The organism is Microbulbifer sp. MCCC 1A16149 (assembly GCF_050368945.1).
Lineage (GTDB): Bacteria > Pseudomonadota > Gammaproteobacteria > Pseudomonadales > Cellvibrionaceae > Microbulbifer.
Window position 1 is genome coordinate 1,148,789 of the sequence record NZ_CP185959.1, and the last position, 57,671, is coordinate 1,206,459.

44 protein-coding genes (2 of these 44 running past the window's edge) are annotated in these 57,671 nt (G+C 58.2%); 27 read left to right on the plus strand and 17 right to left on the minus strand.

Annotation, left to right across the window (positions count from 1 at the left end; genetic code table 11):
* The 6 genes from ACONT6_RS04745 to ACONT6_RS04770 form a co-directional block, all read left to right on the plus strand.
* Window positions 1–633 carry the end of a hypothetical protein gene (locus tag ACONT6_RS04745; protein ID WP_428820647.1) on the plus strand. 741 nt of this gene lie to the left of the window's left edge, so 633 of the gene's 1,374 nt are visible here — the last part of the coding sequence; the start codon falls outside the window, past its left edge; it ends in the stop codon at window positions 631–633.
* Window positions 633–1,451: a hypothetical protein gene (locus ACONT6_RS04750; protein ID WP_428820648.1), complete on the plus strand. Its 819-nt coding sequence runs from the start codon at window positions 633–635 to the stop codon at window positions 1,449–1,451. The genes ACONT6_RS04745 and ACONT6_RS04750 overlap by 1 nt, the downstream gene beginning before the upstream one ends.
* Before the next feature lie 153 nt (window positions 1,452–1,604).
* Window positions 1,605–2,396: a UDP-2,3-diacylglucosamine diphosphatase gene (locus ACONT6_RS04755; protein WP_428820649.1), complete on the plus strand. Its 792-nt coding sequence runs from the start codon at window positions 1,605–1,607 to the stop codon at window positions 2,394–2,396.
* Complete coding sequence (locus ACONT6_RS04760; RefSeq protein WP_428820650.1) at window positions 2,393–4,069, plus strand: lysophospholipid acyltransferase family protein; 1,677 nt, start codon at window positions 2,393–2,395, stop codon at window positions 4,067–4,069. Before ACONT6_RS04755 ends, ACONT6_RS04760 begins: the two co-directional genes overlap by 4 nt.
* A gap of 110 nt (window positions 4,070–4,179) precedes the next feature.
* Entirely contained in the window at window positions 4,180–5,610 is a 1,431-nt protein-coding gene (locus ACONT6_RS04765) for an NfeD family protein (RefSeq protein WP_428820651.1), read from the plus strand.
* Between the two features lie 20 nt (window positions 5,611–5,630).
* Window positions 5,631–6,392 carry a slipin family protein gene (locus ACONT6_RS04770; RefSeq protein WP_428820652.1) on the plus strand — a complete coding sequence of 254 codons (762 nt, stop codon included), beginning with the start codon at window positions 5,631–5,633 and terminating at the stop codon, window positions 6,390–6,392.
* Window positions 6,393–6,484: 92 nt separating this feature from the next.
* Here the strand turns inward: ACONT6_RS04770 and pgi are convergent, their stop codons facing one another.
* The 3 genes from pgi to nhaC form a co-directional block, all read right to left on the minus strand.
* Window positions 6,485–8,098 (minus strand): glucose-6-phosphate isomerase, encoded by a 1,614-nt coding sequence (gene pgi, locus ACONT6_RS04775; RefSeq protein WP_428820653.1) that lies wholly within the window; start codon window positions 8,096–8,098, stop codon window positions 6,485–6,487.
* A gap of 952 nt (window positions 8,099–9,050) precedes the next feature.
* On the minus strand, window positions 9,051–10,151 hold the full coding sequence (locus tag ACONT6_RS04780) for a DUF3549 family protein (RefSeq protein ID WP_428820654.1): 1,101 nt from the start codon (window positions 10,149–10,151) through the stop codon (window positions 9,051–9,053).
* 102 nt (window positions 10,152–10,253) lie between these two features.
* Window positions 10,254–11,696 (minus strand): Na+/H+ antiporter NhaC, encoded by a 1,443-nt coding sequence (nhaC, locus tag ACONT6_RS04785; RefSeq protein ID WP_428821476.1) that lies wholly within the window; start codon window positions 11,694–11,696, stop codon window positions 10,254–10,256.
* Window positions 11,697–12,109: 413 nt separating this feature from the next.
* Between nhaC and ACONT6_RS04790 the strand changes: the two genes are divergently transcribed.
* The 8 genes from ACONT6_RS04790 (at window position 12,110) to betB (ending at window position 22,153) form a co-directional block, all read left to right on the plus strand.
* Window positions 12,110–13,285, plus strand: a complete 1,176-nt coding sequence (locus ACONT6_RS04790; protein WP_428820655.1) for a 1-acyl-sn-glycerol-3-phosphate acyltransferase — start codon at window positions 12,110–12,112, stop codon at window positions 13,283–13,285.
* Window positions 13,286–13,561: 276 nt separating this feature from the next.
* Complete coding sequence (gene dinG / locus ACONT6_RS04795) at window positions 13,562–15,733, plus strand: ATP-dependent DNA helicase DinG (RefSeq protein WP_428820656.1); 2,172 nt, start codon at window positions 13,562–13,564, stop codon at window positions 15,731–15,733.
* Between the two features lie 14 nt (window positions 15,734–15,747).
* Entirely contained in the window at window positions 15,748–16,074 is a 327-nt protein-coding gene (locus ACONT6_RS04800; protein ID WP_428820657.1) for a YqcC family protein, read from the plus strand.
* Between the two features lie 191 nt (window positions 16,075–16,265).
* Entirely contained in the window at window positions 16,266–16,946 is a 681-nt protein-coding gene (locus ACONT6_RS04805; protein WP_428820658.1) for a RimK/LysX family protein, read from the plus strand.
* A gap of 107 nt (window positions 16,947–17,053) precedes the next feature.
* Entirely contained in the window at window positions 17,054–18,586 is a 1,533-nt protein-coding gene (locus tag ACONT6_RS04810) for an inactive transglutaminase family protein (RefSeq protein WP_428820659.1), read from the plus strand.
* Entirely contained in the window at window positions 18,586–19,572 is a 987-nt protein-coding gene (locus ACONT6_RS04815) for an alpha-L-glutamate ligase-like protein (protein ID WP_428820660.1), read from the plus strand. Before ACONT6_RS04810 ends, ACONT6_RS04815 begins: the two co-directional genes overlap by 1 nt.
* A gap of 255 nt (window positions 19,573–19,827) precedes the next feature.
* A complete protein-coding gene (locus ACONT6_RS04820) occupies window positions 19,828–20,592 on the plus strand; it encodes a TorF family putative porin (protein ID WP_428820661.1) in 765 nt (254 codons plus the stop codon).
* Between the two features lie 106 nt (window positions 20,593–20,698).
* Window positions 20,699–22,153: a betaine-aldehyde dehydrogenase gene (betB, locus tag ACONT6_RS04825; protein ID WP_428820662.1), complete on the plus strand. Its 1,455-nt coding sequence runs from the start codon at window positions 20,699–20,701 to the stop codon at window positions 22,151–22,153.
* Between the two features lie 10 nt (window positions 22,154–22,163).
* On the opposite strand, the gene betA is transcribed toward betB, so the two are convergent.
* The 6 genes from betA to ACONT6_RS04855 form a co-directional block, all read right to left on the minus strand.
* The gene (gene betA / locus ACONT6_RS04830) at window positions 22,164–23,852 is read right to left on the minus strand and encodes a choline dehydrogenase (RefSeq protein WP_428820663.1); all 1,689 of its coding nucleotides are present in this window, start codon (window positions 23,850–23,852) and stop codon (window positions 22,164–22,166) included.
* 8 nt (window positions 23,853–23,860) lie between these two features.
* Window positions 23,861–25,927, minus strand: coding sequence for a choline BCCT transporter BetT (betT, locus tag ACONT6_RS04835; protein ID WP_428820664.1), 2,067 nt, complete (start codon window positions 25,925–25,927; stop codon window positions 23,861–23,863).
* Between the two features lie 266 nt (window positions 25,928–26,193).
* Window positions 26,194–28,968, minus strand: coding sequence for a valine--tRNA ligase (locus ACONT6_RS04840; RefSeq protein ID WP_428820665.1), 2,775 nt, complete (start codon window positions 28,966–28,968; stop codon window positions 26,194–26,196).
* 203 nt (window positions 28,969–29,171) lie between these two features.
* Window positions 29,172–30,131 (minus strand): hypothetical protein, encoded by a 960-nt coding sequence (locus tag ACONT6_RS04845; protein WP_428820666.1) that lies wholly within the window; start codon window positions 30,129–30,131, stop codon window positions 29,172–29,174.
* Window positions 30,132–30,157: 26 nt separating this feature from the next.
* Window positions 30,158–30,583, minus strand: a complete 426-nt coding sequence (locus ACONT6_RS04850) for a DNA polymerase III subunit chi (protein ID WP_428820667.1) — start codon at window positions 30,581–30,583, stop codon at window positions 30,158–30,160.
* A gap of 346 nt (window positions 30,584–30,929) precedes the next feature.
* Entirely contained in the window at window positions 30,930–32,399 is a 1,470-nt protein-coding gene (locus ACONT6_RS04855; RefSeq protein WP_428820668.1) for a leucyl aminopeptidase, read from the minus strand.
* A 253-nt stretch (window positions 32,400–32,652) separates the two neighbouring features.
* Here ACONT6_RS04855 and lptF point away from each other — a divergent pair, with 253 nt between their 5' ends.
* Together lptF and lptG are read left to right on the plus strand one after the other, a co-directional pair.
* The gene (gene lptF, locus ACONT6_RS04860; protein ID WP_428820669.1) at window positions 32,653–33,825 is read left to right on the plus strand and encodes an LPS export ABC transporter permease LptF; all 1,173 of its coding nucleotides are present in this window, start codon (window positions 32,653–32,655) and stop codon (window positions 33,823–33,825) included.
* Entirely contained in the window at window positions 33,812–34,873 is a 1,062-nt protein-coding gene (gene lptG / locus ACONT6_RS04865) for an LPS export ABC transporter permease LptG (protein WP_428820670.1), read from the plus strand. The genes lptF and lptG overlap by 14 nt, the downstream gene beginning before the upstream one ends.
* 65 nt (window positions 34,874–34,938) lie before the next feature.
* Here the strand turns inward: lptG and ACONT6_RS04870 are convergent, their stop codons facing one another.
* Window positions 34,939–35,448 (minus strand): RDD family protein, encoded by a 510-nt coding sequence (locus ACONT6_RS04870; RefSeq protein ID WP_428820671.1) that lies wholly within the window; start codon window positions 35,446–35,448, stop codon window positions 34,939–34,941.
* Between the two features lie 86 nt (window positions 35,449–35,534).
* Window positions 35,535–35,963 carry a hypothetical protein gene (locus ACONT6_RS04875; RefSeq protein WP_428820672.1) on the minus strand — a complete coding sequence of 143 codons (429 nt, stop codon included), beginning with the start codon at window positions 35,961–35,963 and terminating at the stop codon, window positions 35,535–35,537.
* 632 nt (window positions 35,964–36,595) lie between these two features.
* Here ACONT6_RS04875 and ACONT6_RS04880 point away from each other — a divergent pair.
* The 5 genes from ACONT6_RS04880 (at window position 36,596) to ACONT6_RS04900 (ending at window position 43,099) form a co-directional block, all read left to right on the plus strand.
* Window positions 36,596–39,310 carry a family 20 glycosylhydrolase gene (locus ACONT6_RS04880; protein ID WP_428820673.1) on the plus strand — a complete coding sequence of 905 codons (2,715 nt, stop codon included), beginning with the start codon at window positions 36,596–36,598 and terminating at the stop codon, window positions 39,308–39,310.
* A 402-nt stretch (window positions 39,311–39,712) separates the two neighbouring features.
* Window positions 39,713–41,341: a GMC family oxidoreductase gene (locus ACONT6_RS04885; RefSeq protein WP_428820674.1), complete on the plus strand. Its 1,629-nt coding sequence runs from the start codon at window positions 39,713–39,715 to the stop codon at window positions 41,339–41,341.
* Window positions 41,338–42,147, plus strand: a complete 810-nt coding sequence (gene rlmA / locus ACONT6_RS04890) for a 23S rRNA (guanine(745)-N(1))-methyltransferase (RefSeq protein ID WP_428820675.1) — start codon at window positions 41,338–41,340, stop codon at window positions 42,145–42,147. The genes ACONT6_RS04885 and rlmA overlap by 4 nt, the downstream gene beginning before the upstream one ends.
* Before the next feature lie 59 nt (window positions 42,148–42,206).
* Window positions 42,207–42,662 (plus strand): tRNA adenosine(34) deaminase TadA, encoded by a 456-nt coding sequence (gene tadA, locus ACONT6_RS04895; RefSeq protein WP_428820676.1) that lies wholly within the window; start codon window positions 42,207–42,209, stop codon window positions 42,660–42,662.
* Window positions 42,663–42,664: 2 nt separating this feature from the next.
* The gene (locus ACONT6_RS04900; protein WP_181253777.1) at window positions 42,665–43,099 is read left to right on the plus strand and encodes a potassium channel family protein; all 435 of its coding nucleotides are present in this window, start codon (window positions 42,665–42,667) and stop codon (window positions 43,097–43,099) included.
* A 27-nt stretch (window positions 43,100–43,126) separates the two neighbouring features.
* On the opposite strand, the gene ACONT6_RS04905 is transcribed toward ACONT6_RS04900, so the two are convergent.
* Window positions 43,127–43,729: an NADPH-dependent FMN reductase gene (locus tag ACONT6_RS04905; protein WP_428820677.1), complete on the minus strand. Its 603-nt coding sequence runs from the start codon at window positions 43,727–43,729 to the stop codon at window positions 43,127–43,129.
* Window positions 43,730–43,924: 195 nt separating this feature from the next.
* On the opposite strand from ACONT6_RS04905, the gene ACONT6_RS04910 reads away from it, so the two are divergent.
* From ACONT6_RS04910 to ACONT6_RS04930, 5 genes are all read left to right on the plus strand, one after another.
* Window positions 43,925–44,836: a LysR family transcriptional regulator gene (locus ACONT6_RS04910; protein ID WP_428820678.1), complete on the plus strand. Its 912-nt coding sequence runs from the start codon at window positions 43,925–43,927 to the stop codon at window positions 44,834–44,836.
* Between the two features lie 205 nt (window positions 44,837–45,041).
* A complete protein-coding gene (locus tag ACONT6_RS04915; RefSeq protein WP_428820679.1) occupies window positions 45,042–46,310 on the plus strand; it encodes a hypothetical protein in 1,269 nt (422 codons plus the stop codon).
* A 434-nt stretch (window positions 46,311–46,744) separates the two neighbouring features.
* Entirely contained in the window at window positions 46,745–47,506 is a 762-nt protein-coding gene (locus ACONT6_RS04920) for an OmpW/AlkL family protein (protein ID WP_428820680.1), read from the plus strand.
* Between the two features lie 133 nt (window positions 47,507–47,639).
* Window positions 47,640–48,587, plus strand: a complete 948-nt coding sequence (locus ACONT6_RS04925) for a DnaJ C-terminal domain-containing protein (protein ID WP_428820681.1) — start codon at window positions 47,640–47,642, stop codon at window positions 48,585–48,587.
* A 40-nt stretch (window positions 48,588–48,627) separates the two neighbouring features.
* Window positions 48,628–48,945, plus strand: a complete 318-nt coding sequence (locus ACONT6_RS04930) for a chaperone modulator CbpM (RefSeq protein WP_181253772.1) — start codon at window positions 48,628–48,630, stop codon at window positions 48,943–48,945.
* Between the two features lie 14 nt (window positions 48,946–48,959).
* Here the strand turns inward: ACONT6_RS04930 and ACONT6_RS04935 are convergent, their stop codons facing one another.
* Window positions 48,960–49,943, minus strand: a complete 984-nt coding sequence (locus ACONT6_RS04935; protein ID WP_428820682.1) for a calcium/sodium antiporter — start codon at window positions 49,941–49,943, stop codon at window positions 48,960–48,962.
* 187 nt (window positions 49,944–50,130) lie between these two features.
* On the opposite strand from ACONT6_RS04935, the gene ACONT6_RS04940 reads away from it, so the two are divergent.
* Window positions 50,131–51,066: a DUF533 domain-containing protein gene (locus tag ACONT6_RS04940; protein WP_428820683.1), complete on the plus strand. Its 936-nt coding sequence runs from the start codon at window positions 50,131–50,133 to the stop codon at window positions 51,064–51,066.
* A 115-nt stretch (window positions 51,067–51,181) separates the two neighbouring features.
* On the opposite strand, the gene ACONT6_RS04945 is transcribed toward ACONT6_RS04940, so the two are convergent.
* The 4 genes from ACONT6_RS04945 to recQ form a co-directional block, all read right to left on the minus strand.
* On the minus strand, window positions 51,182–52,534 hold the full coding sequence (locus ACONT6_RS04945; RefSeq protein WP_428820684.1) for a serine hydrolase domain-containing protein: 1,353 nt from the start codon (window positions 52,532–52,534) through the stop codon (window positions 51,182–51,184).
* Window positions 52,535–52,749: 215 nt separating this feature from the next.
* A complete protein-coding gene (locus tag ACONT6_RS04950; RefSeq protein WP_428820685.1) occupies window positions 52,750–54,246 on the minus strand; it encodes a CoA-acylating methylmalonate-semialdehyde dehydrogenase in 1,497 nt (498 codons plus the stop codon).
* 77 nt (window positions 54,247–54,323) lie between these two features.
* Entirely contained in the window at window positions 54,324–55,658 is a 1,335-nt protein-coding gene (locus tag ACONT6_RS04955) for an aspartate aminotransferase family protein (RefSeq protein ID WP_181253767.1), read from the minus strand.
* A 201-nt stretch (window positions 55,659–55,859) separates the two neighbouring features.
* Window positions 55,860–57,671, minus strand: partial view of a DNA helicase RecQ gene (gene recQ / locus ACONT6_RS04960; protein ID WP_428820686.1) — the 3' portion only. Its footprint extends 69 nt past the window's final position; 1,812 of the gene's 1,881 nt are visible here — the last part of the coding sequence; its start codon lies off the right edge, out of view; it ends in the stop codon at window positions 55,860–55,862.

Sequence of the window (57,671 nt, forward strand, 5' to 3'; positions counted from 1 at the left end):
AGTCAGCCCCTGGGTATCCAGGACTTCAATTCTTGGATAATGGTGGTGGTGAGCGGTATCGCCCTGGTGTTGCTCACGGCGAAGTTCTTCGTGGTGGATGATCGCTATCCTGGATACACGGCAATTACCCGCCGGGTACGCATGCTGCAAAAAGCCTGGGGAGAAGCTTTCGAGGATGCCATCGAAGGTGCCAATGAACTCGCCGAGGATATTCACGAAGTGCTGGCGGAGAAGGAAAAAACCATCCGCGCGCAGTTTATCCAGTTCAAGGCCAGTATCGAGCGCAGCGAGGAAATCCATCGCCACTACCACGAAGATATCGTTAAGGCACAGGGGTTGCTGGATGAGTTGATCCGCTACTACCAGTCCTACTCCGCGCGTATGCTGAACCGGCGCGCGGCGTATTTTGGCGAGCTTTTGCGATTTGAACTGGACAAGCTGCCGCGCCTGAATACCACCGGGCTGGAACAGCACCAGCGAGACCTTGCCGCCTTTGAAGCGTTGATGGATGAACTGGACGAGGTGTACACCGGGGCGATTGATACGGTGAATGCACGCTGTGAATCAGCACAGGAGTCACTCGCTACCCTGGTGGACAAGCTCGAGCTGGATTACGGCCTGCGGAGGGCGTAATGACACTTTGGAGTCGCGCGCGCAAGCGCCGCACATCGGGACGGCGCCGCGGGCTTTCCGGTGAGGATAAAAAGGGCATTGCCGTTTTTTCCCTGTGCGCTGCAGCCCTGGTGGCGCTTGGTATTTTCACCCTGCAGGTTGTGCGGGCCCCGGAGCGGGATTACGACAAGGTAACCCTGTGCAATCCGCACCTGCCGCGGTTCGCCCAGCATATTGTGGTGATCGACGCTTCCGATACGCTCTCACCCCACCAGACCCATTTCCTGGATACGCACCTTTCCGGCTTGCTGGCATCAGCGGCAGTGAATGATCGTTTCTCCATCTTTGTATTGGATGATCACTACAACGGCCTGTCTGAACCTGTAGTGGACCTGTGCAAGCCACATGCAGGTGAGGATGTCAGTGCGCTGACCGCGAACCAGCAATTTGTGCAGGCACTCTATCGAGAGCGGTTTGAGCAGCCGCTTGACCTCGCCATTGCGCGTGCAGTTTCCGCCGGCGAGCAGCCGGTCTCACCGATCTACGAGGCGCTTTCTGATGTAGCCGCGCTGAATCACTTCGACCCCGCAGCGGAGAATGTTCACCTCACCATCGTCAGCGATATGATCCAGAACTCCCGGGCCGGCTCCGTCTTCAAGCGGGGCTCGGCGGCCATCGATCAGTTGCCTCTGATCGATCTGCGCCGGGCCCAAACCCGTGTGTTCTGGCTGGACCGGGAAAAATACCAGCGCTACCAGACTGCGGAACTGGAGGCGAGCTGGCAGGACTACCTGGGCAGTGTTTCCCGTCTGGAGCGGATACAGCGGGTGCGGGATTAGAATCTGGTTCCCCATTTTCCTGGGGAATGTCACCGGCTTCCTCTCCAGCGCCCGCCTGACACAGAAGCTTCAAGAAACAGCCGTCGCTTTGTAAAAAAACTCAAGCAAAGTTTCCCCCATCAACATGGCCGCAACCTATGATGGGACTTGCCAATGAGTAACCGCTATCGCGCACTGTGGATTTCCGATGTTCACCTGGGCAGTCGGGACAGCGAGCCGCAACGGCTGGCGGATTTCCTCGCCCAGAATTCGGCGGATACGGTGTATCTGGTGGGCGATATCTTCGATATGAAAGCGCTCTCCCAGGGCAAAGGCAGCTGGTGTCACGCCTCTAGTCTGCTACTCAGCATGCTTTCTGAAATCAGCTGCAATACCCCCGAAGTTATTTACGTCCCCGGCAATCACGATGCCCCCATGCGCAGCTGGGCGGGCAAGCGCCTGGGCAATATTCGTGTGGAGCGGGAGTGGACCCACACCGCCGCGGACGGCAAACGCTACTGGGTAACCCACGGCGACCAGTTCGAACACCACATCCAGATCAATCCAGTCAGTTACCACATTGGTGATCAGAGCTATTACCTGATGCTGCGCTTCAATCGCTGGATCAATTACTGGCGGAGCCGCTTCGACAAGCCCTGGTGGTCCCTCGCCAACCATGTAAAGAACCGCGTAAATGCGGCGCGCCGTATGATGAACAAGTTCGAAGAAGTGGCGATTCGCGAGACCGGCAGACGGGGTTTTGACGGCGTCATCTGTGGACATATCCACCGTGCGGGTATCCGACACAGCGCGGTGCAGGACAGTGCGGTCACTTACGCCAACTGCGGGGACTGGGTGGATTCGATGACCGCGGTTGTGGAAGAAAAAAGCGGGGCGCTGAATATCCTGCACTGGCATCGCACGCCCAAACTTGCTCGCATCATGACAGAGGCGGTAGCCGCATGATCCAACTGGAAAGCCTGTTACAGAAAAACCCCTGGTACAGTGCGGCCCCGGGAAGCCCGGCGCGGCGTCTGGTTTCGGCCACGGTCAAGAAGATCTGTTGCGAACAGCAACTGCAGCAGTTCGGCCGCGAATTCCCCCACCTGGGCGGGCTCGACTTTATCCGCCAGGTGTTCCGCTCGTTTGATTTTCACTACGACGTCAATCTGGCGGAACTGGAGCGGATTCCCACGGAAGGGCCGTTGGTGATCGTTTCCAACCACCCTCTGGGCAGTCTCGACGGCCTTGCTCTGATCGACATGGTGGCGCGGGTTCGCAAGGATGTAAAAGCGGTGGCCAGCCAGCTGCTGTGGAATATCGAACCACTGCGAAGCTACTTGTTGCCAGTGGATAACTTCAATGGGCGCACCCGCCGTGAGGATGTGGACGGAATATACCGTCATCTGCGTACCGGCGGTGTCATCATTGTCTTTCCCGCCGGTGAAGTCTCTCGCCTTACCCCTCAGGGGGTGCGCGACGGCCGCTGGAACCCGGGGTTTATTCGCTTTGCCGACAAGACCAATGCACCCATTTTGCCGGTGCAGGTGCGCGGCAGAAACTCCCTGTGGTGGTACGGCCTGTCCATGGTGAACAAGCCGCTGTCGACCCTGTGGTTGATCCGGGAGATGTTCAAACAGGTGCGCAAAGGCATCGACATCCGCATCGGTACGCCGGTAACGCCGGAGCACTACCGCGATTGGCCTATGGCGCCGCGTGCCCAGGCCAAGCTGTGGAAAAAGCAGGTTTACCGACTGCATAAAAACCCGCAGGGGCTGGCGCCGGACCCCATTGCCGGTGCAGAAGTCGCCTCCGAGGTCGCCGCCATACTGGCGAGCTGCGAGACCCTGGTGGCACAGGGTGAATTTGAGGTAAAACTCTACCGCCAGCAATCCGATTGCCCGGTAATGCGCGAGCTATCGCGCCTGCGGGAAATCGCCTTTCGCGCAGTAGGGGAGGGCACTGGTAATAGTCGCGACTGGGATGCGTTTGATGCCTGGTACGACCATCTGCTGTTGTGGGACAGGGAGCGCCAGCAACTGGCCGGTGCTTATCGCCTGGTGAGTACCGATGGTCTGACTGCGGACAAAATCTACAGCACCACCCTGTTCAATTATTCCCGCGCACCGGAAGAGTGCCTGCCGGCCTCAGCGGAACTGGGGCGTAGCTTTCTACTGCCGGAATACTGGCGCAGCCGCGGGTTGGATTTGCTGTGGGGTGGGATCGGCCAGTGGATTCTACGCAACAACCGCCGCTACCTGTTTGGTCCGGTATCCATGCCCGGCAACTTTTCCCGCCGGGCAAAGTCCGCCATTGTGCGTTACTTCCTGCACCACTTTGCTACCCGGCAACCCATGGGCAACGCGCGCCTGCCATTTATTGAAGCCCGCGATGATCTGCCGGAGCTTACCGGCAGTGCCACTAACGATATGCTGCAGTTGAAGCAGGTTCTGAAAGAAGAGGGCGTAGTCTTGCCCCCGCTTTTCAAGAAATACACCGCCGTAACCACTCCCGGCGGTACCAGCTTCCACGCATTCAATATCGACCCGGATTTCTGCGATTCGGTGGATGGCCTGGTGGTGGTAGATCTGGAGAAAATGGATCCCAGGTTTGCGCGACGGTATTTTGCGCAAGGTTAATGGCGGCAATTTGACGACGCACGTGTATCCGGCGGCTCAATCCCTTTAACCTAGTTTTGTTCTGTTACGCTTGTATCTCCTTTCCCTCTTTCGCACCCGGGATAATGGTTATGAACAAGCGGTTGTCGAAAGGAGTATTCGTTTACCTGCTGCTTTTGGTGGCGCAGGTTACGCCGTTGTGTGGTTTTACTCAGGAATCCGAAACGCCAGAAAACAGTCCGCATATTGCGGAACTTTCCATCAATGGTCCCATTGGGCCGGCCACCACGGATTATCTGGTTCGCACCAGTGAAACCGCCCGCGAAAATGGCGCACGTCTGTTTGTTGTGAACATGGATACGCCGGGCGGCCTGGATGCCGCGACTCGCGATATTATCCAGCATATTCTCGCTTCCGATATTCCTTATGTAACCTACGTCACGCCCGCAGGCGCCCGCGCTGCCAGCGCCGGCACCTATATTCTTTACGCCAGCCATGTGGCCGCCATGACGTCCTCAACCACACTGGGCGCCGCTACACCGGTGCAGATTGGTGGTATGCCCGGACAGCAGGAGCCGCAAAAGCCGCCGGGGCAGAAACCGGAGAAGACGTCACAAGAGGCCGAGCCGGCGGACTCTGCGGATACGGACGGGGAGAGCGAACCCGAAAAGCAGGGCGGCACTGCGATGGAGCGTAAAGTCATCAACGATTCGGTGGCCTATATCCGTGGACTGGCCAACCGCCACAATCGCAATGCCGACTGGGCAGAAAAAGCGGTGCGCGATGCGGCAACCCTGACGGCGAAAGAGGCGCTGGCGGAAAATGTGATCGATGTGGTGGCGGACAACCAGCAGCAATTGCTTGCGCAGTTGGCGGGTCGCGAGGTGGTGATGGCCTCGGGAAAGCAGCAAATCGCCGCAGAAACCACAAGGCTTCCAGTAGTGGCCTACGAGCCGGACTGGCGTAACGAACTGCTATCCCTGATCACCAATCCCCAGGTGGCCTACATCCTGTTGTTGGTCGGTATTTACGGCCTGATTTTCGAGGGCTACAGCCCGGGGGCCATTGTGCCGGGCGTGGTTGGTGTTATTTGCCTGCTGCTCGCGTTTTACGCGCTACAGGTTTTGCCGGTCAACTATGCGGGGTTGGCATTGATTGTGGTCGGCGCACTGCTGATTGCCGCGGAACTGTTTGTGCCGAGCTTTGGCGCACTGGGTATTGGTGGGGTAGTGGCTCTGGTCATTGGCTCCGTGCTGTTGATAGACAGCGATGTGCCGGGCATGCAGGTGTCCAAGGGTTTGATTGGCGGTATTGCTGGTGTCAGTGGCCTGGCTCTGCTCGGGATTCTGTACGCGGTAGGCAGCAGCCTGCGTAAGCCTAAGATTGCCGCTAATCAGGCGATGGTGGGGCGAACCGCGGTGGTTACAGAAGTTGAGCCCAGATTACTGGTGAAAATCGATGGAGAAATCTGGAGTGCCCACTGCGACAACTTGCTGACGGAAGGACAGCTGGTGCAGGTCGTGGCGGAGCAAGGATTGGTGTTGCAGGTACAACCGGAATAGGGACGAACGGGAGCAGGTTTATGGTGAGCTATTTTGCGAGTCTATTAGCGCTGGCGGTTGTATTGCTGGTGATGTATGCCATCCGCGTGCTGCGTGAGTATGAGCGTGCGGTGGTGTTTTTCCTGGGGCGCTTCCAGGCGGTAAAGGGCCCGGGTCTGATCATTATCATTCCCATCATCCAGACCATGGAGCGTGTGGATTTGCGCACGGTGGTGATGGATGTGCCTACACAAGATGTGATCAGTCGGGACAATGTTTCGGTAAAGGTAAACGCCGTTGTGTATTACCGGGTAATTGATCCACAGTCAGCGATTATCAATGTGGAAAACTATCACGAGGCGGTGAGTCAGTTGTCGCAGACGACCTTGCGTTCAGTGCTGGGTAAGCACGAGCTGGATGAGATGCTTTCCGAGCGGGACAAGCTCAATGTGGATATCCAGAAGATCCTCGATGAGCAGACCGATGCCTGGGGCGTGAAGGTTACCAATGTCGAGATCAAGCATATCGACCTGGATGAGAGCATGATCCGCGCCATTGCCCAGCAGGCCGAGGCAGAGCGTTCGCGGCGGGCGAAGGTGATTCATGCAGAGGGGGAAGCCCAGGCGGCGGCAAAGCTTACCGAGGCCGCGGATCAGCTGTCCAAAAACTCGAATGCGATTACGTTGCGTTATATGCAGACGTTGATTGATATTGCTGGGGAACAAAATTCCACGATTGTGTTCCCGCTGCCGATGGACTTGATCAAGCCGTTGTTGGAGCAGCAGGCTCGGAAGATTGATTGAGTATGGTTGTTCCGGTTAGATGATTGGGTGGCGGCAAAGGTAATGGCTTTGCCGCCACCGAGTGACCTCAATGATTGCCACCAAACTCGTGTTTATTTAAGAAGCAGTTTCATCAGGTGTGCAGTAGACCCATCCCAATCCGCGGGAATCTCACCCTCGATCGCATCGTGTACCGCGTTGCCGAGTACCTTGCCCAGTTCCACGCCCCACTGATCAAAAGGATTGATATCCAGCAGGCAGCCGAAGGTGAATACCTTGTGTTCATACAGCGCCAGCAGGCTGCCCAGATGGAAGGGATCCAGCTTCTCCAAAACCAGGGTATTACTTGGGCGGTTGCCCGGGATCACCTTGTGCGGCGCTAGCTGGTGGACTTCCTTGTGCGTGTGTCCAGAGGCCTCCAGCTCCTTGCGGGCCTCGGCGAGTGATTTGCCACGCAACAGCGCCTGGCTCTGGCTCAGGCAGCAGGAAAGCAGCCACTGGTGTTGCTCCTCGAGCTCCGACGTAGGCTGTTTAATCGCCACAAAATCCGCCGGAATCATATCCGTGCCCTGGTGCAACAGCTGGTGGAAGGAATGCTGGCCATTACTGCCCTCGGCACCCCAGATCACGCTGCCACTCGGATAGGGTAGCGGTTGGGCATCGCGGGTCACGCTTTTACCCAGACTCTCCATATCCAACTGTTGCAGCCACGCCGGGAATTTTGCCAGGCGCTGTGCGTACGGAAGTACCGCGAGGCTGCCGGCCCCCCAGCACTGGCGGTACCAGAAGTGGATCAGCGCCATCAACACCGGCAGGTTCTGTGCAAACTCCGCTTCTGTGAAGTGGGTATCCATGGCGTTGGCGCCTTTCAGAAGATCGCTGTAGACGTCAAAGCCGCAAGCCAGGGCGATGGGCAGGCCAATGGCGGACCACAGGGAATAGCGGCCGCCAACCCAGTCCCACATGGGGAAAATATTCTGCGCAGCGATGCCGAAATCCTGCGCCGCCACAATATTGCTGCTCACGGCCACAAAGTGTTTTTCCAGGTCGGATTTTGCACAGCCTGCGTCGAGCACCCACTGACGCGCTGAGAGTGCGTTCTGGCGGGTTTCCAGGGTCGAGAAGGACTTGGAGGCGACGATGAACAAAGTCTCGTCAGCGGGCAGGGAGGCAATGGTATCGCTCAGGTCGGCACCGTCGATGTTGGCGACAAAGTGCACCTTGAGGTCATCTTTGTGCCAGGGGCGCAGTGCCTCGCATACCATGCGTGGACCCAGGTCGGAGCCACCAATGCCGATGTTTACCACATGGCGAATGCGCTTGCCGGTAAAGCCGGTCCAGCCGCCGTCGTGGACCTGTGCGGCGAACTTTTCCATCTGCTCACGGCAGTCTGCTACTGCCTGCTCGTGTTCGGTCTTGGGCTCGCCCTGAAAGCGCAGCGCTGTGTGCAGAGCGGGGCGATGCTCGGTGTTATTGATGGGAGCTCCTGAAAACAGCGCCTCAATACCACTTTTCAGTTCGGCAGTATCGGTATATGCGAGCAGTAACTGCAGGGTCTCTGCACTCAGCAGGTTTTTGCTGTAGTCGAGGTAAACCCCCGCAACTTCGGCGCTGAATGCCTGTGCCCGGTCGGGAGTGGCTGCAAACAAGTCTCGCAGTGACCAGCGCTGCTGGTCTTTGTGCTGTTGCAGTTTGGAGATGGCGGCAGACAGGGGAAGAGCATCCATGATCAATAATTCTTCGCTTTCAAAAAGAAGGGTGTAGGCGCAAATATTAACGGCATTTGCCCCGTTGGGCCAATTCGAGAGGGGAATGCTGCGGGCGCGGCAACAGGGCACAAGAAGGCAACATCATCGTGTAATCGTGCACTTTTTTAAGGCGGGGGAATCTTGGGGGTGTACCTGAGGGGTACCTGATAATCAGGAGATCGGTTAGTCGTTGGAGGGTGGTTTGAAAGAAGTGGTGGGTAAGGCGTAATTATGGGGAGGCCAGAAATGCAAAATGCCGCTTCGAAAAGCGGCATTTGCATGAACCTGGTACGAGAGTGATTATTTAACCACTTTCATACAGCGCACATTATCGGATGCCATCCAGCAATCCGCGTCCGCAGGACAGGCCATGGAAGTCGGAATTTGTTCTGAGCCCGGAGGGCAGGCGGCCGGCATCGGAGCCGGTGCACAACAACCTGCGAGGACCAGTGCACATATAATTCCGGTTAAGTACTTGGCTGGAGTGAAATTCATCCCCTAACTCCTTTCCGTTGATGTTAGTCAATAGCATAGACAATAAAACGTCACCTGTTTGGTGTGCTTTGTAAAAATCTTTTCTACAAACATACCGCCCAATGGAGTGTAATAGGCGTGCGGTTAAAATAGCCGCCAGAGGTGAATTCAGGATAAAACGGCCGCCAGTTTGTCGCGCGTGTAAGCCTGAATTTAAGGGGTTATCCGCCAAATTGCGCCCGGGTTCACTGCAGAGAGGACAAGAATTATTTTTCGCGGTGTGAAAAAGAATTCTTTTTCCTTCCCAGCCGAAAAAATACGCTGCATCGTGCGCCAAAGCTGCGATAAAACGACGCCGTGACCTGTTACAAACTCGATGAATTGCGCGCATATTTTTATGCGCGCTGCGAATACAGGGTAGAAGGGGGAGAACTTTGGCGCGTGAATGTTGCTCTACTTAGTTTCCGCTGGGCTGCAGGAATTCGCCAAATGCGTGCGCGACGGACTCTTTTCGCTCCGGATTGCGCAATACGCCCAGCAGCACGTTGCGCAACTGGGGGAGGAACAGCAGGTCGGTGAGCAGCAGATTAAAGGTCTGCTGGGGCTGGCTGGCGCTGAGATTTTCCAGCCAGAGCTGTGCCAGCTCTGGAACCAGAAGGTCTTCACTACAGCGACTGCCGATGGCTGCGAGCACTTCACCGTTGGTGGCGGCATCACTTTGCAGTAGCCGCAACAGAAACTGTTGGCGCATACCGGTGGCGATACTGTGGGACAGGCCGCGAATTACTGCGGTAACCAGGTTCAGGCCATTCTGCTCGGTGGCGCCGCCAGCGAGTACCTGTTCCGCACGCAGGATCAGCGGTTCCGCCAGATGGTGGTCAATGGCTTCACTCTCCAGGCACTGGCACAGGGGGATCAGCGCCGGTGCTGCGAAACGCGGGATGCTCCCCGCGAGCCGGTCTCGCTGTTCTTCCCAGCGCACTGCGAGGTCAGCAATGCCCTGCAGGGCGAGCTGATCCCAGGGAAATGACGCCGGATCTTTGGCGTAGGCCTGGGCTGCTGGGTAGTGGTCACTGGCAGGCCGCTTTAGCTGTTTAGCGGCCTTGGCGTGGAATACTGCGCGCTTTTCTTCAGGCGGGGTGAATACCAGCCCGCTGTCTTCCAATGCCTGTTGCAGGTATTTGGCCGGATCCTTTTCCCCGTTGCCCTCCGGATACAGCGCCTGTTGCAGTTGTTTCAGGAAACGGTCGCGAATGGGCAGCAGCAGTTTGCCCTGCTCATCCAACGGCAGGCGCAGGAACCACACTACCGGATCGCCGCCCGCAGTCTCATCCGCTGGCCACAGCAGCAGGCCGCACCAGGCCTGGCGAAGATACGGGTGTGGCCATGGGGCCGCGCCTTCTTCAAACGCTTGAGCGGCTTTTTTGCTCACTGGCTGGATTCGGCGACCGACGTCAAACCAGCGCAGGTTAAAGTCCGCGGACGCTATCAAGTCGGAGAGCGTGGATGCCGGCTGTGAGCCGGGCTGGGATTCGGAAACGGGGGGCTTCTGGTTCACGGGGCAGATGTTCTTGATAAAAGAGAAATATTACACGGTGTGGGCGAAGCGCGAGGAACGCTTCGCCCGGTACTGCGGGAAATAGTGCGGTGAGGGGGGGGGTTATCCGCGCGCCTCAGCCACCGGCAGTTGCACCTGCTTGCCCAGCGGCATCTGCTTGAAGTGCAGCCAGCCATAGGCGATGGCAAGCAGGGGGCAGATGATGTTGAACAGGGCGAAGGGGGCATAAGTGAACGTGGCAATACCCAGGGTCGCGCTCATATAAGCACCACAGGTATTCCAAGGGATCAGCACGGAGGTGATGGTGCCCGAGTCTTCCAGGGTACGAGACAGGTTCAGGCCGTGCAGTCCCTTGTTCTCGAAAGCCTCGCGGAACATGCGTCCGGGAATGATGATCGCCATGTACTGGTCGCCGGCAGCGGCGTTCATGCCGAAGCAGGTAAATACAGTAGAGGTGATCAGGCCACCCACGGTCTTCACGCCGGACAGCGCCCAGTTGACGATGCGCTCGAGGAAGCCCGCGCGCTCCATCACGCCGCCAAACGCCATGGCGGAAATGATCAGCCAGATGGTGTTGAGCATGCTGCTCATGCCACCCTTGGAGAGCAGCGAGGCGACCGCCTCATTACTGGACGTGGATTTGTAGCCATCGAACAGGCTGTGCCAGGCGCCCTTCAGCAGGCTCAGGGTGCCCTCGCCGCCGGCGAGCTGACGGGTGGCATTGGGTTCGAAGATGATCGCGATCAAGCAGCCCACCAGGGAACCGATAATCAGTGTCGGGTAGGCGGGAATTTTCTTCCACGCCATAAATAGCAGCAGTGCCAGGGGCACCATGCTGATGATGGAAATATTGAACTCGGCCTGCAGGGCACCCAGCAGCTGCTGGATATCTTCCGCGGAGGCCTGGCCCGTATCAGTACTAAGACCGATTGCTGCGAAGATCACCAGCGCGATGGTAAACGCGGGGATGGTGGTCCAGAGCATATGACGAATATGCAGGAACAGGTCGTTGGAGGTTACCGCGGCTGCCACATTGGTAGTGTCGGACAGGGGGGACATTTTGTCGCCAAAGTAGGCGCCGGAAATGACCGCACCTGCGGTAATCGCCGGATTAAGTCCCAGTGCACCGGCAATTCCCATCAGGGCCACGCCCAGGGTGCCGGCAGTGGTCCAGCTGGAACCGATACTCAGGCCGACGATTGCGCAGATGATACAGCTGGCCGCGTAGAACCACTGGGGAGACAGAATCTGGACCCCGTAGTAGATCATTGAGGGGACGGTGCCCGCGAGAATCCAGCTGCCGATCAGCGCGCCGACGGCGAGAAGGATCAGGATGGCGCCGAACACCAGGCCGATGCCGTGCAGCATGCCGCCTTCCATTTCCTTCCAGGTGAATCCGTTTTTCATACCCACCAGGGCGGCGACACCCGCACACAACAGCAGGGCGATCTGGTTGGGACCGTACGAGGAGTCGGCGCCATAGAAAAATACGGAGAGAGAGAGTAGGGCGATGAGTATCAGTAAGGGGATCAGTGCATCCAGCAGGCTGGGGGTGCGGTGCGACTGCTGCGGGTCTTGCGGGTGAGACTCGCTGGCATTGCTGGAACTGGTCTGGCTCAAGGTGCTCTCCTATTGTCCGGCCAAAGTTTGACCTAAGTGGGGCGGCCCCGCTTTTGGCCGGGCTGCCGGGTCAGATTTTTGTTATGTGCGACGCAAAGCGCCCTATTCTCGGGGCGGGGCCCGTAGATGTCTATAGGCGCCGGAAGGAGGGGGCTGGCGCCACGGGATAACTGCCGGGTCCGTCTTGGTGCTGGCAGTTCTTCCCTGCATCCGGTATGTTCTGCGCCGGTTTCGCCCACAGCCGCCTCTTTATGACGGCATCTGGGCCACTATAAGAAAAAGCCAGAGCGCAGCGACCGCAGAGATCGCGCGCTGGGGTTGGCAGGTAGTTGAATTCCATGAATGCGAGAAATCTGGACACTAGTCAATTCGAAGACATCCGCCCCTATCGGGACGACGAGGTCCGCCCGGCGCTGCGCCGTCTGGTGGAAGACCCCGAAATGTCCCGTGTGGTGGCACACTTTCTGTTGCCCGGCATGGCCGGTAAGCTTGAGCGCCCGCTCGCCTGGCTGGTGCGCCAACTGGTGCGTTTTGAGTTCCGCAACGCCAACAATGTGCGCGGGGTACAGGACGTAATTGCCAAGTATCTGGAGAAGGCGGTCAATCGCACCAGCTGCGGCCTTTCCATCTCCGGTCTGGATACCCTGCCCAAAGATCGCGCCTGCCTGTTCGTCAGTAACCACCGGGACATCGCCATGGACCCGGCGCTGGCAATTCTCGCCATGTACAAGGAAGGCCACGAGACCTCCCGTATCGCCATTGGTGACAACCTGCTGTCCAAGCAATTTGCCACCGACATCATGAAACTGAACAAGTGTTTCGTGGTGAAGCGCAGCTCCGGCAGCCGCCGCGAGAAGCTGATGGCGGCGACCACGCTATCCCGTTATATCCATCACTCGATCGTGAACGAGAACGAACACGTGTGGATTGCCCAGCGCGCGGGCCGAGCCAAAGACGGCCGCGATCGCACCAATCCGGCGCTGGCGGCGATGTTTGGTATGGCCAAGCCCAAAGAGCAGGCTTTTGCGGATTTCTGGCGCGAGCTGCACATTGTGCCGCTCTCTATCTCCTACGAGTGGGATCCCTGTGATCGCTACAAGGCCCGTGAGCTGTATATCACGGAGCATCAGGACGAGTACCAGAAAGAGGCCCACGAGGACCTTGGCAGCATCGCCAAGGGGGTTGTCGGCCAGAAAGGGCACGTCCACGCAGCATTCGGTACTCCGATCGAGAAAGATTTTAACGATGTCACTGCGCTGGCGGATGAGATCGATCGCCAGGTTATCGGCAATTACGTGTTGCATCCCACCAATCTGATTGCTTACCAGATGATCTACGGTGAGGCTCCGCAGTTGCCGGTAGGCTATCCGGCCAAGCCCTGGCATCCGGACGAGCATCAGGAAATTCGCGAGAAATTCGAGCAGCGTATGGCGGCCATCGACGAGCGCTGGCGAGACAAGGCCATTCAGGGGTATGCCAATCCGGTGGTTTCCCGGTTGGCTTACGAGCAGTAACGATTGCTGATCTTGTGTCGAGAGCGGGTGCTCTGTTCCGCGCCTGGTGGCGGTCGGGCACTGGGTATTCGTTTTCGAAACCACTGTAAATACATCCCTGTACGCTGCGTCGGCGACGTCCATGTCGCCGACGCTTTCGAAAACGAATACCCAGCGCTTCGCCGCCACCGAGGCGGGAATATCCGAGGCGCATAGAATCCGGGTTGGCTAAACCCTGAGCAAGCGTGGATAATGGCCGGCTGATTTAACCCTCAATGCGAATCCAGCCGGTCCCCAGTGCTCAGCGAAAAAGACAAAGAATCCATCCAGAACGCCTACCGTCAGTTCCTCAACGGCCGCGATCTCAAGGCCCGCTACGGCCAGAAACTGATGATTGCAGCCATCGCCCGTGCCCTCGGCGGAATCGAGCGCAACGGCGCCGGCGAGCGAGACCACGGCAAGACCGACGGGCAACACATCTGTGTGGTTGAAGCGGGTACCGGTACCGGTAAAACCGTCTCCTACCTGCTCGCCGCCATTCCCATGGCCATTGCCCACGACAAAACCCTCGTCGTCTCCACCGCCACGGTGGCCCTGCAGGAACAGATCATCAACAAAGACCTGCCGGAACTGATCCGGCATTCGGGGCTCAAGTTTGAAGTCTCCCTCGCCAAGGGGCGCGGGCGCTATCTGTGTCTGTCCAAGCTGGATCAGCTGCTCACCGAGCTTACCTCCAGTGGTGTCGGCGCCTCCATGGCCCTCTACGAGGACGAAAAGCCCCAGGTGGACGATGTCGGTATCAAACTGTACCGGGAAATGGCCGACCAGCTTGCCACCGGCAGCTGGGACGGGGACCGGGACAACTGGAAAGACACCATCGAGGGCGAAGACTGGAGCCGGGTCACCACCGATCATCGCCAGTGCAGCGGCCGCCGCTGCCCCCACGTGAGCACCTGCAGCTTCTTCCGCGCCCGCGAGAGCCTGGGCAAAAGTCGGGTTATTGTCGCCAATCACGATCTGTTGCTGGCGGACCTCGCCCTGGGCGGCGGCGCGATCCTGCCGGCACCGGAAGACTCCATCTATGTGCTCGACGAGGCCCACCACCTGCCGGACAAAGCCCTGAATCACTTTGCCCACCACAGCCGCGTCGGCGCCACTACCGGTTGGCTGGATCAGGCGAACAAGAACCTCAGTCAGCTGCTGGGCGAGATCGGCGACGGCGCAGAGCTGGATCGGGCAGGGGAAGAGCTGCCGGCGCTGTTTACCGCCGCCAAGCAGAAGCTCGAGATGGCCTGGCCTTTGCTGGAAGACCTGTGTGAGTTCGATGAAGACCGTCGCGGCGGTGGTTCTGGCCCCGGGCGCAGTGCCCGTCACCGCTTTGAGGGCGGCGTGGTGCCGGAATCCCTGATGCAGCTGGCCGACCAGCTGCGAGAAGATTTCGACGAGATGGAAGTGCTGCTGGGCAAGATGGTGCAGGTGGCCCAGCGTATGATGGAAGACGCCCACAGTCCGGTACCTATTGTCGACCTGGAGCGCTGGTATCCAGTGCTGGGCAGCTGGCATGGCCGCGCCGAAGCCAACCTGGAACTCTGGGCCAACTATTCGCGCGAGGATCAGGGCTCGGTGCCTCAGGCGCGCTGGGTCACTCTGGTGGACTGGGGCGGTTCGTTTGATTTTGAGGTGTGCAGCTCGCCGATCCTGGCAGGCAAGACCCTCGAGTACAGCCTGTGGCGACGCTGCTACGGTGCCGTGCTGACCTCGGCCACCCTCACCGCACTGGGGCGCTTTGACCGCCTGAAAATGCGCGCCGGTACCCCGGACAACGCCAGCTACGAGATAGTACCCAGCCCGTTTGATTTCTCCCGCGCGGAGCTGCGGGTGCCGAAGGATGCAGTGGAAGCCAACAATGCAGACCTGCACACGGATGCGGTGATAGCCGCACTACCAGGTCTGCTGAGCGACAACGGCGAGGACGGCGGTGGTGGTGCTCTGGTGCTGTTTGCCTCCCGCCGACAGATGGAAACCGTGTATGAATCTCTGCCGGGCACCTGGCGCAATCGCATTTTGATGCAGGGGCAGCAGTCCCGCCAGCAGCTGCTGGATAGTCATAAGAAGAGCGTCGACAGCGGTGGGCACAGTGTCCTGTTTGGCCTCGCCAGTTTTGCCGAAGGGCTGGATCTGCCCGGGGACTACTGTCGCCAGGTGGTGATTGCCAAATTACCCTTTGCGGTGCCGGATGATCCCATCGAGGCCGCGCTGGCCGAGTGGATCGAGGCCAAGGGCGGCAATGCGTTTATGCAGATTACCGTGCCCGATGCCGCGCTCAAACTGGTGCAGGCCTGCGGGCGCCTGTTGCGTACGGAACGGGATAGCGGTGTGATTACCCTGCTTGACCGGCGGATCGTCACCAAGCGTTACGGACGTGCCATGCTGGATTCACTGCCGCCCTTCCGGCGCATGATCAATTGAACTTGTTGGAACCTATGAAGTCGATTTATCCCGATATCGCCACCCTGTTGCTGGAACTGGAAGCGGAAATGCGTGCCGTGGAGTTGTGGGACGCGGAACCGCCGTCTGAGGAGGCGCTGGCCAGTACCCAGCCGTTCTGTGTCGATACCCTGACGTTGCCCCAGTGGCTGCAATTTGTATTTCTGCCGCGTATGAGCCAGTTGGTGGAGTTGGAGCAGCCGCTGCCGGGCAAATGTGGTATTGCTCCCATGGCGGAAGAGTATTTTCGAGGCACCGATCTGCCCATCGCTGGCCTTACCCGCAAGCTGCTGGATATCGATAAGCGGCTGGAGCGGGGCTGAGGGCGCCGCTGTTAATCCGTTGTAGCACGTCATTTTATCCTGCAGTCGGTGCAGTCGTCCGGCGTATAGGGTAATATCCGTGCTTTAAAAATTCGGGCGAACATGGACTGCCCGACCGAGATACCGCCAGGATTACTTAAAAAAACAGCGCGCGGGGCTGGTTTCCCGCCCCTAAGGTAGTAATAAAACAGATGCGGTTTTTGCCTTCAATTTGCCTGTTATTGGCCGTTCAGCTGCTCGCCGGTTGTGAGAGCTTCTCCTCTGCCGGTCCCCAGAGCCCGGTTGCCGAGCCTCAGCCGCCCGCCGAAACACCCCTGGAGCCTAGCCAGTGCCCGCCCGCGGAAACCGTGGTGTGCGCGGAGCCTGAAGTCAAAGTGGTGGAGCGGGTGATCGAGCGCAACTTTGAAAAGGTTGTCGAAGTTCCCGTAGCCAAAGACAAGCTGGTCCTCGGCTCGGAAGAGTTCTTTACTGTGGAGCCGGGTGATATTCGCCTGCTCGCCCTGGTGGATACCGGTGCAGCCACCTGTTCCCTCAGCGTGCTGGAACTGACCCGCTTCGAGCGGGATGGTAATGAATGGGTGCGCTTCAAGCTCGGCGATGGTAGTGATGCCGAGCCGAAAAAAATCGAATTGCCGATCAAGCGCCATGTGCGGGTTGCCCGTCCCGGGTTCGACCGTCAGCGTCGCCCGATTGTGGATATGAGCCTCACCGTGGGTGAAGTTACCCATATGGTGGAAGTGAACCTGGTGGAGCGCGGTGAATTCGAGTTCCCGCTTCTGGTGGGGCGCAACTTCCTCAAAGATGCGGCAGTGGTGGATGTCAGCCGCAAGCAGGTTCAGGGCAAGCCAAAGCTCCCTTCCTTCAGTAAATAATTCCTCCGAAACGTGAAAATGTGGGCCGGTCACTGGCAGATCCTCCAGTAACCGGCAAAAATAGGTGGCCAAAAGCTACTTACAATCATTAATTGGGGAAATGGCGAATGTCGCCACGGGCTCAGGTCTATATTCTCGCCGCGCTACTCGCTCTGATGGGCGCCGGCCTCACCATCTACAAAAACGTCGAGCTGGGCTTCCCGCTACTGCCGGGGGAGTACCGCACCGTGTGGACCATCGAGGCCAAGGTGCGCTTCAATGCCGACGGCGGTCCGGCCAAGGCGGCGCTCACGCTGCCCCGCGCCCAGCGCAATATGGAAGTGCTGGGGGAAACCTTCAGTTCATCCGGCTACGGTTTCAACGTCATCCGCGAGGATGACGAATACCGGGCCGTGTGGGCCAAGCGCCAAGCCTCTGGCGGGCAGTCGCTGTTCTATCAGCTGGATGTGCACCAGACCCCGGGCGCGGCTCTGGAGCAGCCACTGGACCTGAGTACCCAAGTGGTACCGCCACTGTTGGGCGCGCGCGAGCAGGAAGCCGTACGCCAGGCAATCTTCTCGCTGGTCGGCACCGCGCGCGAACGCTCCTCCGACACCCGCACCTTTACTTCAGAACTGCTCACGGCCCTGGGGGATAACCGCAACCAGGACCGGAACCTGATCTTCGGTTATTACAAAGACCGCTCGTTTGTGGATGTGGCGCTGCTGGTACTGGCAGCGGCGGAAATTCCCGCGCACCGGATTCGCGGCCTGTACCTGGAAGATGATCGCCGCCGTCTGGACCCGGAAGACCTGCTGGAAATCTACGATGGCAAGCGCTGGGTGGTGTTCGAGCCCCTCAGTGGATCCCCCGGTGTACCCAAGAACTTCTTTATCTGGCAGCGCGGCGGCAAGAGCCTGCTGGACGTCGAGGGCGGACGCGATTCCGGGGTGACTTTCTCGGTAATCTCCAACGATGTACCGGCGCGGGATGTGGCCATGCTGAGTACCAGCCAGGAAAAAGAAGCCCTGGTGGATTTCTCTATTTACAGCCTGCCCATCGAGCAGCAGAGCATCTTCAAGTTGATCCTGCTGGTGCCGGTCGGGGCGCTGGTGGTAGTGCTGTTGCGGGTGTTTGTGGGACTGCGGACTTCTGGCACCTTTATGCCGGTACTGCTCGCCATCGCCTTTATCGAAACCCAGCTGTTTACCGGTCTCGCCATTTTTGTACTGATCCTGATCCTGGGCCTGTGGATCCGTTTTTATCTCAGCAGGCTCAACCTGCTCCTTGTGGCGAGGATCGCCGCCGTCGTGGTGACGGTGGTGATCCTGATGGGGGCGATCAGTGTGGTGAGCTACAAGCTCGGTATCGAGCAGGCGCTGACCGTCACCTTCTTCCCCATGATCATTCTCGCCTGGACCATCGAGCGTATGTCCATCGTGTGGGAAGAGGATGGCCCTTATGAAGTAGTGATACAGGCTGGAGGCAGCCTGCTGGTTGCCGTCCTCGCCTGGTGGGTGATGACTAACCGCTATATCGAGCACTGGACCTTCAACTTCCCGGAACTGCTGCTGGTATTGCTGGGCTTCATCATGATTGTCGGCAACTACACCGGATTCCGGCTCGGTGAACTGGCGCGGTTCCGCCAGCTGGTGCGCTGATGCAGCTTCCGTCTTTCTTACGTGGCGGGCTGGTTTCGCCCTTCCAACTGCGCAGGCTTGGCGTGTTGGGTATGAACGCGCGCAATGTGCATTACATTGCGCGCTACAACGATCGCGATAAATATCCCATCGTCGATGACAAGCTCAATACCAAACGCCAGGCCAAGCGCTACCGTATTCCGGTGCCCGAGCTGATTGCCGCCTTCGAGACCCAGCCCAGCCGCACGCGCGTGATGGAAGTCATCGAACCGCTGGAAAAGTTTGTGATCAAGCCCGCCAGGGGCTCCGGTGGTAAGGGAATCCTGGTGATTGTCGGGCGCGATGGTGATGAATACCTGAAACCCTCTGGCAGCAAAGTCACTGCGCTGGATATCCAGCGCCATGTCAGCAATATCCACAGTGGCCTTTACAGTCTGGGCGGCAAGCCGGACCGGGTGATGATCGAGGCGCTGGTGGATTTCGATCCGGTTTTCGACAAGTACTCCTTTGAGGGGGTGCCGGATATCCGTGTGATCGTGTTCCGCGGTTTTCCGGTGATGGCCATGCTGCGCTGTTCCACCCACGATTCCGATGGCAAAGCCAATCTGCACCAGGGCGCTGTCGGTGTGGGGGTGGATCTTGCGACGGGTAAATCCTGCCATGCGGTGCAGCGGGGCATTCGAATCGACAAGCATCCCGATACGGAAATGCCATTTTCCGATCTGGTGGTGCCGGGCTGGCAGGAACTGGTGCGGCTGGCGGCCAGCTGCTACGAAATGACCGGTCTCGGCTATCTGGGCTGTGATATCGTGCTCGACCGCAAACGCGGCCCGCTGCTGCTGGAGGCGAATGCGCGCCCCGGCCTCGCAATCCAGATTGCCAATGGCGTTGGTCTGCGTACGCGGCTGGAACATATTGAAAAGATGGATCTGGAACAGCTGGAAAAGAATGTGGAGGAGCGGGTGGCTTACTCCATGGATTATTTCTCAGCGAGCCCACTGGATTAGGTCTTATCAGTCTTTACGTATTTGGTGTGAATATAAAAATGGCGAGCCACGGGCTCGCCATTTTTTTGCCTGTAGGATGTAGTGCGTGGCTGGTGGAAAAGGTGCCAGTTTCACGCTGCTTATGAATCAATTTCGAATATCCTGATTCGTATACAGCGAGATTACTGGAGTTTGCACCCGACGCCCCGCCTTGAACAGCCCGAATCTTATCCTACAGTAAGGGGTGTTTTTAGATTACATCCGAGGATAGAAAGCATGGAAGCAAAATTACGTCAAAAAGCGGGCTTCCTGCATGGGGTGATCGCGATCATCTTATTCAGTGGTTTTGCTGCCAACTCCCTCGCGCAGGAATCCCAAAGTGAGAAAGACACTTTGGGTACCTTTGCCGGCAGCTTGCTGATGGCAAGCGATTACATGTTTCGCAGTATTTCCAATTCTAATGGTCGCCCTCAGGTACAGGGCGACTTCAATTGGTCCCACGATGGTGGCCTGTATTTAGGCTTATGGGCGTCAAACACGGACTTTGGCGGCAACGGTAATAGTATGGAACTCGATCCATATATCGGTTTTACCAAAGACATCGGCGACAGCGGTTTCAATTTTGACATCGGATACTGGAGCTATAACTATCCCGGCTCTGAATTCAGGCTGGATTACGCCGAGGTCTATACCTATCTCAATTACTCCAAGGATAAATTTTCTGCCAGTCCCAGTGTCTGGTGGACGGATAACTATTTTGGCGATGATTTTCTCGATGGCGTGTCTGCGCTCGCCTACGAAATAACGCTCGGCTACGAAGTGTGTCCAGGATTGACGCCGTCACTGCGCGTCGGCGAGCAGACGTTTGGCTCCGGTAACGACAACCTGGATTTTACCTACTGGGATATTGGTGTGGATTATGTTGTCGATGACTGGAGCTTCGGGCTGCGCTGGTACGATACCGACGGTGTGGATCCCTTTCTCGCCAACCCGAAGCTGACCGACGGTGATCTTGTTATCGGCGTTACTCGCAGTTTCTAGCCATTTTCCTGGTACTGAGTGCTCATGGTTTTTTGAGTGCGCAGTGTCTTCAGGTGATCACAGTTATTAGGAATCTCACCAGAGGTGAGAGGAAAGGATGCCGGATATGGACGATCAGTTACTCTGGATTCACGGTGAGTATGTGACCCCAGAAAAAAGCCAGTTCTTTGACACCATCAACCCCGCGACCGGTAAGGTTATTTGCCGGGTTGCGCAAGCCGGGCAGGCTGAAGTGGATAAGGCCGTCGCGTCAGCAAAGCGCGGGCAGGCGGAATGGTCTGCATTGAGTGGGGCTGAGCGCGGTCGCGTACTGGTAAAGGCGGCCCAGCTATTGCGGGACAACTGTGATGAATTGGCGCGCCTCGAGTCTCTGGATGGCGGCAAGCCACTAGCGGAAACGCCGGAAGCCGACATCGGTTCTGCAGCCGATTGCCTTGAGTTTTTCGGCGGGCAGGCGGCGTCATTGCAGGGGGAGTACCAGGCTGTTCCCGGAGGCTTCTTCTACACCCGGCCCGAGCCGATAGGTGTCTGTGCCGGCATCGGCGCGTGGAATTATCCTATCCAGATCGCCGCCTGGAAGTCCGCTCCCGCATTGGCTGCTGGCAATGCCATGGTATTCAAGCCGGCAGAGCTGACACCGTTATCGGCGCTGAAACTGGCTGAAATCTACAAGCAGGCGGGCCTGCCTGACGGGGTATTTAATGTAGTTCAGGGCATGGCGGATACGGGGAAAATGCTCACCGCGCACCCAGGGATCGCCAAGGTTTCACTAACCGGGGAAGTCGGCACCGGCAAGGCGGTAATGCGTGCTGCTGCGGACTCCCTGAAAAGCGTGACCCTTGAACTGGGGGGTAAGTCACCGCTGATTGTGTTCGAGGACGCGGACCTGGATAACGCGGTTGGTGCTGCACTGCTCGGTAATTTTTATACCCAGGGACAGATCTGTACTAATAGTACCCGGGTGTTTGTACACGAATCGGTTCGCGAGAAATTCGTGGACAAACTGGTGGCCCGCACCAAAAAACTCAAGCTGGGGGATCCTCTGGACCCAGATACCGACGTGGGGCCCATGATCAGCGCAGATCATATGGCCGGGGTACTGGGCTATATCGAAAAAGGCCAGCAGGAGGGGGGCAAGTTACTCACCGGCGGTGGGCGCGCGAAAGTCGCGGGCTGCGAAGGGGGTAACTTTGTCGAGCCCACCATCTTTGATGGTCTCGACGATAAGATGACAATCGTGCGGGAAGAGATTTTCGGCCCGGTACTGTCGCTACTGGGCTTCAGTTCTGAAGACGAAGTGATTGAACGGGCCAACCAGACCGAGTTCGGGCTCGCTGGTGGTGTCTTCACCAAAGATATACAGCGCGGCCATCGTGTCGCCGATCGTCTGGATGCAGGCATCGTTTGGATCAATGCCTACAACCTGACCCCGGTGGAAATGCCGTTTGGCGGTTTCAAGCAATCGGGTATCGGCAAGGAAAACAGTCGCCGCGCCTTCGAACACTACACCAAACTCAAGACGGTTTATGTGGCCGAAGGCGATGTAGAAGCGCCCTACTGATTCAGCGGGCTCAGCGCTGCGGGGTTTTCTCTCGCTGGCTCGTTTGCCAATCCTTGGCGGTGTAGCTGTCTGCATCGGAGGCGGGCAGCATGCCTTTTCCTCGAACATGGTCCGCGCCTTTTTCCCCGATCATGATGGTGGGGGCATTCAGGTTGCCATTGGTGACCGTGGGCATGATGGAGGAGTCGATTACCCGCAGGTTTTCCACTCCGCGTACCCGGCATTCCGGATCCACCACGGCCATGCCATCTGTCCCCATGCGACAACTTCCGGCCGGGTGGTAAGCGGTTTCAGCGGACTCTGCTACCCAGCTATCAATCTCATCGTCACTCTGAACATCCATGCCGGGCTCAATCTCGCGGCCGCGGTAGGGATCCATGGCGGATTGGGCAAAGATCTCCCGGGTAAACTGCAGCCCCGCGCGGAACGCCTGCTTGTCTTCTTCCCGGTCCAGATAGTTAAAGAACATCTCCGGCTGTTGCCGTGGGTCGCTGGATTTCAGTTTCACCCAGCCACGGCTGAGCGGTTTATTACAGCCAAGGTGTGCCTGGAAACCGTGCCCCTTGACCGCGCTGGAGCCATCGTAGGCGATGGCGCCGGCCAGGAAGTGATACTGAATGTCCGGCCATTCCAGCCCCTCGCGACTGCGGATATAGCCGTTGGATTCGAAATGATTGGAGGCACCGAGGCCGCGCTTGAACAGCAGCCACTGGAGGCCGATCCAGGCCTTGGATAGGGGCCCCAGCACGCCGTTGAGGGTGATATTCTGGGTACATTCCTGCTGTACCCAGACTTCCAGATGATCGTGCAGGTTTTGCCCGACGCCTGGCAGGTCGTGGACCACATCAATACCGTGCTCTTTCAGGTGTGCCGCGGGGCCGATACCGGAAAGCATCAACAGCTTGGGAGAGTTGAAGGCGCTGGCGGAGAGAATGACTTCACGTTTCGCGCGCGCACGAAATGTTTTGCCATGTTGCTCGTACTCGACCCCGATGGCTTTCTTGCCTTCCATGATGACCCGCGTAGTGAGGGCGTGCATCTTCAGCTCGAGATTACGGCGCGACAGGGCTGGCTTGAGATAGGCCAGGGCGGTAGAGCAGCGGACGCCGTCGCGTACGGACATATCCATACGCCCGAATCCTTCCTGGCGATAGCCATTGTAATCTTCGGTATAGCCGTAGCCCGCTTGCTTGCCCGCCTCGATAAACGCGCGGTAAAGCGGGTTTTGCATATTGTTGCCATTGCAGGCAGTGATGGGCCCCTCACCGCCGCGATAATCATCTTCGCCATAAACACAGGTTTCCGAGCGCCTGAAATACGGTAGTACATCGGCATAGGCCCATCCGTTTGCGCCGAGCTGTGCCCACTCTTCGTAATCGCCTTTGCAGCCGCGCACGAAGGCCATGCCATTGATCGACGATGAACCGCCGATGACCTTACCGCGAGCCTGGTGAACACGCCGGCCCTTCAAGCCCGGTTCCGGCTCGGTATAAAACTCCCAGTCGTACTTCGGCATATTGAGCGGGATTGACAGTGCCGTGGGCATGCGTATGAAAATGGAATTGTCTTTGCCGCCAAATTCCAGCAACAGCACGCTGGTATCGCGATCCTCGGAGAGGCGGCTGGCGACGACGGCACCGGCGGAACCGGCACCGACCACGATGTAATCGAAAGTTTGGTCAAAATTGGATTCGGTCATTGCGGTTCTCAAGCGGGGCCGGGTTCATCTTCTTCACCGGGGGTGCGCGTGGCGAGTTCTCGCCGCATGTGCAGGTATTGCAGGTGCGCCTCGAAGTGATCGACGATATCGCCGATCACCTGCTCGCGGGTATAGCCCATGAGGTCATAGGTAAGGCCGCCTTCGCGCAGGTGCGGTTCAAGCCGGAAATAGCTGGATCGGGGTTGCTCGGCACGCAGGGTGAATGCAGGCATGGAACACTGTCGCGGCCATACCTGATAGGTGAAGTCCACCTCCTCACCCAGTGTTACATCCAGCGCGAGGTGCAGGTCATCACCGCCGCCCTCAGTGATGGTTACCGGATACCCTTTCTCGGAAAGCTCCTCTTTTACCGCCTCGAACGCGGGCCGCACGGTGCGCTCGATAAACTGTTCCACCTGTTTGAAGGTAGGGAAGCTGATGGCGCGGGCAAGTCGCTGACTCCAATTGCTGTGTCCTTCGCGGGATACGGTTCGGCCAGATAAATGGCCGGACAAGGCATCCTGCATGCTCGCGGATTTAAGACCTTCCAGCCGCAGTGCCTTGGAGAGGCCGAGCATCATCAGAATCAGGACGAAAGCAAAAGGCAGCCCCATGATCACCACGGCACTTTGCAGTGCTGCGAGTCCATCGGTCATCAACAACGCCAGGGTAACGATGCCGATAATGGCCGCCCAGAGCACGCGCATCCAGGGGGGTGCATCGTGATTGGGGTCCTCCAGCCGACAGGTGAGGTTGGACAGCACCAGTGAGCCGGAGTCGCCGGAAGTGACGAAGAACACAATGGAGAGAATGGTGACCGCAATGGTGGTCAGCGTGGTCCAGGGCATCTGCTCCAGGAACAGGTAAATGGCAGAGCCGGGATTTGCTGTGGCCTCCTTGCCGAACTCTGCCGCGCCCCCCAGCACCATATCGATAGCGGCGTTACCCATGATTGCCATCCACGCGGCCATAAACATAAAGGGCAGTATCAGCGTGCCGGCGACAAACGAGCGGATAGTGCGGCCGCGGGAGATGCGCGCGAGAAACAGCCCTACAAACGGTCCCCAGGCAATCCACCAGGCCCAGAAGAAGATGGTCCAGGCGTTGAGCCAGTCCTGTGGTGGATCGAAGGCAAACGTATTGAAAGACAACTCGACAAAGTGCTGTATGTAATCGCCGAGGTTGGTAACGAACGCATCCAGCAGGAAGCGGGTTTTGCCACTGAGTAACACAAACAGCATCAGCGCGATGGCGAGCAGCATATTGAATTCAGACAGTCGTCGAATGCCGCGTTCGACACCGGTAGCGGCCGAGATTGCTGCAAACACCACGATCAGCACCGCGAGCACTGCCTGGGTCGCGGTACCCTCGGGTACGCCGAACATATATTTCAGCCCGAAGTTGAGCTGGATGATGCCAATGCCGAGGCTGGTGGCAACGCCAAACACCGTACCCAGCACCGCGGCAATATCCACGGACGTTCCGATCGGGCCGTAAATACGCTTGCCAAACAGGGGGTAGAGTGCCGAGCGGATGGTCAGGGGCAGTCCGTGGCGATAACTGAAAAACGCCAGTGACATGCCTACCAGGGTATAGACGCCCCAGCCCGATAATCCCCAGTGCAGGAAGGTGATGGCCATGGCCTGACGAGCGGCTTCAATGGTGCCGCCTTCGCCCGTTGGCGGAGCGATGAACTGGGTGAGTGGTTCGACAATGCAGTAGAAAATCAGGTCGATACCGATGCCCGCCGCGAACAGCATGGCCGCCCAGGTGACCACATTGAACTCTGGCTCCGCATGGTCCGGCCCCAGTTTAATATCTCCGTATTTGGACAGTGCGACCACGATGACGAAAACGAGGTAAGCGACGATTGCAAGAAAGTAAAGCCAGCCGAAGCTGCCTGAAATCCACGCGAGTACGCCGTAGATGACTTTGCCGGCCTGCTCGGTGAAAAACATGGCCCACAGGGAAAAGAGCGTGATGCCAATGACGGAGCTGTAAAACACCTGGGGTTTGAGGCGCGCCTCATCAGCGGTGGCTTTGGATGAATTCTCCGAAGACTTTGGGTTATGCATAGACGTAGCCCGTTTTTCTGGAAGGGCGGCAGGAAAAGGTTGTCCTCAGGATAGTCCATACATCGTTGGTGAACGCGCCGGCACAAGGAGTGGGGCGCCCCGAGTGTTTAACTTATGGACAAAATCGCCAGCAGAAGGGAATTGGCATAGGAGAACCGGAGAGCGCGAAGAACCGGTAAGGAGAAACAGGGGGAAGAAACTGGGAAGAGGAGCGGGAAAGCGGGGGCTTGCGCCCCCGCCAGTATCACCTGTGCAAATCGGTCAACTTACGACAGCTGGCTGATTTCCTCCAGCTGCTGCTGCAGGCGAGAGCGAGCGCTCTCGAATTCGACCAATCTGTCTTTTTCCTTGTTGACCACGGCTTCCGGAGCCTTGTCGACAAATTTCGGGTTGTTCAGTTTGCCGTTAACCCGCGCAATCTCTTTGTCCAGCTTGTCGATTTCCTTCTGCAGGCGCGCACTTTCTGCCGCCACGTCAATCAGACCAGCCATGGGGACCAGCAACTCCAGGTCGCCTACCAGTGCGGTGGAGGAGGCCGGTGCAGTAGCACCTTGCTCCAGCCATTCGATGGAGTCGAGGCTGGCCAGCTTGGTAAGCAGGCTGCGGGTCTGCTTCAGCAGATCTTCGTCCCGTGCGGAGCCGTTGCGCAGGATCAGCGGGATTTTCTTCGCCGGCGAGATATTCATCTCACCACGAATGTTCCGTACACCCTCAATCACGCCCTTGAGCCAGGCGATGGCCGCTTCGGCATTTTCGTCGATGCGGTGTTCGTTGGCTTCCGGGTAGGGCTGCAACATGATGGTGTCGCCGGCCTTGCCGGCCCGGTCCTTCACACGCTGCCAGATTTCCTCGGTGATATACGGCATCAGCGGGTGCAGCAGGCGCAGGATGGTTTCCAGCACGCGGATCAGGGTGCGACGGGTGCCTTTCTTCACCGCATCGCTGGCGTTGTCGTCCCACAGTACTGGCTTGGACAGTTCCAGATACCAGCTGCAGTACTCACCCCAGATGAAGTCGTACAGTGCCTGGGAGGCGAGGTCGAACCGGTAGTTGTCTACCGCTTCTTTCACTGTGATCTCGGTGCGCTGCAGCAGGGAGATGATCCAGCGATCGGCGATGGTCAGTTCGAAATCATCGCTGCCATCCTGGCCGCAATCGTGACCATCGCAGTTTTGCAGCACATAGCGGGATGCGTTCCAGATCTTGTTGCAGAAGTTGCGGAAGCCCTCGATACGGCCAACGTCGAACTTGATATCGCGACCGGTGGAGGCCAGTGAGTAGTAGGTGTAACGCAGCGCGTCGGTGCCGTAGGCGGCGAGGCCTTCGGGGAATTCCTTGCGGGTCTGCTTCTCGATCTTTTCGCGCAGGTGCGGCTGCATCATGCCGGTGGTGCGCTTGGCTACCAGGCTTTCCAGGTCGATACCGTCGATCAGGTCGATGGGGTCGAGCACGTTGCCCTTGGACTTGGACATCTTCTGGCCGTGGCTGTCGCGCACCAGACCGTGCACGTACACGGTGTGGAAAGGCACTTCCTTCTTGAAGTAGAGGGTCAGCATCATCATGCGCGCGACCCAGAAGAAAATGATGTCAAAACCGGTGACCAACACACTGGTCGGGTGGAATGCCGCCAGCTCCGGGGTTTCTTCCGGCCAGCCCAGGGTGCCGAAGGTCCACAGGCCGGAGGAGAACCAGGTGTCGAGCACGTCGTCGTCCTGACGCAATTCGATATCGCCCAGGTTGTGCTTCTTGCGCACTTCTTCTTCGCTGCGGCCGACGTAGACCTTGCCTTCGTTGTCGTACCACGCCGGAATGCGGTGCCCCCACCACAGCTGGCGGGAGATACACCAGTCCTGGATATCGCGCATCCAGGAGAAGTACATGTTCTCGTAGTTCTTGGGCACAAATTCCACGCGGCCGTCTTCCACGACCTTGATGGCTTCTTCTGCCAGCGGCTGGGTTTTCACATACCACTGGTCGGTGAGCCACGGCTCGATCACCACGCCGGAGCGGTCACCGCGGGGGACTTTCAATGTGTGCGGCTCGATTTTTTCCAGCAGACCGAGAGCATCCAGGTCATCGACTACCTGCTGGCGCGCGGCGAAGCGCTCCATGCCGCGGTATTTCTCCGGCACGTTGTCGTTCAGGTTGGCGTCCTGGTCGAGGATGTTAATCATCTCGAGATTGTGGCGCTGGCCCATCTCGTAGTCGTTGAAGTCGTGGGCCGGGGTGATTTTCACACAGCCGGTACCGAACTCCAGATCGACGTAGTCGTCGGCAATAATCGGAATTTCGCGGTCCGCGAGCGGCAGCTTGATGGTTTTGCCGATCAGGTGCTTGTAGCGCTCATCTTCCGGATGCACGGCCACAGCGGTGTCGCCGAGCATGGTTTCCGGGCGGGTGGTGGCGACTACCAGGTGGCCACTGCCGTCAGTGAGCGGGTAGCGGAAGTGCCACAGGTGGCCCTGTTCTTCCTCGTTCAGCACTTCCAGGTCGGAAATCGCGGTGTGCAGCTTCGGATCCCAGTTCACCAGGCGCTTGCCGCGGTAGATCAGGTCGTCTTCATACAGGCGGATGAACACTTCCTGCACGGCCTTGTAGAAGCCGTCATCCATGGTGAAGCGCTCGCGGGACCAGTCTGGGCTGGCGCCGAGGCGACGCAGCTGGCGGGTGATGTTGCCGCCGGACTCTTCTTTCCACTCCCACACTTTCTCGATGAACTTGTCGCGGCCCAGCTCGTGGCGGGACTTGCCTTCAGCGGCCAGCAAACGTTCCACCACCATCTGCGTGGCGATACCGGCGTGATCGGTACCTACTTGCCACAGGGTGTTGTTGCCTTTCATGCGGTGGTAGCGAATCAGGGCATCCATGATGGATTCCTGGAAACCGTGGCCCATGTGCAGGCTGCCGGTGACGTTCGGCGGCGGAATCATGATGCTGTAAGGATCGGCTTCGGTATCACCGGACGGCTTGAAATAGCCGTTTTCTTCCCAGGTTTTGTACCACTGCTGTTCGATGGCGTTGGGCTGGTATGTCTTGTCCATGCGCGGGGGAATGCCTTGCTTTGAATCGCTTTGCCGCCCGGGGCCGGATACACGGTCACACCGGGGCGATGAAATGAATGGATGAGTATATAAAAAGGGGCGGAATTATACCGCCGGGGCCGGTCGGGGCAAAAGGTTGCCGGGGATTTCCTGGGGTGGCGCCTCGAATCGATTCGAAATGCCACTCAATTGGCCGAGCCGGGTCACTCGGCTTCAAATTCTTCCGGGTAGATCTCGTTCACCATCCGGGTGATATTCACGCGCAGTTGGCGCTCCAGCTCGGGCAGCTGTTCGGCCATCAGCTGTTCTATGAGACGCTCGCGATCGCTGGGGCCGGACTCTTGTTCTTTGCCTGTATCCGCGGGTTGCTGGTCCAGTGGCTCCGCTGCTATCTCGGGCTCTTCCTCTATGGAAGGCTTTGCCTCTGCTGCTTGTTGAGCGGGTTCCGGGCGGGGAATCCTGCCACCTGTCAGGCGTGCGCGGATATGCGGCGGCAGGAAGGGGTTTTCTGACATCGCTGCTGGCAGCGGCTTCCGCTCGGTCCGGGCTTTTCGCTCAACCGCGGGGGTGTCAGGTGCGGAAGAGGGGGCCACCTCTAGTTTCTCCGACGTCTCTAGCGTCTCCAAAGTCTCATCCAGCTCTTCCGTCACCGACATCTCTCTGGCGGGCTTTTGCTGGGGATCGAAGAGGCCGGGCTGGAATTCTTCCCGCGCCGAGGCGCCATTGGGTTCCTTTTTACCGGAGGCTTCTTCGGGTGTGGTTTCGGTACTGAGGGCGTTGCTCTCTGCGGGAGCCTGTTGTTTGTCGGTCAGCGGGCTGTTGCTGCGCGGCAGGTTTTGCAGTGGGCGCAGCAGTTCCCGGTCGGCATCGCTGAGCAGCGGGGCGTATTCCTCTGCGGGCTCCTCATCCACCGGGCTGAACAGGATGGGCAGATCGGCCTCCTGCAGCGGACGTTGGGCCGCTACGGGTGCACGTTGTGGCTTTGTGGCCGGCGGCGCGCTTTGGGTCTGTTCGGCTTGGTTAGGTCCGGCGACCTGGTCGAGCAGCGGAATATCCGCTTCCATATCGCTGCCGAGGAGCTCCCGCAGGGAATTGAGCTCACTGAGTAGCTCGTTCGGGGGCTGGCCGTGGCGATGCTTTCTGTTTTTCTTGCGACCGGACATGGAGCTGGCTTTCGTTTCCGCTGGGGTCAGTTGGGTATCTTGTGTGATTGTAACGGATATCCCCTGTCACGGAAGTGACTGTATCGCGTTCTCGAGCGGGCGAGGGAGTCCGGGTGCTGGCAGACGATTTCTGCGAGACGATCGAACTGGCTGAACCAGGTGGGGATTTCACCGCGCAGGTTGATGAGCAGGCCATGGTGCTGGGCGGGGTCTTCGCCGCTGTTGATCTCGATAGCGGCCTGCTGGTCCAGGTTCTGGGGCGCATGGGGCAGGAAGCTGTCTTCCCGGAAGGTCCACAGAAGTTCGTCCAGCTGTTGTGCCTGCTGCTCGCCATCGACGGCAATCAGCACGTGCAGGCCATTGCGAAAGGCCTTTTCGGCGAGGCGACAGGCGAAAACGGGGATTTCATCCTGGTTTTCAGAGGGTAAAACGTAGAAATCTATTCGAGTCATCGATTCGGGCCGTTGGGCGCGGGAGGTTAATGTGAAGGTGCCGATACCCGGTAAAGCCTTGTGAGACCTTCTGCGAGAGGGACCTCGCAGAAGAGCCCTCCATGAATGGGTTCACGGCGTGTCTCGCAAGGCTTTACCGGGTAGCGGCGCCGCCACTTCATCATTTCAGAGCACTGAAGCTGGTCTTGAGGCGGTCCCGCTGCCGGAAACGGTGCGCAGGACACGCCGTGAACCCATCCATGGGGGCTTGTCGAAAAGGTCCCTCTTTTCGACAGTCCTGCGCACCGTTTCCGGCAGCGGGACCTTCGCCTCGGAGATTTGGCTTCGTATTAGATACTAGATTCGTTTATTTTTTGTTCAGGATGTATTGCAGCAGCAGCGGTACCGGGCGTCCGGTAGCGCCTTTGGCCGCGCCGGACTTCCAGGCGCTGCCGGCGATATCCAGGTGGGCCCAGTTGTAGTCTTCAGCGAAGCGCGCCAGGAAGCAGGCGGCGGTCACGGAGCCGGCTTCACGGCCACCGATGTTCTGCATGTCGGCAAAATTGGAGTTCAGCATCGGCTGGTATTCGTCCCACAGGGGCATGCGCCAGGCGCGGTCGCCGGTCGTCTCGCCGGCAGCAAGCAGCTCGTCGGCGAGCTTGTCCTGATTGGCATAGAGGCCGGTTGCGTGGTTGCCAAGCGCGATGACACAGGCGCCAGTCAGGGTCGCCACGTCGATCACCACGCTCGGTTTGAATTTGCCCGCCCAGGTGAGGGCATCGCACAGAACCAGACGGCCTTCGGCATCGGTGTTGAGGATCTCGATGGTTTTGCCGCTCATGGAAGTGACAATATCGCCGGGCTTGCTGGCGCGGCCACTGGGCATGTTTTCTGCGGCGGCAACGACGCCGACCACATTGACCGGCGCATTCATTTCTACCAGGGCGTTCATCACGCCGAAGACACTGGCGGCGCCGCACATGTCGAATTTCATTTCGTCCATCTGCATGCCGGGCTTGAGGCTAATACCTCCGGTATCAAAAGTGATGCCTTTACCCACCAGAACAATCGGCTTCTGTCCGGTTTTGCCACCCTTGTAGTTCATCGCGATCATCGCGGCGGGCTCGTCGCTTCCCTTGGCGACGCTCATGAAAGCGCCCATGCCCAGGGCTTCCATCTTTTTGTTGTCGAGCACGCTGGTGGACAGTTTCGGGTGTTTTTTCGCCAGGGCTTTGGCTTCAGACGCGAGATAGCTCGGTGTACAAATATTGCCCGGCAGGTTGCCCAGCTCCCGCGCCACGTTGCTGCCCGATGCCTGGGCACAGCCCAGATCGACGCCCTGTTGCATGGCCTTGAGCTGCTTTTTGTCCGCGGCGTGAACGGTGAACTTGGCCAGTGGGTAGGGCTTGGCATCGCTGTGGCAGCGAGTGAACTTGTAACCGGCGAGGCCTGCGGCCATTGCCAGCTGTTGCGCCTGCCAGCCGGCATCGGCAGCAGTGACGGACACTTCGCCCAGGTAACTGGTGGCATCCTTGAGGGATTTGACCGCGGTGGCGCTGGCGCTTGCCAGCTTGCGGAATTCCGCCTGGGAGACCGGCGTCTTGCCGGAGCGCACCAGCAGGACCCGCTCGGCGCCGCCTTCAAGGGTGGGGACCATGAGGGTGCTGCCAGCTGCGCTGCCGAGATCGCCGCGCTTTAACAGTTTGGCCAGGTTGCCGCCATTGGCCTTGTCGAGGGCGCTACCGCTATCGGTGAAGCGGTTCTTGTTGTCGACGGCGATAATGGCGCAGGCGCTGCGCTGTTTGCTGATGTCGGTGACCTTGGCGTTACACTGCATGTAATTGGTTCCTTGATGTTCTGGTAAGTCCGCGGCTTGTGCGTATCGATACGAGCAGGGTATCTGTCAGTCTGGTTGTTCTGAACCGAGACATTGCCGGGCTTTTTAGTGATAATGCGCCGCACAAGTTTAACCCGAGAAGGATCGGATTGCTTGATCCGGTGTCCTATGCTGACACCGCTTGTATCTAAACCGGAATCTCGACTTCCATTCGCCATTTCTTCGAACTGTAATCAGGGAAGCTGGTCGTTCAGTGATTATTTTCCGCTACCTCTGTCGCGAACTACTCGGCGCGACACTTGCCGTCAGTGCCGTGCTATTGCTGATGGTGATGAGTGGCCGTTTTGTGAAGTATCTGGCCGAGGCGGCAGCGGGCGATCTATCCGCCGGCATCCTGTTTTCGCTGATGGGGTATCGCCTGCCTGGCTTCCTGGAGCTGGTGGTGCCGCTGGGCTTTTTTGTGGGTATCCTGCTGGCCTACGGTCGACTCTATATCGAAAGTGAAATGACGGTACTGCACGCTTGTGGCTTCAGTGAGCGCCAGCTGTTGCGGTATACGCTGGTACCAGCGTTATTGGTGGCGGCTTTTGTGGGGGCCATGAGCCTCTATCTGACTCCGACCGGCATTGAGCGGACCTCCCACCTGTTGACCGCCGATAAAACCCGCAATGAGTTTGATCACCTGGTGCCAAAGAAGTTTGTTGCCACAGGCGGCGGCCGCGCCGTGTATTACGCAGATGGCCTGAGTGGCGACAAATCCACCATGCACGATGTGTTTCTCGCTGAGTTGGGGAATTCCCGCGGGAACATGGAGACGGATCACCAGATCGTTACCGTGGCGCGGGAAGGGGTGCAACAGATTGATCCGGAGTCCGGCTTGCGATACCTGGTACTCCGCGACGGATACCGTTACGAGGGTGTGCCGGGCCAGAGTGACTATCGCCAGATGGCGTTCGACAGTTATGAAGTGTTGCTGGAAATACCGCGCCTGCGCTCCAAAGCCAGCGAAAAACTGCAGTCCATGTCCACCGCCGCGCTGTGGAAGAGTGACAACCCGCGCGAGCGGGTCAATCTACACTGGCGCTTCAGCTTGCCCATATTGGTGCTGGTGGTGGCAATTCTCGCAGTGCCGTTGAGCCGCACTAACCCGCGCCAGGGGCGTTACGCCAAAATGATCCCAGCGGTGCTGCTGTACATTATTTACCTTGTTGCCCTGCAGGGGGTTCGCGGTGCCATTGAGGATGGCAAGATCGAGCAGGCCTGGGCCATCTGGCTGGTGCACCCGCCATTCCTGATTCTCGGGTTGCTATTGCTCGGCGGGCGCAACCGCAAGCCGCGCAAGCCGCGCAAACCACGTGGTGGCCCGGATGTCGGTGGTGATTCCGGCATCGGCGGTGGAAGTGGAGGTACCAATGTCACGGCTTGATCGCTATATCGCCCGCACAGTGACCATGGCGATTCTCGCCGTATTGATGGTGATTCTCGGGCTGGATCTGATTTCCGCGATCGTCGATGAGCTCGAGGATCTCGGTGACAACTATCAGTTTGTCGATATTCTGGAGTATGTCCTCTGGACCTTGCCCGAGCGCATATACAGTCAGCTTGGGTTCTCGGCGCTGGTGGGCTGCATGGTTGGGCTGGGTACTCTGGCCAGTACCAGTGAGCTGACCGTGATGCGGGCCTCCGGGGTTTCTATCGGCCGAATTACCTGGGCGGTGATGAAACCGGTTCTGGTGTTGATCGTGCTGGGGCTGATGCTCGCTGAACTGGTGATCCCGGTCACGAACCAGAATGCCGAAAGCCGCAAGGCCATTGCCCAGGGCGAACTGGAGAACTCCGGTCTTGAGCAGGGGCTGTGGCTGCATGACGGGGGCGAATTTGTTCACTTCAACGCGGCACTGCCCGGTGGCACCCTGTTTGGGATCACCCGGTACCGTTTCGATGAGGATCGCCAGCTTCAGCGGGTAGTATTTTCCGAGCGCGGCCACTATGAAAATGACCGCTGGGAGCTCCAGAACAGTCGCCAGACACGTCTCACGCAGGAGCGCTCGAGCAGTAGCGAGGAGGCGCGTTCTTACTGGGACTCGGATATGTCTCCGGACCTGTTTTCCCTGGTGGTGCCATTGCCGTCCGATCTGTCGCCGCGCAATCTGTGGTCTTACGGCAACTTCCTCGACCGCAAGGGCGAAGAGTCCGCCCGTTACTGGTTGGCTTTCTGGAAAAAGGTGTTACAGCCGCTTACCATCGCCGGCCTGGTGATGATGGCCATCTCGTTTATATTCGGGCCCTTGCGGGAGGTGACTACCGGTTTGCGGGTATTTACCGGGGTGATTGTGGGAATCGTATTCCGGACGGTACAGGACATGCTTGGCCCTTCGTCCGTGGTGTTCGGGTTCCCGCCGTTTATTGCGGTGATCATTCCTATTCTTGCCAGCTTCCTGCTCGGTTGGTTGCTGCTAAAACGCGCTCGCTAGCACTTCTTGATTGGCCGATAACGGGGGCTGGTTGAATGAACCGGTCCCCCCTCAGTAGCCAATGATCAGTTCAGTTTCTTTTCCTTCTTCTTTTTGGGCAGGCGCCTGACCTCAGAATCCGATGCCAGATCGTGCCAGCTGGCGCCATCGTTGCGGAAATATCCCCACAGAAAGCCCAAACCAAAGCAGCCTAGTGAGATGGGGCCTACCAGGGCGCGGATAAAGCACTGGTACCAACTGAGCTGTACACCGTTGCTATTGGCGACCATCAGTCGCCATGCGCGCATGCCGATGGTTTGGCCAGCCACGCGCCAGGACCAGAAAAAGTATCCTGCAGTCACCAGCACCAGTCCCAGCTGGTACAGCGGACCGCCCACGCAGGGGGTGTAGTCCACGTGCTCTGGTTGGCATTGCAAGCCGCCGAATGTGGATACAACCAGCATTGCGAGAAAGCCGTACACCATCCACAGGCCTGCCAGGATCAGGGCATCGTAGAGCAGGGACATCAGGCGCGGCAGGACGCCGGCGTAAGGAAGCTGGTTAAACTGGGTGGGCGTTTTGACTGGATCGGGCACGGGAATCTCCGCCGGTAAGAACTGGCGGGGATTCTAGCAAAACTGATTGCTTGGCGGGAAAACGAAAAGGGGGCACAAGGCCCCGCTCAGAACTGGTATTCGAAAGTGAAGCGGAACTTGTCGTCAGATAGCCGGAAGTCGTAATCCAGGTTCTGGTTCAGGTTTCCGTTGCTCTGGGTATAGCGCAGCAGTGGGTGCTGTTTGTTGCGCTTGTGCTGCGCCATGTAGGTCTTGAAGCCCATTTTCAGAATCTCGTTCACGGCGCGGCCGCCGGTCACATTGTTGGATTCGTCTGGATGGGTATAGAGCTCGAGCCACTGATGGTTCAGACGGCGGTGCACCATGCCCATGGAGTTATTGCGCAGGTTTTCTGCGGACTCGTACAGGGCGTGGTTGTCCATGCCAAAGGCACTGTCGATGAAGAAGGCATTGTCCGCCTGAAGGTTCAGTGCGGTGTTCGAGTCTGGGATAAAAATGCCGTCGGCGAGAACTGAGGAGGAGGCGGGGAGAAACACGAGCGCGATCGCTGCCGTCCGGCAGGATGCTAGGTATTTGTTGGAACGAAACCGGTTACTGCGAGTTTCCATTTTTCCACCCCGGGGCGTTTTACTTGGTTCAGTGCGCCGATGAACAGCTACTGAATTTATTATGGCTCACCCTTAATAAACCGTTGTATCTCACAAATCCGCGTACTTTTCCACTGACGTCAGTGAATACTTCTGCGCTATCGGTCATTTTATCCCGAGCCCCGTGATTGCTGGATGTCTAGAGTTTTGCCCAGCTGGTGCGGGTTGTGCAGAGGTTTCCGCCAGTATTTTTTAAGACCAAAACCATTGGGTCAAAATTTTGCTTATAAAAACTTTGTCTAGTGATCGTGAGCTTGGATCACTAGGTTCAGGGGTGGTTCAGTGGTCATTTTATGATTGGCGTCAGCATTCTCCTGTTGAGCGGTGTTCGCTGAATCTTCCTTTTGCGGGCCTGGCAGAGGTGGAGACTGGGGCTGGCTGGGCAAGGGATGCACAATCTGTTGACAGCGCTGTCTTTTGCGTTAAGGTGGACGGTTAACCGGTATAGGAAACCGGCCCGATAACATAAGAAGCCAACCGTGCATCCTTGCGGGATGTACCCACCGATAAAGAGAAGATCGATGAAGCGACTTCCCCTATTTGCCAGCCTTGCACTGTCTGCCTTTATTACCTCCTGTAGCGACTCGGAATCCGTCAGCCCGGAGGGCGCTACCGCGCGGATTGCCGCCAACTTTGATGTAACCCAGGAAATCCTGACCAATTTCCAGGGGGTGGACGCGGATTTGCGTGCGCAGTGCAAGCAGGCCGGTGGTAGTGAGGCGACCTGCTCCACCTACCGCATCAGCCTGATCAACAATGGACCGGCGATCGGTGCCGAAGAGCGGGATTGGACACTCTACTTCCACAGTGTGCGCCGCGCGCTGGCGCTCCTGAACAGTGACGAATTCACCCTCGAACGGGTCAATGGCGACCTGCACCGACTCACGCCTACAGATGCTTTTAGCGGTATTCCCAGCGGTGAACCCCTGGCTCTGGACTTCCTGATCGAGAGCTGGATGCAGTTCGAGTCCGACTTCCAGCCGCGTCTGTTTGTGGTTGACGCTGACGGACAGGCGCAGGTGATCGAGTCCACGGATACCGACGACCTGCAGGACATCGTCCTGCCAATCACCAAGAACGACCCGGACAACTGGAAACGGGTCGCCAGCGATGCCAATACACTGGCCACCGCGGCCAGTCGCTTCCAACGGTTTACCGCCGATACCGAGATCATCGGCGATGCAGGGGAAAACTGGCGCGGTCGGATTATTCCCCAACCGGTCTCTACAACGTTGCCGGACGGTGCGCCAGTGAAGCTGGATAACGGGCTCACTCTGACGGCAAATGGACTGCCCGAAGGCAGCGTGGCGGCCCTGAAACAGCGGATCGAACAACTGGGCCTTGCGAAGGGCAGTAATGAGGCCTATCCGGTCGAGGTAGCCGTCGCGCCCTCGTCCTTCGGTGGGGCGGTGGCCGGTGCGTATCGCCTAACCGTAGGTGAAGACGGTGCGACAGTGACCGGCGCAGACGAAAGCGGTGCTTTCTACGGCGTTCAGTCGCTGCTGGCACTGGTGGACCTGAAAAGTAAAACCATGCCGCTGGCGGAGGTAGAGGATGCGCCGCGCTTCCCGCACCGCGGCATGTTTCTCGACGTGGGCCGCAACTTCCACAGTAAAGAAGTGGTGTTGAAACTGCTGGACCAGATGGCGGCTTACAAGCTCAACCGGTTCCACTTCCACCTGTCCGATGACGAAGGCTGGCGCCTGGAAGTTCCCGGATTACCCGAGCTGACTGAGGTGGGCAGCCAGCGCTGTTTTGACCTGGAAGAAAATCATTGTCTGCTGCCGCAGCTGGGGTCCGGCCCCAATGCGGATAACTTCGGTAGCGGCTTTTACAGTGTCGATGACTATGTAGAAATTCTGCGCTACGCGGCGGATCGCCAGATCGAGGTGGTCCCGGAGTTTGACATGCCCGCTCATGCGCGCGCTGCAGTGGTGTCGATGGAGGCCCGTTATCGCAAGCTGAAAGACACCGACCCGGCAGCTGCCAGTACCTATCGCCTGATCGATCCCAAGGACGATACCGAGTATCTGTCGGTCCAGTTTTACAATGACAGCTATATCAATCCCTGTATGGATTCCACCTACCAGTTCGTGGGCAAGTTGATTAGCGAAGTGAAGGCCATGCACGATACTGCCGGGGTGCCGCTCGAAACCTGGCACTTCGGTGGTGATGAGGCGGTGAATATTCTCGCGTCAGGATCGTTCGAGGTGGGGCCGGGCGACGATCCGGCGAAGGGGAATGTCACTGCGGAACAGCGCAACAAACCCTGGGCCAATTCGCCCCAGTGCAAAAAGCTGATTGCCAGTGGCGAAGTAAAAGCCATTGACGAGTTGGGTGAGCTGTACGCCAAGCGTGTAAGCAAGCTGGTGGCCGACGCTGGTATTCCCACCATGGCGGCCTGGAACGACGGCGTGAAAAAAATTGCTGACGCCGATACCGAGCTTGCCACCGAGCACAGTTATGTGAATTCGTGGGCGCCTTTGTTCTGGGGCGGTGGTGACGAGAGTGTGCACTTCTACGAGACCGGTTTTGACCTGGTGCAGTCCCACTCGGATTACCTCTACTTCGACATGCCGCAGGAAGTGGATCCGGCGGAGCGCGGTTACTACTGGGCGTCCCGCTATACCGATACCCGCAAAACCTTCAGCTATACACCGCTGAATACCGCGCAGTTGGCCGAGCTCTATCCCAACCGCGATGGACAAGGCTGGACCGCGACTTCACCTGCGGCAGAGTTTGCGCATAACGTAAGCGGTATGCAGGGGCAGCTGTGGAGCGAGGTGGTGCGTACCGATGAAGCGGTGGAATACCAGGTGTTCCCGCGTCTGCTGGCACTGGCGGAACGCGCCTGGCACCAGGCGTCCTGGGAACTGCCAATTCAGGAAGGACAGGTATTCTCCGCCGAGACCAAGTTTATGGACAAGCAGGCACTCGCTCGGGATTGGCAGACCTTTGCCGCTGCTCTGGGTAACAAGGAACTGCGCAAGCTGGACCGCGCCGGTATTGCGTACCGGGTGCCCGTGCCCGGCGCGGTGATTGATGGCGACGTGGTAAAAACTGCACTGCCATATCCTGGATTGGTGCTGGAATATTTTGACGGCGACAGCTGGCAACCGCTTACCGATGCTGTGGCAGCACAAGCGGTGCAGTCGATTCGCGCACGCAGTGCCGACGGCAAGCGTGCCGGTCGTGCGGTTTCTCTGGAAACCCCGAAGACGTTGACCGCCCGCTGAGCCCGCCCTTCTAGTAGCGATTGTCCCACAAGAATGTGGGGCAATCGCCGCCTTCCTCTTGGCATACCACAGATGCCGCGCTCATCGCACAATCACCTGCTAACTCACTCATCGATTCATCTCCGAGCCGCGCTCTGCAGTTGCTCACGCTTCCTGTTAACCGACAGGTCTACAATTGCCGAGTCGACAGCCCGATTTTTCGATTGTTGATGGCACGGTTATCTTCCCCTGGCTCAGGTTGTGGCCCGGCTTTTTCGAGTCACGGGGGCGTGCTTGTTGCCGTCGATATCGGTAGCCCTTCCGGAATGTGTTGTAATCACTGAAGATGGGCTACTCGGTTTGCCGTCTCTAACCGTCTGCGATGACGAGCGATAAGAAGCATAAGGTTGAATAGAGGGAACTATGGCGAGATCCAAGGTATACGATTATGTGATCGTGGGGGCGGGGTCTGCCGGCTGTGTACTGGCTAACCGTCTCAGCCAGGATGAGCAGAACCGGGTTTGTCTGCTGGAAGCGGGGCCTTCAGATCACAACCTGATGATCCAGATGCCTGCGGGTATCGGCTATCTGGTTCCCGGTAAGCGCTTCAATCGTCACCACTACACCGAACCGCAGGCCAGTCTCGACAATCGTCGCCTGTTTTGGCCACGCGGACGCGTGCTTGGGGGGAGCAGCGCCATCAATGCCATGATCTACACCCGCGGTAACCCCGGTGACTACAACTCCTGGGAAAAGGCCGGTAACCCCGGGTGGGGATGGTCAGGTATGTTGCCGTATTTTCTTCTGTCTGAGGGCAACCAGCGTGGCAGCGATGCTTATCACAGTGGTTACGGACCGCTGGCGGTTTCCGACCTGAAATGGAAGTCGGCCGCAGGGCAGGCATTTGTAAGCGCTGCCCGCGAGGCGGGACATCGCCTCAATCACGATTTCAACGGCCATCACCAGAATGGCGTGGGCTTCTATCAGGTGACCCAGAAATTTGGCCGGCGCTGCTCCTCTGCCACTGCTTATCTGTATCCGGTGAAAAACCGCCCCAATCTCAGTATCTACACCAGCGCGCCGGCGGCCGGACTTGAGTTCAAGGGCGATCGAGTAAGTGCGGTGCGGTTGCAAGACGGCACCCGAATAGTGTCCAACAAAGAAGTAATCCTGTGCGCAGGGGCAATTCAGTCGCCGCAGCTACTGATGCTGTCGGGGATAGGCCCGGAGGGGGATCTGAAAAAACTCGGCATCGTACCCCAGTGTCACCTGCCGGGTGTGGGGCAAAACCTGCAGGATCACCTGGATATTACCCAGGTGGTGGAGACCGACCGAGCTGTCGGCTTTAACGATGCGTTATGGCCCAAACTCAAGGCTGCGCTGACCTTACCGCAATACCTGTTTCTGAATCGCGGCATGCTCACCAACAATATCGCCGAGGCGGGCGGATTTGCCAGTTCCAGTCTGGCGGGAGAGTACCCGGATATTCAATTCCACCTGAGTGCTGTTCCACTATTTAATCACGGACTGATCAAGCGACCGGGAGATGGCTATTCCCTGCACGCCTGCGCACTTCGCCCCAAAAGCCGCGGGTCTATCTCCCTGGTCTCGCGCGATCCCAAAGCCTCCCCGAGCATTCAGCCCAATTACCTGTCGCACCCCGATGACCTTCAGGTGTTGCTGGAGGGATTTGAAATGGCACGGGAGATTATTGAGAAATCCTCACTGAAAACATTGCATAAACGCTGGTGGTTGCCGGGCGAAGCCTTGTCGCAGCGGGATGCGATCGCCAATTTTATTCGCCAGTATGCGGAAAGCATTTATCACCCGGTTGGCACCTGCAAAATGGGACAGGATGAAATGGCCGTGGTGGATAGTGAGTTGCGGGTAAGGGGCGTGGATGGACTGCGGGTAGTGGATGCCTCCATAATGCCCACCCTTATCAGCGGTAACACCAACGCCCCGGTGATAGCCATTGCGGAAAAAGCTGCGGAATTAATTCTCGACAAGCCCGCACTTCACAAACAGCAGGAACTCAGCGAAAACGCATGATCTGGCAGTGTCCCCATTGCAAACAGTCTCTCGATTTACAGGACCAGAGCTGGCGTTGCGCCAGTGGCCACAGTTTTGACCGCGCGAAAGAGGGGTATGTCAATCTGCTGCCGGTACAGCAAAAACGCAGCAAGGAGCCGGGTGATTCGGCGGAGATGCTCAACGCGCGGCGGCGTTTTCTGGAAGCAGGCCATTACACACCGCTGGTGGAGGCAATCTGTGCGCAGATGTCGCAGAAGCTAGGGGAGAGTAGCCGGCTGCTGGATATCGGCTGCGGTGAAGGGTATTACACGCGGCAGTTGGTGGGAAATGGCTGGCGGGCCGCGAATATTTTCGGGATCGATATCGCCAAGCCCGGGGTGCGCCTCGCGGCAAAGAAACTACCTGATGCGCACTATGCGGTGGCGAGCAGCTATCACCTGCCGGTGTTGGATAACAGCGTAGATACAATTTTACGTGTGTTCGCTCCCGGGCCGACAGAAGAGTTGCTCCGTGTATTGAAACCGGGTGGCGTGCTTTTGGATGTCTCGCCTGGCCCGGATCATCTGTGGAGCCTGAAGCAGCGCTTGTACGAAAACCCGCAGCGTCACGAGGCACCCGCACCGCTGACGGGGCTCACACTACTCAGTGAATTACGCTGTGAATTTTCGTTGAATATCGAGAAGAATTCCGAGCTGCGCGACTTCCTTTCCATGACGCCATTTGCCTGGAAAGGGCGCAAGGAGTCTCGCGAAGCACTGGAGCAACAGGACTCACTCAAACTGGAAGCAGATTTTTTGTTGCGCAGTTTCAGCAAAAGCGATTGATGGTTTTTTCCAAATGGGAAAAATCAAACAGAACCAGATACGGATAAGGGAACGACAAAGTGGCAACGCCGCGGGATTACATGTTTATGCAGCAGGCGCTGGCGCTCGCTGCCAAGGGCGCGGAACTTGGGGAAGTGCCCGTGGGAGCGCTGGTGGTTCTCGATGGTGAGGTCATCGGTGAGGGATTCAATCAGCCTATTTCCTCGTCTGATCCCAGTGCACACGCTGAGGTTAAGGCCTTGCGAGATGCTGCATCCCGGCAAAATAACTACCGCCTTCCCGGCGCTACTCTGTATGTCACCATCGAGCCCTGTACCATGTGCTTCGGTACCCTGATTCACGCCAGAATTGCGCGCCTGGTCTACGGCGCAGCCGAGCCCCGTGCCGGGGTGGTGGCCAGTCAGTTACAGCTGGCCGAAAAGACATTTTTTAATCACAAGATTGAAGTAGAAGGTGGCGTAATGGCTGCGGAGGCCGGCGCCCTGGTTCGGGAATTTTTTCAGAAGCGACGCTAACAATGTTATTGGCTGTCTTGATTAATTCACTACTGGTGGCGGTGGCAGTCGTCATTCACCACGAGGCGCTGAACTTCCTGTTCTGGCTGGGACGGCAAGTGAATGTGCGTCGTAATGTGGGCGTATTGATTGGCGTTTTCGGGGCGCTGGTCGCCCATGTCGTTGAAATCTGGATGTTTGCGGTGGGTTACCTGTTTATGTACCACTCGCCTTTCTTCGGCACCCTGGAGGGGAACTTTAACGGTTCCCTGATGGATTGCGCCTATTTCTCGTTTACCACCTACACCTCACTCGGGGTCGGCGATATAGAGCCTCACGGCGCCCTGCGGTTTACTGCAGGGCTCGAGGCGTTGACCGGCCTGGTATTGATCACCTGGACCGCTTCGTTCCTGTTTCTCAAAATGCAACGTCACTGGAAGCGTGGCCCCGACCAGTAAGCGGCGGGGCATCCAGTTACCCATCCATCAAGCGGCAGATTTAGCGGCAGTCGCGGTTACGGCGATTGCCTCCAGGGTCTCTTTCACAAGGGCGCTGAGCTGTGCAGCCATCGCCTCATCGATCATCCTGCCGTCCTCGTTGAACAGATTCATCGCGCCCGGTACCGCAAGCATGGTCGGCGCAATCCAGGTGCCGAGGGGTTGCAGAATATCGCGCAGGTGGTTGAGTCCACGCATTCCACCCAGTCCACCGGGTGAAGTGGCGAAAAGTGCCGCACGGCGCCCCAGAAATACCTCGGCGCGGCCGTAGCGGTCATCCGGGCGGGATACCCAGTCGATCAGGTTTTTCAGTGCGGCGGTCACCGAGCCGTTGTATTCGGGGCTGGCGATCAGCAGGCCATCAGCACTGGCGAACAGGTCCTTCAATTTACTCACCTGTTCGGGGACTCCTGCCGCCTCGATATCTTCGTCAAACAGGGGCAGGGGATAGTCGCGCAGGTTCACCTCGATCACTTCAGCACCGGCGTCACGGGCCATCTGTGCCGCGGCTGCAGCCAGCTGGCGATTGTAGGAATCCTGGCGCAGGCTGCCAGCGAGGGCCAGCAGGCGGGGTTTCTGGTTGTTGCTCATGGGGCACATCCTATCGGTGATTCGGGTTTTGGACCGCGGCCTCCAGGTTCGGGGCATCGGTAGGGTTGAATGGCTGTCATTGTGTCGAATAGTGGCTGGAACAAAAATAGAGATTCTGCAATGCTTCTGTGCATATATGCACAGAAGTTGGACGCTTCGCCCAGGGAGGCGAGACCCGGTACAGGGAAGAGGACAATGGCGCGGAATTCGGTAAAGGACTGGAATAACTTGCACTACGCACTGGCGGTGGCCCGGGCCGGGACCCTGTCCGGCGCTGCGCTGGAGCTGAATGTGTCACATTCCACGGTACTGCGACGCATAGACACGCTGGAAAAAGCGCTTGATACCCGCCTGTTTATTCGCCATCCCCGCGGTTATGTGCCAACGGAAGCGGGGCAGATGCTGATGAATGCTGCGGAGAATATGCAGGATCAGCTGGATCTGATGGTGGGAAAAATGCAGGGGGTGGACGAGGCACTCCACGGCACTCTGGTCATCACTACCGTCAATACCCTTATTCCGCTACTGATGCCGATCATCCGCGGATTTCAGGCGCAGAATCCTCAGGTTCGATTGCAGCTGGTGGCAGATCGCAGGCACCTGCGCCTGGAACATGGAGAGGCGCATATCGGTATTCGCCCGGGGGCGAGACCGACGGAGCCTGATTATGTCGTGCAGCCGGGCGCCTCGCTGCAGAATACACTCTACGCATCCCAGTCCTATCTGGACGAGTGCGGTCCATTTACGGGGCGGGATCAACTCGACGGACACCGCTTTATTGCGCCCATCGAGGCGTATGACTTTATACCCAGTCTCGATTGGATCACCCGCGAGGTGCCGGAAGAGCAGATTGTATTTCGCTGTAACGAATTTTCCGGTTTTGAAGACGCCGCGCGTTGCGGTGTCGGGATTGCCGCACTGCAGAGCTGGTGTGCTGAAGTGCGGCCGGGGCTTGAGCGGTTGATTGACCCGCCCCCGGAGTGGCAGACAAAGCTGTGGCTGGTAACCCATCGGGATATGCACCGCACGCGCAAAGTGCAATTATTTCTGGAGTGGGTAAAAGAAGCGCTTGCCAAGCTGTCGCCGGAGGTCGGTGTGGTTCCGTGACGCTGGTAGCATGTTCCTTTCCTTTATATGGTCGGCTGGTGTCCGTTGCCGGCCGGCGTGTATCGTTAGCCGAAGTTCAAACCACACTACCCAAGGGGCTTTTGTGAGAAAAATAAACGCCATCGTGATTCTTCCTCTCTTTCTATGCGCGCTCGCGGGCTGCGAAAAGAAATCAACTTCAACAGCGGAGGACGAATCGTCCGTAGTGGAGCCGCGCCCTCTGGACGAAGCCAAAGGCCAGCAATCGGACAAAGACCCGGAGCTGGATCAGCTGGCAGAGGATTATGTACGGCTGGTGCTGACACTGGGCAATCACGACAAGAGCTACGTGGACGCCTACTACGGCCCTGAAGCGCTAAAAGCGGAAGCCGAGGCCGACGATGCCTCCCCGGCGGAACTCGCCAGCCGAGCGGAAATGTTACTGGCCAAGCTGCCGCCGGAGATCGAGCCAGGCGGCGACCTGCAGACCCTGCGTAAGCACTACCTGAAAACCCAGCTCACCGCGGTTGTCGCCCACGCGCACCATATTGCAGATGCGGGCTTTCGTGATTTCCAGCGGGAGGCAAAAGCGCTTTACGATACAGAACCACCCATACAGACCTACGCCGAGTTTGAGCCGGTACTGGCGCAGCTCGAAAAGGAGCTTCCGGGCAGTGATCCCCTGCATATCCGCGTACAGCAGTTTCAGCAGAAGTATCAGATTCCAGAAGACAAGCTGGAGGTGGTGTTTGACGCCGCTATTGCCGAGTGCAAGAAGCGCACCGCGGCGCATATCAAATTACCCGATAACGAAAGTTTTAAACTGGAGTATGTACAGGGCAAGCCCTGGAGTGGCTACAACTGGTATCAGGGCAACGCGCACAGTCTGATCCAGATCAATAGCGAGCTGCCGATCTATATCGACCGCGCTGTAGATCTCGGCTGCCACGAGGGTTATCCGGGGCACCATACCTACAATGCGCTGCTGGAGCAGAAACTGGTCAAGGACCTGGGGTGGCAGGAGTACAGTGTCTATCCGCTTTTCAGCCCGCAATCACTGATTGCCGAAGGCAGTGCGAATTACGGTATCGAGCTCGCCTTTCCGGGAGAACAGAAAACCCGCTTTGAACAGGAAACGCTTTATCCCCTTGCTGGCCTGAAACCGGAAACCGCGGAGAAGTATCACCGTGTCCTGGCATTGAAGGCCCAGCTTAAGTTCGCAGAGAACATCGTCGCGCGGGAATATATCAACGGCAAGATTGATCGCGATGAAGCGGTTGAGCGCTTCCAGAAGTACACTGCCATGAGTCCGGAAAAAGCCGCACAGCGTGTCAGCTTTGTGGATACCTACGGTGCCTACGTCATCAATTACAACTGGGGCAAGGCACTGGTGCAGGAGTATGTTGAGCAGGACGCGAATACGAGCGATGACCGCTGGGAAAAGTTCTCCAGACTTCTGTCTTCTCCGCGTCTCCCGTCTTCACTTTACTGGTAAGTTTTTCTCAGGGATGGTTGCTCTGTGCGCCAGAGCGCCATCCCAACATTTCTTTACGCTTTCTGCGGTTCCGCTTTTTTTCTGACCTGAATGTCGCCTTAAAGGTTGACGGAAATTTTCCTATTCCGATTTGCCTGACACCGAGTTTTCCACAGGGTTGGCATTGAAATGATTTTCTGTGGATATGTTTGGCGGTAAAAATTGCGCATATGGCGCATGAATCACCATTTAAGCCGCCGTTTTTTATGGTGAGGATTTTTGTGTCTGGCACGTGAATATTTTAAATGGAAGTGTGTGGCGACAAGATTGTGCAAAAGTTCCACAGTTGAAGTTTTTTTTTGGTTGTTTTTTCTACAAGCCGTTGTTTGCGTGTCTAGACTGACAAGTGATTGGGTTGATTGCTGTTTAATTTGCCGAATACGATGGAGTTCTCAATGAAAAAGACACGCGTTCTGACACCGCTTGCAATCGCTGTAGCCGCTCTGATTAGTGCACAACAAGCTGCCGCTGATATGTGGAGTGATGGTGACTTTATTATTCGCGCCGGTGCCAGCTGGATAGATCCAGATGACGATAAGCGTCAATTCCGCCTGAGCGATAATTACTACGGTGCCGGTTTTAATGTTGATGCAGATACTACCTGGAATATCTCCGGCGCCTGGTTGCCGGTAGAGCACTGGGGAATGGAGCTGATGCATATCGGCAGCACCAAGCACAAGTTGGGCATCAAGGACATTCGCGACGGAAACGTGACTTACACCACCGACCGCTATCGCGCGGGCCGTTTCGATGCGGCTTACTCCAATGCCTATCTGAACTGGTATCCGCTTAGCCGCGATTGCCTGGGACAGCCCTATGTTGGTATCGGTGTGAACTATACCGATTTCAGCAATGAAGGCCTGAGCCGCAAGCTCCGCGATCGGATTAACGACCCGGCTCTCGGGTTGGATATCCGCAATGTGGATCTGGGCCTGGGGCATTCCTGGGGCTTTACCAGCCAGTTGGGTGTGGATTTCCGCTTCGGTCGTGAAAGTGCATTCCTGGTCAACGCAGCGGTGCTTTACATCGATGCCGACACCGACCAGACCATTTACTTTAACGATACCTCGCTGCCAGGAAACCCCAGAGCTTCCGTTAAAGAAAAAGTTGACTACAGCCCATGGGTATTCAACCTGGGTGTAGGCTACTCTTTCTGATCACCTTCTGGTGACGCAAGGGTAACGTTCAGGGATGAACGGAAAAAGGCACCTTCGGGTGCCTTTTTTATTGCGCTGACTTTGGGCTAGCTTAATAACTTGGAAAATCTGAACAGAACGGGGCGGGTTGCGTATGGAGTATCGTGACTATTACCAGATCCTCGGCGTCGAGCGTGAGGCCGCACAGGATGAAATCAAAAGGGCGTATCGAAAACTGGCGCGCAAATACCATCCGGATGTGAGCAAGGAAGGCGATGCGGAAGATCGTTTCAAGGAAGTCAGCGAAGCTTACGAAGTACTGAAAGACCCGGAAAAACGTGCCGCCTACGACCAGCTGGGGAAAAACTGGGACAGCGGCCAGGACTTCCGGCCGCCGCCCGATTGGGACCAGGGCTTTGAGTTTCACGGTGGTGGCTATACCGAGGCGGATCCGGAAGCCTTCAGTGATTTCTTCGAGAGCCTTTTTGGACGCGGTGGTTTCACACACGGCGGATTTCGTCGAGGAGGGCAGCAGTTTCACGCCCAGGGCGAGAATACCTATGCGCGTATCGCGATCGATATAGAAGACAGCTATCGGGGCAGCAAGCGCCAGATCACTTTGAAGCACTCGGTGTTGGGCGCCGATGGGCGTCCGGTGATCAAAGAGCGCAAGCTCAATATCACGATTCCCAAGGGCGTGACCGAAGGGCAGCAGATTCGTCTGGCCGGACAGGGGGAGCCGGGAATAGGCAGCGGTAAACCCGGCGACCTCTATCTGGAAATTATCTTCAATCCGCATTCGCGATTCAGCGCCGAAGGCAAGACGGTGTATCTGGAGTTGCCGGTGGCCCCGTGGGAGGCTGCTTTGGGTAGCAAGGTGAAAGTGGAGACCCCGGATGGCCCGGTCAATCTCACATTGCCGCCCAATAGCAAAAGCGGTAGCAAGTTGCGCTTGAAAGGGCGGGGGCTACCGGCAAAAGAGCCCGGTGACCTGTATGTGGTGCTGGATGTGGTCACTCCGTCGGCAAATACCGAGGCAGAAAAAGCCGCCTATGGCGCATTTCGCGATGCTTTCAAGTTTGATCCGCGTGCGGGCGTGTGAGCGGTTTTAAGTGCCGGACAAGTTTCAGGAGAGGGATGGTATGACACCAGAGCATGAACAGGCAGAGGCGGTAGCGGTAGTTCTGGATGAGGGCAGTCAACTGACGCTGCGTGAACTGTGTATCGCGTGTGCGTTGTCCGCAGAACAGGTGATGGCACTAATGGACGAGGGGGTCATTGAGCCGCAGGCTATAGAGGGTGCGTTAACGTTCAGTGGCGTCTGCGTCAGGAAGGTGAGGCGGGTGGTCAGACTGGAGCGTGATCTCGGCGTAAATCACGCCGGTGCTGCGCTGGCACTGGAGCTGCTTGAGGAGATCGAGCAGCTCCGTGCGCGAATTCGTCGTCTGGAGCGACGCTAATTCTGGCCCCGCGATCAAAGCGCCTTGCTGGTGATCTGATAAATCAGGTAGCCGGTGTAAACCACGTAAGCCAGTAGCAGCGCGGCCCCTTCAAAGCGATTGATCCGACCCTGCCTGCCACGGAAGCCGTAGCCGAAAATAAACAGCGCAATGGTCAGGCCCATTACCATCGGCCAATCGCGGGTGATCAGTTCAGGCGGCACGATGGGCATGGGCGCGATGGCGCCGGCGATACCTACAACTGCCAGCAGGTTGAACATATTAGAGCCAACCACGTTGCCGATGGCGATATCGTGCTCGCCCTTGCGTGCTGCGGCGACGGTGGCCGCAAGTTCAGGCAGGGAAGTACCCAGTGCCACAATGGTGAGGCCGATGATCAGGTCACTGACACCCAGCTGCTGGGCGATGGTGACTGCGCCCCAAACCAGCATGCGCGAACTCACGATCAGCAGTATCAGGCCCGCCACGACCCAGAACAGCGCCTTGCCCAGTGGCATATCGTGCTCTGCCAGTTCGGAGTCATATTCGCCTTCGATGGCATCCCCTTTGCCTCTCAGTGCAGAAAAGACTGACCAGCCGATCAGGCTGAAAAAGCCTGCCAGTAATATCACTGATTCGGTGCGGCTGAGGCCTCCGTTCCAGAAGAATGCTGCGGTGATACAGGTGATTACCAGCAGCAGGGGCAGCTCTTTGCGGATGATCTTACTGTTGACGGAAAGCGGAATCACCATCGCGGTCGCGCCGAGGATAAGTCCGGTGTTGGCGATATTGGAACCATAGGCATTACCCAGTGCCAGGCCGGGGCTGCCGTCCAGTGCCGCCAGGGCAGATACCACCATTTCCGGCGCCGAGGTACCGAAGCCCACAATCACGATACCGATCAGCAGTGATGGCATCCCCGCATGTTTGGCAGTGGCGGCGGCGCCATCGACGAAGCGGTCAGCGCTCCACATCAGCAGCACAAATCCGGCAAGTATTGCGAGCAGGGCAAGAATCATGGGGGTCCTTAATCTCAGATAGCAGTCTTCTAGATGTTCAATTCGCCACCGGCGGGGCGAATCGGGGCCGATTGTAGCGACATTACCGCGGGCTTGCAGGTTTGATTCTTACTGTGCGCGCTGGTGGCGCCAGATACCGGACCCTAAAGTTTGGGCTGATTTTGATACTGGCAGAGGCCGTGGCGTTATGAACAAGAAACTGCTCCTGGGGGCGCTGATTGGCGCGGGTATGTCGATGTTGAACAAGAAGATTCGCCAGCAGTCCGCCCCGGCGCCCGGCACACCGCCACCGGACTTCCATCGCCCTGATTTCAGCAAAGTGCCGCCGCCAGAGCAGACCGGCGGCGCTGGCGGCCCCAACCTGGACGACATTCTCGCTCGCGCCGGGCAGCCGGGCGGGTGGAATCCCGGTAATGGCGCCGGAGGTGGGCAGGGGCCGGGTGGGGATATCTTTGGCGGCGCGGTTCCCGCCGGCGCCGGTGCCGGCGGCGCAGCGGTTTTGATGGAGATTGCGCGCAGGATCTTCGCGCAAATGCAGCAGTCAGGTGGCGCAGTGCCCGGTGGTGGAATGGGGCGTGGCTCTGGCGCTGGAATGGACGGTGGGCTCGGGGACGTACTCGGGCAGATCTTTGGTCGCGCCGGTGGCAAGTTTGGCCAGCAGGGGCCTCAGGGCCCCCAGAGCGCGCCGGGTAACTGGCAGAATGCATCGCCCCGCGGCAAGGGTGGGCTGTTCGGGTTTGTGAATACCGCCGACGAGGGCGGATCGGATGCCGGTGATGGTCAAGAACAGGCCGATGCCATGCTGAAGGCCATGATTGCTGCCGCCCAGGCGGATGGCCGGATCGACGAGGCCGAACAACGCAATATCTTGCAGGCCCTGGATGGCCAGCTGGAGGCGTCAGCCCTGGACGCTTTTCGACAGTTTCTTGCCCAGCCGGTGAGTATGGATGATGTGGTATCTGCTGCGCACGATCCGGCCACGGCGTTCAACCTTTATCTGGTCTCGGCGATGACCATCAACCCGGACAATGCTCAGGAGAAACAGTATCTGGAAACTCTGGCTGAAAAGCTGGGGATTTCCGAGCAGGCGGCGCACGCCGTAGAGCAGCAGTTGCCGCGTTAGTTATGAGGGAATGACTCTGGCATCGCACGGGCAGGACTAGATGGTCCGGTGGCGGCGCCGCCACGAGACCATCTAATTGCTTTCCTGCTAGCTGTAACAGAGATGCCAATGTTTCTCAGGGCAGGAGCTGTGCGAAATTTCTGCCGGTGGGGTAGTCTCCCGAGCTCCAGCCAAGGCGGACAATCACCGTATCGGTCGAAGGCGAGATCATTACCGCCTGCTTGCGGTTGCCCAGCATAAAGTAGCTGTCTTGCGGTAGTTCGGGATAGCGCAGGGATTCCCCTGCATCATTCAGCCAGAACTGGTAGCCATAGCCAGAATCGTTACTGCTGCCGTTAGGGCTGCTAGCAGCGGTTACCCATCCCTCCGGGAGCAGCTGCTCGCTGTTCCACTTTCCATCCTGCAGCATCAGTAGACCCAGCCGGGCCCAGTCGCGCGCCGAGGCGTAAATGTAGGAGCTGCCCACAAATACACCGCTGGCATCTACCTCAAATGTGGTGTGTTGCATTCCCAGCGGGGCCAGGATTTGCTGGCGGAAAAAGTCCACATTGGACTGCGGGTTCCCTCCGAGCTGTTCATAGATCCAGCGAGCCAGCAGGTTGGTGGTGCCCGAGGAATAGGAAAAATGGGTGCCGGGGGAATGCGCGAGCTGGCTCTGCAATGCAATTTCCGAGGCGCTGTGTGCATTGAACAGCATACGGGTGGCGTCGCTACCCGGTGCATAGGTTTCGTCAAAATCCAGCCCCGATGACATCTGCAGCAGGTTCTCCAGGCTCACCTGCTGGCGTTCGTCGCGCCACTGGGGAAACAGCGGCGACGTTACTTCCAGTTCCGGCTGCAGTGCGTGTAAGCGGCCCAACATCATTGCCGTGAGGCTTTTGCCCATGGACCAGCCGAGCAGGGGTGTTTGCGGGGTTACCTGCGCACCGTAGGACTCGGCCACCAGCTGTCCACTTTGCACAACCAGCAGTGCGCGGGTATTGAGGCCTGCCCGATTGTCTTCCGCGAGGATGCTGTCGAGGGTGCGCTGTAGAGCCGGGTTGATATGGGCAGGGTTTTCCCCGGTCGGCCAGTCCCCGGCTGTGCTGGCAAGCGGCGCTGCTACTACCTGGTCGAGTGCGCGGGTATCGCCGACATCCAGTGTACAGCCGAGTCCGGGGCGGAAGGTGGCGGTAGTCTCGCCCAATCCAAACAGTGTGGCCGTCACGCGCTTGCCCTGGTTGTCATAGTGCAGGTCCAGAAACTGATTTGCCGGGGAGTAGGAGGCGAGATCATCGAGGTTGCGCGCCTCGCTGAAGCCGGAAACAAAGTACCCGGAGCAGGCGAGCTTTGCCCCCATACCGGTGGCCACCCTGACCGCGCTGCCCAGCTGGGTGATGGAAAAACCGAGCAGGCTCGGTGCCAGCAGGGCCAGCAGAAGGAGCAGGCCGGCGAAGCCCGCGAGCAAGGTCAGGATGGTCTTTTTCATGAATTGGCGGCCCAATTGATCAGTAGCCCCGGATTTTAACAATCTGTTCCGAACTCCCGGCAGGTTATCGGAGGTCAAAGGTGAGGAGAGATGGGAGGAGAGATGGGAGGAGAGATGGGAGGAGCGAGCGAAAGCGGGAAGGTGACCGGCAATAAAAAAGCCGGTGCCCGCGGTAACGCGGACACCGGCTTTTCGATCAGGCTAGATCGGCGTGCTTAGCCGTTGCTCGGGAAGGTGAACTGGGCACCCTCGCGCACACCGCTGGCGGGCCAGCGCTGGGTAATGGTCTTGCGCTTGCTGTAGAAACGCACCGCATCCGGGCCGTATGCGTGCAGGTCGCCAAACAGGGACTGCTTCCAGCCGCCGAAGCTGTGATAGGCCACCGGTACCGGCAGCGGCACGTTGACGCCTACCATGCCCACCAGAATATTGTCGGCAAAGTAGCGTGCTGCTTCACCGTCGCGGGTGAAAATGCAGGTGCCGTTGCCGTACTCGTGGGCATTGATGATATCCATGGCTTCCTGCATGGTATCGACACGCATGACGCACAGCACCGGACCAAAAATTTCGTCCTGGTGAATGACCATGCCTTCCTTCACCCGGTCAAACAGGCTGGCGCCGAGGTAGTTGCCGTTTTCAAAGCCGGGTACTTTCAGGCCGCGGCCATCTACCACCAGTTCCGCGCCTTCCTCGACGCCCTTGGCGATATAGCCTTCGATCTTTTCAAGCTGTACACGGGTCACTACCGGGCCCATGTCGTTGTTGTTGTCCATGCCGTCGCCAACCTTGAGATTCGCGATCTGTGCCTTCAGCTTTTCGATCAGCGCGTCGGCGGTGGCATCGCCCACCGCAACCGCCACGGAGATTGCCATGCAGCGCTCACCGCAGGAACCGTAGGCTGCACCCATTAGGGCACTGACGGCGTTGTCGAGATCCGCATCCGGCATCACGATGGCGTGGTTCTTGGCACCGCCAAACGCCTGTACCCGCTTGCCGTTGCTACAGCCAGTTTCGTAAACGTATTTGGCGATGGGGGTGGAGCCCACAAAGCTGACTGCGTGCACACGCTTGTCGCTCAACAGGGTGTCGACCGCTTCCTTATCGCCGTTGACCACGTTCAGAACGCCAGCGGGCAGGCCCGCTTCCAGTGCCAGCTGAGCAATCAGCAGGGCGGAGCTCGGGTCGCGCTCGGAAGGCTTGAGGATAAAGGTGTTGCCGCAGGCAACCGCCATCGGCCACATCCACAGGGGTACCATGGCCGGGAAATTGAACGGCGTGATACCGGCGCAGACGCCCAGCGGCTGGAACTCACTCCAGGAATCGATGGCCGGGCCAACGTTCTTGCTGTGTTCACCTTTCAGCAATTCCGGTACGCCACAGGCGTACTCGACGTTCTCAATACCGCGCTGGAGTTCACCCAGGGCATCATTCAGTACCTTGCCGTGTTCGCGGGTAATCAGCTCGCAGATTTTGTCCGCGTTCTGCTCCAGCAGGTCTTTGAAACGGAACATGATGCGCGCGCGTTTGATCGGCGGCGTGTTGCGCCACTCCGGGTACGCTGCCTGGGCGACAGCGATCGCCTCTTCGACGGTGGCCTTGCTGGCCAGCGCAACTCGTCCTTCTACTTCGTTGGTAGATGGATTAACGATGTCCTGGTAGCGGTCGTCGCCTGTTTGCATTTCGCCGTTGATCATATGGCCGACGGTATTCATGATTTCTCTCCCGAGGGATTGCTCCCAATTCGAATTCAATTCTCGGCAGCGGCGTTGCCGCTGCTCTGCTATTGCGCTTACTGGATTTCCTGAAGAATATCCCGCAGGGTCTCGGCGATCTCGGTGATCTGATTGCGCTCGATAATAAAGGGCGGTGCAACGGCGATGGTGTCGCCGGTCCAGCGCAGCAAGATACCGCGGCGGTAAGCTTCCAGAACCACTTCCATAGCGCGCTTGCCCGGTTCACCTTCGCGGGGTTGCAACTGAATAGCGCCGGCAAGTCCGTAGTTGCGGATATCCACAACGTGGGATGCGCTGTTCAGGCTGTGCAGCGCTTCTTCAAAGTAGGGCGCCATTTCTTTGACGCGGTCGAATAGCTTTTCACTTTCATAAATATCCAGTGTCGCCATGGCCGCGGCACAGGCTACCGGATGTGCAGAATAGGTATAGCCGTGTGCCAGTTCCGGAATGTGTTCCGGGCCCTGCATAAAGGTGTCGTAGATGGCGTCGCTGGCGAATACCGCGCCCATGGGAATGGCACCGTTGGTGATGCCTTTCGCGGTGGTAATGATATCCGGCTGTACGTCGAATTCCTGCGCGGCAAATGCGGAGCCGGTGCGGCCGAAGCCGGTAATAACTTCGTCAAAAATCAGCAGGATATCGTGCGCGGAACAGAGTTCGCGTAGCTTTTTCAGATAGCCCTTGGGCGGGAGAATCACACCAGCGGAACCGGCGAAAGGCTCAACCATGACCGCGGCAATATTTTCCGCGCCCTGCAGATTGATGATATCCAGCAGGCGATTGGCCATGAGCTCGCCACCGTTTTCCGGCAGGCCGCGGGAAAAGGTGTTTTCCGGCAGCAGGGTATGCGGCAGGTGGTCTACATCCAGTGCCGGGCCAAAGGTCTTGCGGTTGCCGACCATGCCGCCCACGGAGATACCGCCGAAGTTGACCCCGTGGTATCCCTGCGCGCGGCCTACCAGGCGGATTTTCTCCGGGCGACCCTTGGCTCGCCAGTAGGCGCGGGCGATCTTGAGCGCGGTGTCGGCAGCTTCAGAGCCGGAGTTGCAGAAAAATACCCGATTCAGGTCGCCCGGGGCCATATCCGCCAGCCGCTTCGCCAGTTTGAAGGCGGTGGGGTGGCCGAACTGGAACGCGGGGGAGTAGTCCAGGCTGGTGAGCTGGCCGGCAACGGCGTCGGCAATTTCCCGGCGGCCGTGTCCCAGGTTGCTACACCAGAGGCCGGAGAAGGCATCCAGCACCGAACGACCGTCGGCGGTCGTGTAATGCATACCCTCCGCGGCTACAAACAGGCGCGGGTCGGATTTGAAATGGCGGTTGCCGGTAAATGGCATCCAGTGGGCTTCGAGCTCTTCGGGGCTCAGGCCGGCGAGGCTGTCTAGATCAGCCATGGTTCACCTCGTGACTTCAACGGTGTTTATTGTGGATTAGTTGTTGCGGATCAAATGAGATGAAGTGAGTTTAGGGGTGATCAATAAACTTTACAATAGTTGAGTTAAGCTTCGGTTACTTGGGTTTTAGCGACCTTATTGTCTATATTTTGTTCGATATGACTGGGTATTCGAGTTTCTATTGGTTTGTTGTTAAATATATTAACCGCTTGTTTGCGCGGCGGAATCACCCTCGAATTCCTGCAGCAGCGCGAGAAACGGCTCGCCAAAACGCGCCAGTTTGCTGTCGCCAATGCCGGATATTGCCAGCATCTCGGCTTCGTTGCGCGGTCGTGCGGACAGCATTTCCCGCAGGGTTGCATCGTGAAACACGACATAGGGCGGCACACCGCGCTCTTCGGCGAGGGATTTGCGCAGGGCGCGCAGTGCATCCCACAGGGGGATATCCTCGTCGGCGATTTCCACCGGGGCGCGGGAACGGGAGTCCACCGCGCCTTTGGCCGTTTTTGCCGGCGTCTTGGGCAGTGTGCGCAGCTGCAGGTTTTCCTCGCCGCGCAGCACTGGCCGGCACTGTTCGGTGAGCTGCAGCGCATTGAATGCTTCGGGGTTCACCTGTAGATAGCCGCGTACCACCAGCTGTCGGGTGACTGCGCGCCATTCATTGCCACTGAGGTCCGCGCCGATACCGTAGGTCGACAATTGAGAATGTTGAAACTGGCGAATCTTTTCCGTGTCTGCGCCGCGCAGTACATCGATCACATGGGCGGCGCCAAAGCGCTGGCCAGTGCGGTAGATGCACGACATCAGTTTGCGTGCGGCATCGCTGGCGTCCCAGGTGGCGGGAGGCTCGAGGCAGGTATCGCAGTTGCCGCAGTCCGCGGTGAGTTCTTCATTGAAGTAGCGCAGCAGTGCCTTGCGACGACAGCTGGTGATCTCACACAGGCCGAGCATGGCGTCCAGCCGCTGCCGCTCCTGGCGTTTGTGCTCCTCGCTGCCTTCGGAGGTGGCGGCCATCTGACTGAGCTTGACCACATCTTCCAGGCCGTAGAGCAATAGGGCCGTTGCAGGTTCACCGTCACGCCCGGCTCGACCGGTCTCCTGGTAATAGGCCTCGATACTTTTCGGGAGGTCCAGGTGGGCCACGAAGCGTACATCGGGCTTGTCGATTCCCATGCCAAAGGCAATGGTGGCAACCACAAGGACGCCCTCTTCACGCAGGAATCGACGCTGGTGCTCTGCGCGCATGTTGGCGGAAAGCCCTGCGTGATAGGGCAGGGCGTTGAAACCCTGCTGCTGCAGCCACTGCGCGGTGGATTCCACCTTGTTGCGGGAAAGACAGTAAATCACCCCGGCATTGCCCTGCTGTTCCGAAGTCAGGAACTGCAGCAGTTGTCGCTTGGGGTTGTTCTTGGGGGCAATTCGGTACTGGATATTCGGGCGGTCGAAGCTGCTCACAAAGTGTCGGGCTTCGGCCAGGTCCAGACGCTGGGCGATTTCACGGCGCGTGCGCTGGTCCGCGGTCGCTGTCAGTGCCACCCGCGGCACCTGCGGAAAGCGCTGGTGCAGGCAGGAGAGTTGCAGGTAATCGGCGCGGAAGTCGTGCCCCCACTGGCTGACACAGTGGGCCTCGTCGATGGCGAACAGGGCGATCTCGGCCCGTTCCAGCAGATCCAGTGTGCGGGGTTGCAGCAGCCGTTCCGGGGCGAGGTAAAGAAGCTCCAGATCGCCGCGCATCAGCTGGTCTTCAATGTCCTGGGCTTCCCGGAAGTCCAGTGATGAGTTCAGGAAGGCCGCAGATACCCCTGCGGCGCGCAGGGCTTCCACCTGGTCCTGCATCAGGGCAATGAGAGGGGATATCACGATTCCGCATCCCGGGCGCGCCAGGGCGGGTATCTGGTAACACAGGGATTTGCCGCCGCCGGTGGGCATCAAAACCAGCGCATCCCCGCCATTCACCAGCGTGTCGATAATGGTTTGCTGGTCACCGCGAAATCCGGTGTAGCCGAAGGTGTG

Bases quoted from the DNA above. Each gene is read 5' to 3' on its own strand.
- ACONT6_RS04750 (WP_428820648.1), top strand. From the start codon at position 633: ATGACACTTTGGAGTCGCGCGCGCAAGCGCCGCACATCGGGACGGCGC.
- ACONT6_RS04755 (WP_428820649.1), top strand. From the start codon at position 1,605: ATGAGTAACCGCTATCGCGCACTGTGGATTTCCGATGTTCACCTGGGC.
- ACONT6_RS04760 (WP_428820650.1), top strand. From the start codon at position 2,393: ATGATCCAACTGGAAAGCCTGTTACAGAAAAACCCCTGGTACAGTGCG.
- ACONT6_RS04765 (WP_428820651.1), top strand. From the start codon at position 4,180: ATGAACAAGCGGTTGTCGAAAGGAGTATTCGTTTACCTGCTGCTTTTG.
- ACONT6_RS04770 (WP_428820652.1), top strand. From the start codon at position 5,631: ATGGTGAGCTATTTTGCGAGTCTATTAGCGCTGGCGGTTGTATTGCTG.
- pgi (WP_428820653.1), bottom strand. From the start codon at position 8,098: ATGGATGCTCTTCCCCTGTCTGCCGCCATCTCCAAACTGCAACAGCAC.
- ACONT6_RS04790 (WP_428820655.1), top strand. From the start codon at position 12,110: ATGAATGCGAGAAATCTGGACACTAGTCAATTCGAAGACATCCGCCCC.
- ACONT6_RS04800 (WP_428820657.1), top strand. From the start codon at position 15,748: ATGAAGTCGATTTATCCCGATATCGCCACCCTGTTGCTGGAACTGGAA.
- ACONT6_RS04805 (WP_428820658.1), top strand. From the start codon at position 16,266: ATGCGGTTTTTGCCTTCAATTTGCCTGTTATTGGCCGTTCAGCTGCTC.
- ACONT6_RS04810 (WP_428820659.1), top strand. From the start codon at position 17,054: ATGTCGCCACGGGCTCAGGTCTATATTCTCGCCGCGCTACTCGCTCTG.
- ACONT6_RS04815 (WP_428820660.1), top strand. From the start codon at position 18,586: ATGCAGCTTCCGTCTTTCTTACGTGGCGGGCTGGTTTCGCCCTTCCAA.
- ACONT6_RS04820 (WP_428820661.1), top strand. From the start codon at position 19,828: ATGGAAGCAAAATTACGTCAAAAAGCGGGCTTCCTGCATGGGGTGATC.
- betB (WP_428820662.1), top strand. From the start codon at position 20,699: ATGGACGATCAGTTACTCTGGATTCACGGTGAGTATGTGACCCCAGAA.
- betA (WP_428820663.1), bottom strand. From the start codon at position 23,852: ATGACCGAATCCAATTTTGACCAAACTTTCGATTACATCGTGGTCGGT.
- betT (WP_428820664.1), bottom strand. From the start codon at position 25,927: ATGCATAACCCAAAGTCTTCGGAGAATTCATCCAAAGCCACCGCTGAT.
- ACONT6_RS04840 (WP_428820665.1), bottom strand. From the start codon at position 28,968: ATGGACAAGACATACCAGCCCAACGCCATCGAACAGCAGTGGTACAAA.
- ACONT6_RS04845 (WP_428820666.1), bottom strand. From the start codon at position 30,131: ATGTCCGGTCGCAAGAAAAACAGAAAGCATCGCCACGGCCAGCCCCCG.
- ACONT6_RS04850 (WP_428820667.1), bottom strand. From the start codon at position 30,583: ATGACTCGAATAGATTTCTACGTTTTACCCTCTGAAAACCAGGATGAA.
- ACONT6_RS04855 (WP_428820668.1), bottom strand. From the start codon at position 32,399: ATGCAGTGTAACGCCAAGGTCACCGACATCAGCAAACAGCGCAGCGCC.
- lptG (WP_428820670.1), top strand. From the start codon at position 33,812: ATGTCACGGCTTGATCGCTATATCGCCCGCACAGTGACCATGGCGATT.
- ACONT6_RS04880 (WP_428820673.1), top strand. From the start codon at position 36,596: ATGAAGCGACTTCCCCTATTTGCCAGCCTTGCACTGTCTGCCTTTATT.
- ACONT6_RS04885 (WP_428820674.1), top strand. From the start codon at position 39,713: ATGGCGAGATCCAAGGTATACGATTATGTGATCGTGGGGGCGGGGTCT.
- rlmA (WP_428820675.1), top strand. From the start codon at position 41,338: ATGATCTGGCAGTGTCCCCATTGCAAACAGTCTCTCGATTTACAGGAC.
- ACONT6_RS04900 (WP_181253777.1), top strand. From the start codon at position 42,665: ATGTTATTGGCTGTCTTGATTAATTCACTACTGGTGGCGGTGGCAGTC.
- ACONT6_RS04905 (WP_428820677.1), bottom strand. From the start codon at position 43,729: ATGAGCAACAACCAGAAACCCCGCCTGCTGGCCCTCGCTGGCAGCCTG.
- ACONT6_RS04910 (WP_428820678.1), top strand. From the start codon at position 43,925: ATGGCGCGGAATTCGGTAAAGGACTGGAATAACTTGCACTACGCACTG.
- ACONT6_RS04920 (WP_428820680.1), top strand. From the start codon at position 46,745: ATGAAAAAGACACGCGTTCTGACACCGCTTGCAATCGCTGTAGCCGCT.
- ACONT6_RS04925 (WP_428820681.1), top strand. From the start codon at position 47,640: ATGGAGTATCGTGACTATTACCAGATCCTCGGCGTCGAGCGTGAGGCC.
- ACONT6_RS04930 (WP_181253772.1), top strand. From the start codon at position 48,628: ATGACACCAGAGCATGAACAGGCAGAGGCGGTAGCGGTAGTTCTGGAT.
- ACONT6_RS04935 (WP_428820682.1), bottom strand. From the start codon at position 49,943: ATGATTCTTGCCCTGCTCGCAATACTTGCCGGATTTGTGCTGCTGATG.
- ACONT6_RS04940 (WP_428820683.1), top strand. From the start codon at position 50,131: ATGAACAAGAAACTGCTCCTGGGGGCGCTGATTGGCGCGGGTATGTCG.
- ACONT6_RS04945 (WP_428820684.1), bottom strand. From the start codon at position 52,534: ATGAAAAAGACCATCCTGACCTTGCTCGCGGGCTTCGCCGGCCTGCTC.
- ACONT6_RS04950 (WP_428820685.1), bottom strand. From the start codon at position 54,246: ATGAATACCGTCGGCCATATGATCAACGGCGAAATGCAAACAGGCGAC.
- ACONT6_RS04955 (WP_181253767.1), bottom strand. From the start codon at position 55,658: ATGGCTGATCTAGACAGCCTCGCCGGCCTGAGCCCCGAAGAGCTCGAA.